Annotated in this window: 54 protein-coding genes and 4 pseudogenes (1 of these 58 running past the window's edge); 25 read left to right on the plus strand and 33 right to left on the minus strand. The window is 63.5% G+C overall.

The window, feature by feature from the left end:
• Positions 1-151 (plus strand): annotated as a pseudogene (locus AC1DJW_RS15795) (GTP 3',8-cyclase MoaA); the annotation flags it as partial.
• A gap of 33 nt (positions 152-184) precedes the next feature.
• On the opposite strand, the gene AC1DJW_RS15800 reads toward AC1DJW_RS15795, so the two are convergent.
• Positions 185-1,117: a LysR family transcriptional regulator gene (locus AC1DJW_RS15800; protein WP_476901831.1), complete on the minus strand. Its 933-nt coding sequence runs from the start codon at positions 1,115-1,117 to the stop codon at positions 185-187.
• A 155-nt stretch (positions 1,118-1,272) separates the two neighbouring features.
• Here AC1DJW_RS15800 and AC1DJW_RS15805 point away from each other — a divergent pair, with 155 nt between their 5' ends.
• Both AC1DJW_RS15805 and AC1DJW_RS15810 read left to right on the plus strand, forming a co-directional pair.
• Positions 1,273-2,577 (plus strand): aromatic ring-hydroxylating oxygenase subunit alpha, encoded by a 1,305-nt coding sequence (locus tag AC1DJW_RS15805; protein WP_459341889.1) that lies wholly within the window; start codon positions 1,273-1,275, stop codon positions 2,575-2,577.
• A complete protein-coding gene (locus tag AC1DJW_RS15810) occupies positions 2,574-3,989 on the plus strand; it encodes a ferredoxin reductase (protein WP_476901832.1) in 1,416 nt (471 codons plus the stop codon). Before AC1DJW_RS15805 ends, AC1DJW_RS15810 begins: the two co-directional genes overlap by 4 nt.
• A gap of 367 nt (positions 3,990-4,356) precedes the next feature.
• On the opposite strand, the gene AC1DJW_RS15815 is transcribed toward AC1DJW_RS15810, so the two are convergent.
• The 3 genes from AC1DJW_RS15815 to AC1DJW_RS15825 all read right to left on the minus strand — a co-directional run bounded on the left by AC1DJW_RS15815 (position 4,357) and on the right by AC1DJW_RS15825 (position 6,289).
• On the minus strand, positions 4,357-4,788 hold the full coding sequence (locus tag AC1DJW_RS15815) for a hypothetical protein (protein ID WP_459341891.1): 432 nt from the start codon (positions 4,786-4,788) through the stop codon (positions 4,357-4,359).
• Positions 4,789-4,958: 170 nt separating this feature from the next.
• Entirely contained in the window at positions 4,959-5,942 is a 984-nt protein-coding gene (locus AC1DJW_RS15820; RefSeq protein WP_476901833.1) for an aldo/keto reductase, read from the minus strand.
• 161 nt (positions 5,943-6,103) lie between these two features.
• The gene (locus tag AC1DJW_RS15825; RefSeq protein ID WP_476901834.1) at positions 6,104-6,289 is read right to left on the minus strand and encodes a type II toxin-antitoxin system death-on-curing family toxin; all 186 of its coding nucleotides are present in this window, start codon (positions 6,287-6,289) and stop codon (positions 6,104-6,106) included.
• 425 nt (positions 6,290-6,714) lie between these two features.
• Between AC1DJW_RS15825 and AC1DJW_RS15830 the strand changes: the two genes are divergently transcribed.
• Positions 6,715-8,343, plus strand: a complete 1,629-nt coding sequence (locus AC1DJW_RS15830; protein ID WP_476901835.1) for a fibronectin type III domain-containing protein — start codon at positions 6,715-6,717, stop codon at positions 8,341-8,343.
• Between the two features lie 139 nt (positions 8,344-8,482).
• On the opposite strand, the pseudogene AC1DJW_RS15835 reads toward AC1DJW_RS15830, so the two are convergent.
• Positions 8,483-9,686: pseudogene (locus AC1DJW_RS15835) on the minus strand (IS30 family transposase).
• Between the two features lie 624 nt (positions 9,687-10,310).
• Complete coding sequence (locus AC1DJW_RS15840) at positions 10,311-10,622, minus strand: hypothetical protein (protein ID WP_476901836.1); 312 nt, start codon at positions 10,620-10,622, stop codon at positions 10,311-10,313.
• Positions 10,623-10,918: 296 nt separating this feature from the next.
• On the opposite strand from AC1DJW_RS15840, the gene AC1DJW_RS15845 reads away from it, so the two are divergent.
• The 12 genes from AC1DJW_RS15845 to AC1DJW_RS15900 all read left to right on the plus strand — a co-directional run bounded on the left by AC1DJW_RS15845 (position 10,919) and on the right by AC1DJW_RS15900 (position 22,364).
• The gene (locus AC1DJW_RS15845; RefSeq protein ID WP_390283062.1) at positions 10,919-11,704 is read left to right on the plus strand and encodes an amino acid ABC transporter ATP-binding protein; all 786 of its coding nucleotides are present in this window, start codon (positions 10,919-10,921) and stop codon (positions 11,702-11,704) included.
• 1 nt (position 11,705) lies between these two features.
• Positions 11,706-12,350 (plus strand): amino acid ABC transporter permease, encoded by a 645-nt coding sequence (locus AC1DJW_RS15850; protein WP_476901837.1) that lies wholly within the window; start codon positions 11,706-11,708, stop codon positions 12,348-12,350.
• Positions 12,347-13,000 (plus strand): amino acid ABC transporter permease, encoded by a 654-nt coding sequence (locus tag AC1DJW_RS15855; protein ID WP_476901838.1) that lies wholly within the window; start codon positions 12,347-12,349, stop codon positions 12,998-13,000. Before AC1DJW_RS15850 ends, AC1DJW_RS15855 begins: the two co-directional genes overlap by 4 nt.
• Before the next feature lie 65 nt (positions 13,001-13,065).
• On the plus strand, positions 13,066-13,938 hold the full coding sequence (locus tag AC1DJW_RS15860; RefSeq protein ID WP_476901839.1) for a substrate-binding periplasmic protein: 873 nt from the start codon (positions 13,066-13,068) through the stop codon (positions 13,936-13,938).
• A gap of 158 nt (positions 13,939-14,096) precedes the next feature.
• Positions 14,097-15,002: a dihydrodipicolinate synthase family protein gene (locus AC1DJW_RS15865; protein ID WP_284752188.1), complete on the plus strand. Its 906-nt coding sequence runs from the start codon at positions 14,097-14,099 to the stop codon at positions 15,000-15,002.
• Between the two features lie 128 nt (positions 15,003-15,130).
• On the plus strand, positions 15,131-16,132 hold the full coding sequence (locus AC1DJW_RS15870) for a proline racemase family protein (RefSeq protein ID WP_284752187.1): 1,002 nt from the start codon (positions 15,131-15,133) through the stop codon (positions 16,130-16,132).
• Positions 16,129-17,073, plus strand: a complete 945-nt coding sequence (locus AC1DJW_RS15875) for an ornithine cyclodeaminase family protein (RefSeq protein WP_390283058.1) — start codon at positions 16,129-16,131, stop codon at positions 17,071-17,073. Before AC1DJW_RS15870 ends, AC1DJW_RS15875 begins: the two co-directional genes overlap by 4 nt.
• Complete coding sequence (locus AC1DJW_RS15880; RefSeq protein WP_284752185.1) at positions 17,070-17,798, plus strand: GntR family transcriptional regulator; 729 nt, start codon at positions 17,070-17,072, stop codon at positions 17,796-17,798. The genes AC1DJW_RS15875 and AC1DJW_RS15880 overlap by 4 nt, the downstream gene beginning before the upstream one ends.
• A complete protein-coding gene (locus AC1DJW_RS15885; RefSeq protein WP_390283057.1) occupies positions 17,795-19,039 on the plus strand; it encodes an NAD(P)/FAD-dependent oxidoreductase in 1,245 nt (414 codons plus the stop codon). The genes AC1DJW_RS15880 and AC1DJW_RS15885 overlap by 4 nt, the downstream gene beginning before the upstream one ends.
• Positions 19,036-19,362, plus strand: coding sequence for a (2Fe-2S)-binding protein (locus AC1DJW_RS15890; RefSeq protein WP_476901840.1), 327 nt, complete (start codon positions 19,036-19,038; stop codon positions 19,360-19,362). The genes AC1DJW_RS15885 and AC1DJW_RS15890 overlap by 4 nt, the downstream gene beginning before the upstream one ends.
• Positions 19,359-20,825 carry an FAD-dependent oxidoreductase gene (locus tag AC1DJW_RS15895; RefSeq protein WP_476901841.1) on the plus strand — a complete coding sequence of 489 codons (1,467 nt, stop codon included), beginning with the start codon at positions 19,359-19,361 and terminating at the stop codon, positions 20,823-20,825. The genes AC1DJW_RS15890 and AC1DJW_RS15895 overlap by 4 nt, the downstream gene beginning before the upstream one ends.
• A 36-nt stretch (positions 20,826-20,861) precedes the next feature.
• On the plus strand, positions 20,862-22,364 hold the full coding sequence (locus AC1DJW_RS15900; protein WP_476901842.1) for an aldehyde dehydrogenase (NADP(+)): 1,503 nt from the start codon (positions 20,862-20,864) through the stop codon (positions 22,362-22,364).
• A 630-nt stretch (positions 22,365-22,994) separates the two neighbouring features.
• On the opposite strand, the gene AC1DJW_RS15905 is transcribed toward AC1DJW_RS15900, so the two are convergent.
• The 3 genes from AC1DJW_RS15905 to AC1DJW_RS15915 all read right to left on the minus strand — a co-directional run bounded on the left by AC1DJW_RS15905 (position 22,995) and on the right by AC1DJW_RS15915 (position 26,760).
• Positions 22,995-24,191, minus strand: a complete 1,197-nt coding sequence (locus AC1DJW_RS15905; RefSeq protein WP_459341901.1) for a metal-dependent hydrolase family protein — start codon at positions 24,189-24,191, stop codon at positions 22,995-22,997.
• Positions 24,175-25,638 (minus strand): MFS transporter, encoded by a 1,464-nt coding sequence (locus AC1DJW_RS15910; RefSeq protein ID WP_476901843.1) that lies wholly within the window; start codon positions 25,636-25,638, stop codon positions 24,175-24,177. The genes AC1DJW_RS15905 and AC1DJW_RS15910 overlap by 17 nt, the downstream gene beginning before the upstream one ends.
• A gap of 135 nt (positions 25,639-25,773) precedes the next feature.
• Entirely contained in the window at positions 25,774-26,760 is a 987-nt protein-coding gene (locus AC1DJW_RS15915) for an ornithine cyclodeaminase family protein (protein WP_476901844.1), read from the minus strand.
• Positions 26,761-26,928: 168 nt separating this feature from the next.
• Here AC1DJW_RS15915 and AC1DJW_RS15920 point away from each other — a divergent pair, with 168 nt between their 5' ends.
• Together AC1DJW_RS15920 and AC1DJW_RS15925 are read left to right on the plus strand one after the other, a co-directional pair.
• Positions 26,929-27,603, plus strand: coding sequence for a GntR family transcriptional regulator (locus AC1DJW_RS15920; RefSeq protein WP_390283050.1), 675 nt, complete (start codon positions 26,929-26,931; stop codon positions 27,601-27,603).
• Between the two features lie 21 nt (positions 27,604-27,624).
• A complete protein-coding gene (locus AC1DJW_RS15925; protein ID WP_476901845.1) occupies positions 27,625-28,170 on the plus strand; it encodes a LysR family substrate-binding domain-containing protein in 546 nt (181 codons plus the stop codon).
• Between the two features lie 247 nt (positions 28,171-28,417).
• Here the strand turns inward: AC1DJW_RS15925 and AC1DJW_RS15930 are convergent, their stop codons facing one another.
• From AC1DJW_RS15930 to AC1DJW_RS15970, 9 genes are all read right to left on the minus strand, one after another.
• Complete coding sequence (locus AC1DJW_RS15930) at positions 28,418-28,642, minus strand: hypothetical protein (RefSeq protein WP_390283048.1); 225 nt, start codon at positions 28,640-28,642, stop codon at positions 28,418-28,420.
• Between the two features lie 132 nt (positions 28,643-28,774).
• Positions 28,775-30,226 carry an MmgE/PrpD family protein gene (locus AC1DJW_RS15935; protein WP_459341904.1) on the minus strand — a complete coding sequence of 484 codons (1,452 nt, stop codon included), beginning with the start codon at positions 30,224-30,226 and terminating at the stop codon, positions 28,775-28,777.
• Positions 30,223-31,161 (minus strand): polysaccharide deacetylase family protein, encoded by a 939-nt coding sequence (locus tag AC1DJW_RS15940; RefSeq protein ID WP_459341905.1) that lies wholly within the window; start codon positions 31,159-31,161, stop codon positions 30,223-30,225. Before AC1DJW_RS15940 ends, AC1DJW_RS15935 begins: the two co-directional genes overlap by 4 nt.
• Positions 31,158-32,021, minus strand: a complete 864-nt coding sequence (locus AC1DJW_RS15945; protein ID WP_476901846.1) for a polysaccharide deacetylase family protein — start codon at positions 32,019-32,021, stop codon at positions 31,158-31,160. Before AC1DJW_RS15945 ends, AC1DJW_RS15940 begins: the two co-directional genes overlap by 4 nt.
• On the minus strand, positions 32,018-32,890 hold the full coding sequence (locus AC1DJW_RS15950; RefSeq protein ID WP_476901847.1) for an ABC transporter substrate-binding protein: 873 nt from the start codon (positions 32,888-32,890) through the stop codon (positions 32,018-32,020). Before AC1DJW_RS15950 ends, AC1DJW_RS15945 begins: the two co-directional genes overlap by 4 nt.
• Positions 32,891-32,939: 49 nt before the next feature.
• Positions 32,940-33,704 carry an amino acid ABC transporter ATP-binding protein gene (locus AC1DJW_RS15955; protein WP_459341906.1) on the minus strand — a complete coding sequence of 255 codons (765 nt, stop codon included), beginning with the start codon at positions 33,702-33,704 and terminating at the stop codon, positions 32,940-32,942.
• The gene (locus AC1DJW_RS15960; RefSeq protein WP_390283042.1) at positions 33,701-34,615 is read right to left on the minus strand and encodes an amino acid ABC transporter permease; all 915 of its coding nucleotides are present in this window, start codon (positions 34,613-34,615) and stop codon (positions 33,701-33,703) included. The genes AC1DJW_RS15955 and AC1DJW_RS15960 overlap by 4 nt, the downstream gene beginning before the upstream one ends.
• 73 nt (positions 34,616-34,688) lie before the next feature.
• Positions 34,689-36,131 carry an argininosuccinate lyase gene (gene argH / locus AC1DJW_RS15965; protein ID WP_476901848.1) on the minus strand — a complete coding sequence of 481 codons (1,443 nt, stop codon included), beginning with the start codon at positions 36,129-36,131 and terminating at the stop codon, positions 34,689-34,691.
• Positions 36,132-36,548: 417 nt separating this feature from the next.
• Positions 36,549-37,613 carry a LacI family DNA-binding transcriptional regulator gene (locus AC1DJW_RS15970; RefSeq protein WP_476901849.1) on the minus strand — a complete coding sequence of 355 codons (1,065 nt, stop codon included), beginning with the start codon at positions 37,611-37,613 and terminating at the stop codon, positions 36,549-36,551.
• Between the two features lie 796 nt (positions 37,614-38,409).
• Here AC1DJW_RS15970 and AC1DJW_RS15975 point away from each other — a divergent pair.
• Positions 38,410-39,699 carry an ammonium transporter gene (locus AC1DJW_RS15975; RefSeq protein WP_476901850.1) on the plus strand — a complete coding sequence of 430 codons (1,290 nt, stop codon included), beginning with the start codon at positions 38,410-38,412 and terminating at the stop codon, positions 39,697-39,699.
• 460 nt (positions 39,700-40,159) lie between these two features.
• Complete coding sequence (locus AC1DJW_RS15980; RefSeq protein WP_476901851.1) at positions 40,160-40,684, plus strand: DUF2306 domain-containing protein; 525 nt, start codon at positions 40,160-40,162, stop codon at positions 40,682-40,684.
• Between the two features lie 85 nt (positions 40,685-40,769).
• Here AC1DJW_RS15980 and AC1DJW_RS15985 read toward each other — a convergent pair whose 3' ends face one another.
• A complete protein-coding gene (locus AC1DJW_RS15985) occupies positions 40,770-41,366 on the minus strand; it encodes a TetR/AcrR family transcriptional regulator (RefSeq protein ID WP_476901852.1) in 597 nt (198 codons plus the stop codon).
• Positions 41,367-41,526: 160 nt separating this feature from the next.
• On the opposite strand from AC1DJW_RS15985, the gene AC1DJW_RS15990 reads away from it, so the two are divergent.
• From AC1DJW_RS15990 to AC1DJW_RS16005, 4 genes are all read left to right on the plus strand, one after another.
• Positions 41,527-42,300: an SDR family oxidoreductase gene (locus AC1DJW_RS15990; RefSeq protein ID WP_390283027.1), complete on the plus strand. Its 774-nt coding sequence runs from the start codon at positions 41,527-41,529 to the stop codon at positions 42,298-42,300.
• Positions 42,301-42,371: 71 nt separating this feature from the next.
• Positions 42,372-42,806 (plus strand): VOC family protein, encoded by a 435-nt coding sequence (locus AC1DJW_RS15995; RefSeq protein WP_476901853.1) that lies wholly within the window; start codon positions 42,372-42,374, stop codon positions 42,804-42,806.
• On the plus strand, positions 42,796-42,918 hold the full coding sequence (locus AC1DJW_RS16000; RefSeq protein ID WP_459342673.1) for a hypothetical protein: 123 nt from the start codon (positions 42,796-42,798) through the stop codon (positions 42,916-42,918). The genes AC1DJW_RS15995 and AC1DJW_RS16000 overlap by 11 nt, the downstream gene beginning before the upstream one ends.
• On the plus strand, positions 42,915-43,706 hold the full coding sequence (locus tag AC1DJW_RS16005; protein ID WP_476901854.1) for an FAD-binding protein: 792 nt from the start codon (positions 42,915-42,917) through the stop codon (positions 43,704-43,706). Before AC1DJW_RS16000 ends, AC1DJW_RS16005 begins: the two co-directional genes overlap by 4 nt.
• Before the next feature lie 49 nt (positions 43,707-43,755).
• Here the strand turns inward: AC1DJW_RS16005 and AC1DJW_RS16010 are convergent.
• From AC1DJW_RS16010 to AC1DJW_RS16040, 7 genes and pseudogenes are all read right to left on the minus strand, one after another.
• Positions 43,756-44,727 (minus strand): annotated as a pseudogene (locus AC1DJW_RS16010) (ROK family transcriptional regulator); the annotation flags it as partial.
• A 329-nt stretch (positions 44,728-45,056) separates the two neighbouring features.
• Entirely contained in the window at positions 45,057-45,194 is a 138-nt protein-coding gene (locus AC1DJW_RS16015; RefSeq protein WP_390282306.1) for a hypothetical protein, read from the minus strand.
• 86 nt (positions 45,195-45,280) lie between these two features.
• Positions 45,281-46,636, minus strand: a complete 1,356-nt coding sequence (locus tag AC1DJW_RS16020; protein ID WP_476901855.1) for an aspartate aminotransferase family protein — start codon at positions 46,634-46,636, stop codon at positions 45,281-45,283.
• Positions 46,637-46,665: 29 nt separating this feature from the next.
• A complete protein-coding gene (locus AC1DJW_RS16025; RefSeq protein WP_476901856.1) occupies positions 46,666-47,805 on the minus strand; it encodes a phosphotransferase in 1,140 nt (379 codons plus the stop codon).
• Positions 47,802-48,368: an FAD-dependent oxidoreductase gene (locus AC1DJW_RS16030; protein WP_476901857.1), complete on the minus strand. Its 567-nt coding sequence runs from the start codon at positions 48,366-48,368 to the stop codon at positions 47,802-47,804. Before AC1DJW_RS16030 ends, AC1DJW_RS16025 begins: the two co-directional genes overlap by 4 nt.
• Positions 48,331-48,507 carry a hypothetical protein gene (locus AC1DJW_RS16035; RefSeq protein WP_476901858.1) on the minus strand — a complete coding sequence of 59 codons (177 nt, stop codon included), beginning with the start codon at positions 48,505-48,507 and terminating at the stop codon, positions 48,331-48,333. The genes AC1DJW_RS16030 and AC1DJW_RS16035 overlap by 38 nt, the downstream gene beginning before the upstream one ends.
• Positions 48,508-48,555: 48 nt before the next feature.
• The gene (locus tag AC1DJW_RS16040; RefSeq protein ID WP_476901859.1) at positions 48,556-49,230 is read right to left on the minus strand and encodes a haloacid dehalogenase type II; all 675 of its coding nucleotides are present in this window, start codon (positions 49,228-49,230) and stop codon (positions 48,556-48,558) included.
• Between the two features lie 364 nt (positions 49,231-49,594).
• On the opposite strand from AC1DJW_RS16040, the gene AC1DJW_RS16045 reads away from it, so the two are divergent.
• Positions 49,595-49,894, plus strand: a complete 300-nt coding sequence (locus tag AC1DJW_RS16045) for a hypothetical protein (protein ID WP_390282313.1) — start codon at positions 49,595-49,597, stop codon at positions 49,892-49,894.
• Between the two features lie 218 nt (positions 49,895-50,112).
• On the opposite strand, the gene AC1DJW_RS16050 is transcribed toward AC1DJW_RS16045, so the two are convergent.
• The 7 genes and pseudogenes from AC1DJW_RS16050 to AC1DJW_RS16080 all read right to left on the minus strand — a co-directional run.
• The gene (locus AC1DJW_RS16050) at positions 50,113-50,763 is read right to left on the minus strand and encodes a GntR family transcriptional regulator (protein ID WP_390282314.1); all 651 of its coding nucleotides are present in this window, start codon (positions 50,761-50,763) and stop codon (positions 50,113-50,115) included.
• A gap of 25 nt (positions 50,764-50,788) precedes the next feature.
• Positions 50,789-51,262 carry a GntR family transcriptional regulator gene (locus AC1DJW_RS16055; RefSeq protein ID WP_476901860.1) on the minus strand — a complete coding sequence of 158 codons (474 nt, stop codon included), beginning with the start codon at positions 51,260-51,262 and terminating at the stop codon, positions 50,789-50,791.
• A 60-nt stretch (positions 51,263-51,322) separates the two neighbouring features.
• Positions 51,323-51,442, minus strand: a pseudogene (locus AC1DJW_RS16060) (GntR family transcriptional regulator); the annotation flags it as partial.
• A gap of 78 nt (positions 51,443-51,520) precedes the next feature.
• Positions 51,521-52,987: an NAD-dependent succinate-semialdehyde dehydrogenase gene (locus tag AC1DJW_RS16065; protein WP_476901861.1), complete on the minus strand. Its 1,467-nt coding sequence runs from the start codon at positions 52,985-52,987 to the stop codon at positions 51,521-51,523.
• A 107-nt stretch (positions 52,988-53,094) separates the two neighbouring features.
• Positions 53,095-54,228, minus strand: coding sequence for an FAD-dependent oxidoreductase (locus tag AC1DJW_RS16070; RefSeq protein WP_390282319.1), 1,134 nt, complete (start codon positions 54,226-54,228; stop codon positions 53,095-53,097).
• Positions 54,229-54,231: 3 nt separating this feature from the next.
• Entirely contained in the window at positions 54,232-54,357 is a 126-nt protein-coding gene (locus AC1DJW_RS16075) for a hypothetical protein (protein ID WP_390282320.1), read from the minus strand.
• A 44-nt stretch (positions 54,358-54,401) separates the two neighbouring features.
• A protein-coding gene (locus AC1DJW_RS16080; RefSeq protein WP_390282321.1) for an NAD(P)/FAD-dependent oxidoreductase crosses the window boundary here: on the minus strand, positions 54,402-55,451 show its 3' portion. 357 nt of this gene lie beyond the right edge of the window; the window shows 1,050 of its 1,407 coding nt (coding positions 358-1,407); the start codon falls outside the window, past its right edge; it ends in the stop codon at positions 54,402-54,404.

Genomic DNA, 55,451 nt, shown 5'->3' on the forward strand with positions numbered 1-55,451 from the left:
CCTTCGCTCCGGAGCGGACGACGAGGAACTCGCCCAACGCTGGCAAGACGCCATGTGGATCAAACCCAAAGCCCACGGCATGGACCACACCGGCCTCGGCGCACCCGACTTCATCCAACCGGACCGCAGCATGAGCGCCATCGGAGGCTAGCAATGGTGCTATCCGGGTACAAAACAACGGATTTCAGGGGTCGTCTTCGGGTCGGGCGGTGAGGATCCGATTGGCGCTGGCCCGCAGGATGCCGAGCGACTCCTGGATCAAGGGCGATGCAATGCTGCCACTGCGCACCGCTGCGACAATGCGCCGCGAGGGCTTCCCCTTGCCGGTAATGCGCAGTCGGACCACGTTTTCGGCACTATGCAGGGGCGCCAATCGCGGCAGCAGGCCCACGCCCAGCCCCGCTCCAACGAAGGCGATCTGGGTTTCCCATTCCACGGCCTCATGGGCAATCCGCGGCGTCACCCCGACTGCCGTGAACGCCGCCGTGAACAGGGAATGGTAGGTGGATCCGGCAGCCTCGGTGATCCAGGGTTCCGACGCCAGCTCTTCGAGCGTCACTTTTTCCCGCGATGCCAACGGATGGTTGGCGGGAATGATCACGTCCAGGGGATCGTCGAGCAGAACGGTCTGCTCGAAGCGCTGATCGTCCTCAACATAGGTGTCGGACTGCATAGCGACAATGACGGCGAGGTCGATTCGCTCGGCAACCAACAAGTCGAAGCAGCGGGCCGGGTTGGCCTCGAGTACCTGCACCTCCAGCAACGGGTGGGTTGAGCGCAGGGTGGCGGCCAGAGGCGCGAGCAACTGGGCGGCCGCGGTGGAGAATCCGCCGAGGCCAAATCGGGAGGGCATCTGGTCGCCGGCCTGCATGGCCGCAGCGCGCAGGCTCTCCCATTCGGCGATGAGCGTGTCCGAGCCCGCCACGAGAAAACGGCCCGTGGCGGTCAGGCGCACACCCCGGCCGTCCTTCGTCAGCAGCTGCATTCCAAGCACGCGCTGGAGCTCCCGCAGTTGAGCTGAGACGGCGGAAGGAGAATAGCCGGTGAGCTCCGCGGTTGCGCCAATGGTCCCGCACCGGGCAAACACCCGAAGTGTTATGAGCCGTGGATCGATCATGCAACCATTGTGCACTGTTATCTACTAAATCTTGCGCTTTTGTTGCAGATCGATCGGCCCTAATCTCATGAATAAAACGTTAGACAACGGCGATTGCACCCACCAACCCAGGTCTCGATGGATCGCCCTTACCCAGCCCTCCCGGGAGGAAACACATGTCTGCTCCAGTGAACGCGCCCCTCAATGCACGCCGAAAACTCGCTTCATCATTGCCTGCCGAGCAGCTGGCGGAAATCACCGAGTTGTTCGAGTTGCGGCGCGTGGGGTATTCGCTCAATGCCCCCTTCTACACCGATCCGACGATTTTCAAGATCGACATGGAGGCCATTTTTGGCCAGCACTGGATCTATGCCGCCAGCATCGCCGAACTGCCGGAGCCGGGCGACTACGTCACCGTCGACTACGGGCCCTACTCCCTGATCGTGCTGCGCAACGACGACGGCGGCGTGAACGTCCTGCACAACGTGTGCCGCCACCGCGGCGCCCGCGTCCTGACCGAACCCTCGGGGTCAACGGGAAACCTGGTGTGCGGCTATCACTCCTGGACCTACTCTCCCGAAGGTAATTTGATCCATGCCTCGGCGCCGGGGGAAACCAAGTTCGACAAGGGCTGCTTCGGCCTCAAGCGCGCCCACAGCCGCATGGTCGCCGGACTCATCTTCGTCTGCATTGCCGACGAACCGCCATCCGACTTCGACGAAACCTCGAAGATCTTCGAGCCATACCTCGCGCCCCACGATCTGTCGAAGACGAAAGTCGCCTACCAGCAGAACATCATCGAGGAGGGCAACTGGAAGCTCGTCATGGAGAATAACCGTGAGTGCTACCACTGCGACGGACACCCCGAGCTTGCCTGTTCCCTCTTTCCCACCTGGGGCCTGACGGAGGGCCTGATCCCGGCCCATCTCGAAGAAGTATGGGACCGCAACAAGGAAGCCCAGTCCTCGCTCGAGGAGCGTTGCCGCCGCTATGGCCTTCCCTACGAGGTGGTCGAGGAGCTCGACACGCGCATCGCGGGAATCCGTATCTCACGTGAATCGCTCGACGGAGAGGGCGAATCGTTCTCGGCCGACGGGCGCAGGCTCTCCAAGAAGCTGCTCGGCGACTTGCCGGACTTCCGCCTTGGTCGCTGCTCGATGCACTTGCAGCCCAACAGCTGGTTCCACTTCCAGAGCGACCACGTCATCACGTTCGGCGTCTTCCCCATCAACGAACACCAGACCCTGGTACGCACCACCTGGCTGGTGGCCGACGATGCCGAGGAAGGCGTCGACTACGACCTTGAGAAGCTCACCTACACCTGGAAGCAGACCAACCTGCAGGACAAGGCGTTCGTGGAGTTGTGCCAGCAGGGTGCCGGCAGCCCGGCCTATGAGCCCGGCCCGTACATGAAGAGCGAGTACCAGGTGGAGGCGTTCATCAACTGGTACGTGCAGCGCGTGCAGGAGCACTTGGCATGATTGAACTCCTCACTGAGACGGCCATCCAGGAACCACAGCGCATTCGCGGTCTTGAGATGCCGTGGAACAGGGTCATGGGCAGCACCGAGGCACCCGCCCGTGCTGCCCGTGCGCTGGGCCCCTGGCATCCACAGGAGTTCATGGCCGAATGTGTCGAGACCGTCCCCGAGGCGGGCGGCTTGATGACCTTCGTGTTCCGCCGCTGCGACGGTGCGCCCCTGGCGTTCCGTGCGGGCCAGTATGTAAACATCGCTTTTCCGGTGAACGGCGAGGACCAGGATCCGGTGGACCGCAGCTACTCGCTGTCCAGTTCCCCCACTCAGCCTTGGACCTTCAGCATCAGCGTCAAACGCGACCCCGCGGGACTCGTCTCACCGTGGGTGCACGAGAACGTCAAACCCGGCACTGTGCTCGAGATGCTCGGACCGGTCGGCGCATTCCACTTGCCGGATGCCGACCGGCGGGCGCGGTATCTCTTGCTGGCCGCCGGCGCAGGCATCACCCCCATCATGTCCATGGTTCGGACCATCCACTCACTGCCCGGACAGGCCGATGTTGTGGTGCTCTATCACGGAGCGGAGGCCGGAGGCTTTGCCTTCCACCAGGAGCTGGCCTACATCGCCTCCGTGGATTCGCGCGTCAAGGTCTTCTACTCCCTGGGCGACCGCAGCAAACCCGAGGGATGGGAAGGGCTCACCGGAAGGCTGACGGCGGTCATGCTCGACGAGGTGGCCCCCGACGCCAACGGCCGCCAGGTCTATGCCTGCGGCCCCGAGGGTTACCTGAACACCGCGACCGAGCTCCTGAAGAAGGTCGGCGTCGACGACACCTCCATCTATATGGAATTCTTCTCGGGAGATCGCCAGACGCTCCTTGAATACCAGGCGGAGCTCGCGTTTGCAGTGGACATTGCGGAGGAAATCGCCGAAGAAATCGCCGATTCCGCCGAGGACTACTACGAAAGCCAGCCCACCGCGTTCGGGCTCTACGAGCCAGGCTACGACGCCGATGGAACCCTGCAGGCCACGGGCCTGCCGCTGGAAACCGCCGACCCCGACGGACCCGGTTCCGAAGCTCCCGAAGACGGCTCCGGGACGGCGCCGGAGGTCGACGCACCGGATGCCTCGAGCTTCGACACGGTGGGAACGGGAAGCCTCACCCTGTCCTTCATGCGCACTGGCATCAATGTGCGGATCGACCCCACCGAACACATCCTCGGGGCGGCCCAGCGCGCGGGCGTCAGGATCGGCGCCAACTGCAAGGAAGGCATGTGCGGCTCCTGCAAGGTCGTCAAGCTTTGCGGGGAGGTCGAGATGAACCACCAGGGCGGGATCCGGGCACGGGAAATCGATGCGGGCAAGTTCCTGCCCTGCTGCTCCACGGCACGAACCGACTTGGTGATCGATGCCTAGCCGCTTCCAGCTGCTAGACCTCACTGGAAGCTTTCGCCGCTGGCATGTCAGATCCCTATGCTCAGGCCCGGGACGGCGTGAACCAAGGCACCCACGACTCGCCGGGCACTAGCGCTGCGACCGGTGCAGGCATTCCTGGACCGCTTTACCACCAGCGGAAGACGGATCCGTCATCTCTTCGGACGGCTCCGTCTTCCGACCGCTGAAAACACAGGAACTACAGAAAATATGCCCGGCACGGCCCAGTGCAGCCCCGGGTGTGTGCACATTGTGGCACCCTCATTTTTGCGCCACTGCCGTCAATTCAGCTGCTGGGCGCCATGCCGAAAATTTGGCACGAGCGAGCTCTGAGCAAGCGGCATTGCTCCTAGGGGGCCAGTTCGCCCGCCCGAGTCCAGCCGAGGGCCTCGTACCTGTCCGCCGCCCCGGCGTCGACAGGCGCATAGACGACATCCGCGCCTTCGACGAAGGCTTCCTCCGCCAGGCGGGCCAGAACCACGGCCTCGTGATCGAGCGCCACAGCGCCGCCGTCCACTGGGCGCACCGGGCCCACCACAGCGAAACCATCGCCGAACACCACCCGGCCCCGCGCCAAGGGGCGGTCGAAGCGGGTCAGCTCCACGACGTCGTAATCCTCCAAGGGTGCCTCGAACACGCCGTACTCGGACTCGAGCGGCGGCGCGCTGTTGACCTCGCCCGGCGGTGCGGTCATCAGGACGCCGACGGGAAATGTTTCCTCGCCCTCGTTGAGCCGTGCCCACAGGGGCCGCCAGTCGTGTGTAGTATCCGGTGCGCTCATGCACCAACCCTATCGCCGTCCCTAACTGCCAGTACATGCGGAGTAGCGGTTGAACGAATAGCCGGCCGAATGCGGCAGGGATAGCGATCGGTTGAGAACCGGCGTCGACGGTCACGGCCCTTCGGGGGTGGCCCTTCGGGGGTGGACCGAAAGGACATGGCTTTCCGGGGCTACCAGCGTGAATGGATCATCTCGCGGAAGTACGCGTCGTAGATTTCCCTCACGCTGTTCTCGAAGTCGGGGCCCAGGTGGTCCAGTATTTGGATGGAGGCGGCGTTGGAGCGGGCTTGTTCGGGGCTTCGGGCACCTGGTATGACGGTGCTGACCCCGCCTTGTGCCGCGATCCAGGCGATGGCCGCTTGGGCTGTCGTTGCTCCGGTGGGGACAAGCTTTTTGAATTCTTCCACCGCTTTGAGGCCTTGTTCAAAGTCAACTCCGGAGAAGGTCTCTCCGACGTCGAATACTGCGCCGTTCCGGTTGTATTTCCGGTGGTCATTTTCGGCAAAGACTGTGTCCTTGGAATACTTGCCCGAGAGCAGGCCGGAGGCCAGAGGGACCCTGGCGATGATGCCGACTCCGGCATTCTTCGCCGCCGGCAGGACCTCGTCCAAGGGTTTGTGTCTGAACGCGTTCAGAATGATCTGGACGGTGGCCGTGCCGTGTTTGATGGCTTCGAGTGCTTCATCGGTCCGCTCAACGCTGACGCCGTAGTCCTTGATTGCGCCTTCACCGACGAGCGTCTCCAGCGCATCGTAGACTTCCGGGCGGCTATAAACCGGGGTCGGCGGGCAGTGCAGTTGCACCAGGTCCAGGCACTCCGTCCGGAGGTTCCGCCGGGAACGGTCAACCCACTGCCGGAAGTTGGCCAGTGTGTAGTTCTCCGGTATCTGTTCCAGGCGCCGCCCGATTTTGGTGGCGACCGTTATGTCCAGTCCGGGGTTCGCTGCGAGGTACTTCCCGATGGTTTGCTCGCTCCGCCCGTCGCCGTAGACGTCGGCGGTATCGAAGAAGGTCACCCCCGAATCCACTGCGGCTTCCAGGATGGCGTTGGCTTCCTTCGGATCCACGTTGCCCCAGTCGGCACCGAGCTGCCATGTGCCCAGCCCCACAACGGAGACGGACCGCCCTGTCTTGCCCAATACTCGCTGCTTCATCCTTCGACTATAGCCACGGCACAACAGCCCCGTCCCCATGGAAGGGGGCCAGCTGATCCTAGGACCCGAAGGGCCAGCCACGCCTGGTCAAAAGATGCTGTCTGACGCGTAGTCTCGGAAACGGCTTCGCAGCATCTACCGTCGAATCAGATGTTTCTCGATCAGAACGGCGTTGCGCTGCAATCGATGTCGCCGGCGGCCACGCCCAATGCCAGGTCGAAACCCTCGTCGGGGTTGGAGTCGTGCCGGTAGCCGTTGATCCACAGCAGCAGGACCATGAGCGTCCAGGCGGTGCGTTTGTTTCCGTCGAGGAGCGGATGAAACCTGGCCACGGACTCGAGCAGCACTGGGCCTTCATGGCAAGTTGAGGATAGGCGTCAGTGCCCATGACCGTCGTTGCCGGGCGCGCCAAAGTCGAGGCGAGCAGCTCGACGTCCCGGATGTGGAAACCGTACCGCTCTATCACCTGCAGGGCATCCTCGATCTCGAGGTACGAACTCATGCATCCTCAAGGCGCTTGAGCAGCTCCGCGTCATGGCTCATCACGAAATCCAGACCCTCATTGATCTCGCGGCGGCGCCCGTGCCGTGTCTTGACCGACGGTGGGTGAACAACGAGTTGTGACCGCCATCCTCCGGGCTTCCCGGCCGCGACAGCGACTGCAACGGGCACACTCACTAAGTGAACGGGGTAACCAAGAATTAATTTGTCGGTGACTCGCCGCTTGGACAGTTTTCACTGTCTCGCCTCGGCGCCGCACCAAGCTGAATCCATGACTGATGACAAGGAACTCTTTAGAACTGGACTCTCGCGCCGCGGCTTCTTCACGGCTGCCGGAGCCGCCAGCGCCGTCGCCGTTTTGGCAGGCGCAACCCCGGCGTCAGCTGCTGACAACAAGGCGATGTTGCCCTCTGCCGTCGGCGACCCGCTGACCACCCCGGTGGTGAACGGACTGCATCTGCAGTTCGGTACCGATGCATCCAGCGAAGTTGTGGTGTCGTGGCACACCTTGCAGCCCGTAAAGCAGGCCCGGGCGATGCTCGGCGAAACCGACGGAAGTTACGGACGGAGCCAGGACGCGGTAGAAACCAGCTACGTCGACGCCAAATCCGGCCAGAAGGTATATGCCTATCACGCGAAACTCACCCAGCTCGATCCATCCCATGACTATGTGTATGCAGCCATTCACGACGGCGCGCAGCCAGAGTTTGGTTCTTTCCGTACGGGTCCGCGCGGACGCGGAGAATTCACCTTCACAAGCTTCGGCGATCAAGGCACCCCCACGCTCGGAAAGAAGTCCAGCTCCGGGTCAGGAACGCAGCAATGGGTCAACGACAACCTCGGTTCCCCCGCTGCCGGTGACATGCCGGCCGGCGTCGAACGCGTCCAGCCTCTGTTCCACCTGTTCAATGGCGATCTCTGCTACGCCAATATCTCGGAGAACCGGGTGCGGACCTGGACCGACTTCTGGGACAACAACTCACGCAGCGCCCGTCACCGGCCTTGGATGCCCGCCGCAGGAAACCACGAGAACGAACTGGGCAACGGTCCGATCGGGTATGCCGCCTACCAGACGTACTTCTCCGTCCCGCCGCAGCCGGGGCAGACCGACCTCACCCGCGGCCTCTGGTACTCCTTCACCGCAGGTTCAGTACGGGTCATCAGCCTCGCCAACGACGATGTCTGCTACCAGGACGGCGGCAACAGCTACGTCAGGGGCTACTCGAAGGGCGCCCAGAAAACCTGGCTCGAAAATGAACTCAGCGCGGCAAGGTCGGATAGGGACGTCGACTGGGTGGTCGTCTGCATGCACCAGGTTGTCATCAGCACGGCAGGATCCTTCAACGGAGCCGACCTGGGCATCCGGCAGGAATGGGTGCCGCTGTTCGACAAGTACGGCGTGGATCTGGTTGTCTGCGGGCACGAGCACCACTACGAACGCTCCCACCCGATCCACGGCCAACAAGCCAACGCAACGCTGACTCCGATTCCGGCGGACACGCACACCGACGTCATCGATACCACCAAAGGGACGGTGCACATGGTCCTGGGCGGGGGCGGAACGTCCGTGCCATCGAACCAGTTGTTCTACAACCCTCCCTCATGCCGTGTCATCACGAGCGTTGGCGTACCCGACCCCACAACAAATAAGCGGCCACCGGTCTACGTCCAGGAAGACGCTCCGTGGTCGGCAAAGCGCGATGCCGCGAACTCCTATGGTTTCGCGGCCTTCAGCGTCGACCCCGGCACCGAACCCGGAGGGACAACGAAGATGGAGGTCACGTACTACAACGTAACCGGTCCCCAAGGACAGCTCGCATCCTTCGAATCCTTCACGCTCCAGCGGCCACGGTCCGATTCACACCAACAAGGCGGCAACGGGAACAAAGGCCGAGGCTAAGCCGATCAGCGTCGCCAAAGCAACGTTCAAAGGCGACTGCCGTCGGTTTTAGTCTCGAACCTCGGGCTAGCCCCAAAAAAGCAAGACGAAGGCCCTCCAACCCAGCTTGGATTCTAGGGGTCGTTGCAACACCTGTTGGTTAGGTGGTTAGTAGTAGATCACGTAAACGCTCGGCTGGGGTATTCCAGCCGAGCGTTTTGCGTGGGCGGCCGTTGAGTTCCTGGGCGACGTGCTCGAGGTCTTCAGGTCCAAAGACTGACAGATCGGTGCCTTTGGGGAAGTACTGGCGTAGCAGCCCGTTGGTGTTCTCATTCGATCCGCGCTGCCAGGGACTGGCGGGGTCGCAGAAATAGACCGGCATGTCCATGGCCATGCTGAAGGAGCGGTGGGCGGCCATTTCAGCGCCCTGGTCCCAGGTCAGCGAGCCGCGCAGATGCGCCGGCAGGGTGGCCATCGTCTTGACGAGTCCGTCGCGGACGGTTTCGGCGGTGTGGTCGCCCGGGAGGTGGACGAGCATCACGTAGCGGGTGGTGCGTTCGACCAGGGTTCCGATCGCTGACTGGTTGTACGCGCCGGTGATGAGGTCCCCTTCCCAGTGGCCGGGCACGGCGCGGTCCTCTATCTCGGGTGGGCGCTCGGAGATCATGACCATCGGGTCCACGAACCGGGGGGGTGCGTTGCTCGCCGGTTCGGTGCGGCTTGCGGCGGGTCCGGCCGGTGCGCAGCGCTGCCTGGATTTCGCGTTTGAGTCCGCCTCTGGCCTGGACGTAGAGGGCTTGGTAGATCGTCTCTGGGCTCACGCGCATCTCCGGGTCGTCGGGGAACTCTTGGACCAGCGTGTGGCTGATCTGCTCCGGAGACCAGCGTAGGAGCAGTTTGTCCTACACATAGCGCCTCAACGGACCGTCTTCAGCGAGCTTGGCCGTCTTGGGCCGTGTCCGCCGGGCTACAGCCATCCGGTGTGCCCCGTGCGGCAGGTAGCCCAGCCGGGGGTCGGAATTGCGGCCCAGCTCGCGGCTGATCGTCGAGGGCGAACGGCCAAGCGCATGGGCAATGGCCCTGATTGACGAACCCGCGGCGTGCAGGTCCCGGATCATCTCCCGTTCCTGCACCGTCAGGAACCGCGGATCGATGGCCTTCTCCAGTGCCGATACCGGTAGGGGGACCTGGGTCGTTCCGGTCGTGCCGGCGGGAGGGGTCAGGGTGGTCACACCACGTTTGTAGTCGACGATCCGGCCATCCGGGTAAATGCGTCGGCCGGCGGACTTGCGGATTCCGTGGTCCCACTCTTGGGCGGTCCGGAGATGGATCCCGACGGCTGCGGCAGCTTCCCGCCGGCTCAGGCCGGTCTTGCGCAGCCGGAAGTACTCATCCCGGCCCGGGTGAGGACCTGTCCCCGATGTGCCGTGGCTTTTCAGCCCTGCCTTACGCACCCAGCCGGCGCACGTGTCGGGGCTCAGCCCGAGTTCCCGTGCAGCCTGCCTCGTGCTCTTGAGGCGGTCGAACACGAGGAAGAACTCTTCTTTCTGCGCAGGCGTGTATTTCCTCTGCCCAGGCAGCCGATTCCGGGGGACCCGCTCAGGGAGCCGGGATTTGTGGACCCACTGGTAGCACGTCATCAGATTGAATCCGAGCTCCTTCGCGGCCGCGCTCACACTCCCAAGGCGGTCCAGCACCGAAAAGAACTGAGCCTTCTGCGCAGGCGTGTATTTCCTGCCGGCGGCAGCTTCTCTCGTTAAGGCCGACACGGTCGTTGCAACTCCCAAAAATCTTGGGTGTTGCAACGACCGTTAGAACCCGCCCAGCGTTTCCGCAGGTCGGGGGGCCTTCACCGTGGAACTAAAGAGATTCGAACTCCTGAGCTCTTCCCAGGGGACGGCACATTTTGTTGGTTGTCAGCGGCTTGCGTTGGCTTGAAAATCCGCAGAATCCAGCCGCTTTCCGTGCGACATATGGTCCGTGACATATCAGCGTTTTCCATCGTTTCCGTGGGGTAAACGTGTGGCGAACGTGGACCAGATCGACAGGTCGCATGCGTCGCGTTCGTCGATATTCGTGACCCCCTCCACCAGCGTGAAGATTCGAACGATCCCGGCGTATGTCCGAGCCGCGGACATGCGGATACGATAACTGCTGCTCATGGCGGCGCCTTCCGCGGCGGCCGCGATGGCCTGGGCGATTGCGCGGTTCCATTCCGCTGTTGTCCTGGACAGTGGTTCCGCCAATTCAGGTACGGAGCAGGCCCGGAGCTCGTTCCAGACCACAGAATTCCTTCGCACGCCGGCGTCGTCCTTGATTTCTTCGAGAAACAGGTGCCTGAGGTACCGGTCACAGTCATCGGCGTCATTGCCCCGGGAGGGCGCGGCGTCATCCTTTGCTGACTTGCGTGTTGATGTGGTCCTGCGCGGACTCCCGCGTGGCGGCGGGTTCGGGCCAGACGGGTCTCCGGAGAATCCGTCGAAGGCGCCAAAAATAGCCCTTCCTTTTGTTCCACAGTGTCATGTACCATTGCACATATCACGTGACATGGACCACATCGTCGATGTTTCACTTGCTCACCACATGGAAGATCACTATGACCCTTTCAGAAATTGCGGACGGCAGGATCGCTCCCCGTTTCGGCATCAAGCTAGACAACATTTCGAAGCACTATGGCGACCACGTCGTCCTTGATGATGTTTCCCTGCACGTCCAGCCGGGGACTGTCACTGCCCTTATCGGCCCTTCTGGCGCAGGCAAGAGCACCTTCTTGCGGTGTATCAACCTCCTGGAGCGGCCCGATTCCGGCACCATTCAGGTGGCCCAGCACACCATCGAGCCGGGCAAGGACGTCAGCAGCCGGGATCTCGCGGCACTTCGGCGCACGGTGGGCATGGTGTTCCAGTCATTCAATCTCTTCCCGCACATGTCCGCGCTGAAGAACATCAGCTTCCCGCAGCAGAAGGTCCTCGGACGCAGCAAGGAAGAGGCCGACGAGCGCTCGATGCAGTTGCTTGAGCGCGTGGGCCTCAAAGAGAAGGCCTCGCAGCACCCGGGGCGATGCTCCGGCGGCCAGCAGCAGCGCATCGCCATTGCCCGCGCCCTGGCCTTGGATCCGGGCATCATGCTCTTCGATGAACCGACGTCGGCGCTCGATCCGGAGGTAGGGCTCGAAGTCCTGGCCGTCATGCGCGAGCTCGCCGCCGATGGCATGACGATGATCGTGGTGACCCACGAGATGCAGTTCGCCCGCGACGTCTCCGACACGCTCGTGGTCATGGCCGATTGCAAAATCATCGAGCAGGGTGATCCCCGGGCCATCATGAGCGATCCGCAGGAGGCCCGCACCCGACGCTTCCTGCGCGCAGTGCTGGAGCGCTGACATGGACGCACTTTCCGCGGTCCTTCAGGGGCTTCCCATGACGATCATGCTGACGCTGTCTGCGTTCGCGATTGGCATCGCCGGCGCCGTTCCACTCGCGGTGGGCTTGTCGTCGTCGAACGTTCTGGTTCGCCTGGCGTCGCGGCTCTTCGTGGACCTCGTCCGCGGCGTGCCGATCATCGTGTGGCTGTTCCTGCTCAAGTTCGGCATCCAGATCGGCACTTTCAAGTTCAACCCGGTGGCCGCAGCGGTGGTTGGCCTCGGCGTCGTCTCCATTGCCTACCTTGCCGAGATCTACCGAGGCGGGTTACAGGGCGTGCCACGCGGCCAGGGCGAGGCAGCGAATGCCCTCGGCTTGACCCGCGGGACCACCTTCTACCGCGTGATGGTCCCCCAGGCCTTCCGAATCGTATCCCCCTCGATCGCCACTTACCTGACGGGCCTGCTGAAGGACTCCTCGATCGCCTCGACGATCATCGTCACTGAAATGGTCTTTCAGTCCCAGGCCTTCGCCCGGCAGCACCCCAGCGTGGAAGGGATCCTGCCCTACATCATCGTGGGCATTCTCTATATCGTGCTGAGCCTGCCGGTCGCCTACTTGTCCCGCCGACTCGATTCCCGCATGAGGAAGGCCGTCTACGCATGACCTGGCTAACAGAATGGGCGGGCTACCTCCCGCAAATGATGTCGGGCCTCGGCGTCAGTCTCCTGATCGCCGGCATCTCGATCTTCTTCGGCTATCCATTGGGACTGGCACTCAGCCTTATGGTGACCGCCAAGAACCTCGTCGTCCGAACCCTGGGACTCGCCGTCGTCGAAATCGGCCGAGGCGCGCCGGCCCTGGTGATCCTCTACCTCTTCTACTACGGCTTGCCGAAATTCGGGATCGCGTTCGAAAGCATCACTGCAGCTTGCCTCGCCCTGACATGGAACTCGGCGGCGTACTCAAGCGAGATCATGCGGGCAGGCCTCCAGTCGGTGGCCCGTGGACAGCTTGAGGCTTCCAACGCCCTTGGATTGTCGCGGCGTGACACCTTCTTCCGGGTCATCATGCCGCAAGGGATGCGCTCGGCAATCCCCGGGCTGATGGGCGTCGCGATCCAGATGTTCCAAGGGACGTCTCTGGCGTACGCGATCGCGGTCCCGGAACTCATGAAGTCCGCGTACAACATCGGCAGCCAAGACTTCAACTACCTCCAGATCTTCACCCTCGCGGGCCTCTGCTACGCCGCCATCTCCATGCCGGCCACGTGGATCACTGTCTTCTTCGAGAAGCGCATGGCCCGCCACGCGTGATAATCCCCCGCAACTAACCGCTCCACCGACATCCTGCAGCACCCCCAACACCAACAGGAGGAATCATGAATACCCACCGCCTCAAAGGCGCCGGCATCCTGACTGCCAGCGCGATCGCCCTTAGCCTCGGCCTGACCGCCTGCGGCGGTTCCTCGGGCGCAAGCACGGCTTCGTGCACGCCAAAGCACCAGGGCATCCAGACCGTCGCACCGGGGAAGCTGACGGTCGGTGTCATCGACATCCCGCCGTTCAGCAGCTACAACAGCAGTAAGCCCAACGGCATCGACATCGCGATTGTCAGCAAGATAGCCAAGGACGAGTGCCTTGAACCCGCCTACCAGCAGGCCACTTACGCAGATGCCGTGCAATCCATTTCCGGCGGCAATATCGACCTCGCAGTGGGCACCATCGACGCAACCGAGAAACGCCTCAAGGCCGTCGACTTCTCCGCATCCACCTACCTCGACGGCATGGGCATCGTTTCCAAGTCGGGCGCCACGACCGTCTCGGACCTGGAGAAGATGAACAAGGTCGGCACGATCGACGGATACCTCTGGGTCGAGGACCTCAAGAAGATCCTGGGCGACAAGCTTGTCACCTACCCCAGCAGCGTCGAACTCAAGGCGGATTTCGACGCCGGCCGCCTGGACGCCGACGTTGACGCTTACGGCGTGCAGGTGCTTCAGTTCAAGGGCGCCGCCAGCGTCAAGGTCGCCCTCGCGAACGAGAAGCCGGACACACGCGTCGGGGCAATCGCCCACGCTCCCGAGGCTGCATTCCCCATGACCAAGGGCAACAAGAGCCTGCAGGACGCACTCAACGCCGGCATCACCGCACAGCGCGCGGACGGCACCATCACCAAGCTACTGACCGACGCCGGCCTGTCCGAAGGCCTCGGAAAGGTCGCCGAGAAGCAATACGTCGTTCCCGCGAGCTAGCTCCTTCCAGCTGACGCAACTCAGCAAACCCGGGTGCCGGGTTTAGGCCCGGCACCCATTTGGACCACCTGTGCAATGTCACATGGTAGATTAGGCTGTGAGGTATCTCACGGCAGCACAATGACGGCGCCGCGTGTGCCCCACCGAAAGGACCAACCATGACTGAAACCCGCAAGCCCTGGCACGGCGTACTCGTCGCAACGGCACTGCCGTTCAAGGACGATCTCGGCATCGACTACGACGCCTACGCTGAGCATGTCCGCTTCCTGGCCAACGCAGGCTGCGACGGCGTAGCCCCCAACGGATCATTGGGCGAGTACCAAACGCTGAGCGACGAAGAGCGTGCCCGCGTCATCACGACTGCGGTCGAGGCCGCACCCGAGGGCTTCACCGTGATGTCCGGCATCGGCGCATACGGCGGGCTGCAGACGCAGAGGTGGGCCGAGCAGGCCGCCGAAGCCGGCGCCAAGGCGCTCATGTTGCTGCCTCCGAATGCCTACCGCGCCAACGACGACGAGGTGGTGGACCACTACCGCCGCGCCGCCGCCGTCGGGCTGCCGATTGTGGCCTACAACAACCCCATAGACACCAAAGTGGACCTGACTCCGCAGCTCATTGCCCGTCTCCACGGCGAAGGCCTCATTGTCGGCGTCAAGGAATTCACCGGTGACGTGCGCCGCGCCTACGAAATCAAGGAACTCGCCCCAGAAGTGGACCTTCTCATCGGCACCGACGACACCGTCGTCGAGATGGGCCTGGCCGGTGCGGTCGGCTGGGTGGCGGGCTACCCCAACGCGATTCCGGAATCCACCTTGGAGCTGTACCGGCTCTCAACCTCAGGCGACCTGTCCGACCTGGGTCGCGCCCGCGAGATCTATCGCGACCTGCACTCCCTGCTGCGTTGGGACAGCAAGACAGAGTTCGTCCAGTCCATCAAACTGTCCATGGATATCGTTGGACTCCGCGGAGGCGTCTGCCGCCCACCCCGGGGACCGCTCGCCCCCGCAGTGCGCGACGCCGTCATCCGCGACACCGAAGCAGCCCTCGCCAAGGGCTACAAATAAGCAACAAACGTGAGCGAGCGTCCCCGCAAAACCTGCCAAACGTGAGCGAGCGTTTGGCAGGAGACGCACAGGGGCCGTTGCCCGGCGAAGCAGCCACGGGAACCTAGACCAACCAGAAGGAGCACTCGATGAGAACCAACCGCATCTTCCACGCCGTGGACTCACACACCGAGGGCATGCCCACGCGCGTCATTACGGGTGGCATCGGTACGATTCCCGGCGCCACGATGGCCGAGCGCCGGCTGTGGTTCATGGAGAACAGCGATTGGATCCGCACCCTCCTCATGACCGAGCCGCGAGGCCACGCGTCCATGAGCGGGGCAATCCTTCAGCCTCCGACGCGAGCGGATGCGGACTTCGGCGTCCTTTTCATCGAGGTCTCCGGGCTCCTGCCGATGTGCGGCCACGGCACCATCGGCGTCGCAACAGTGCTGGTGGAAACTGGAATGGTCGAGGTAGTCGAGCCGGTCACCACCGTCCGGCTCGACACCCCGGCCGGCCTGGTGGTCGCCGAGGTGGCGGTGAAGGACGGGCATGCCGAGTCCGTGACCATCCGCAACGTGCCTTCCTTCGTGGACCGCCTCGATGCGGCGGTTGACGTCCCTGGCTACGGCACCATTGCTTACGATCTGGCTTTTGGCGGCAACTTCTACGCGATCGTGGACCTGGACAGCCTCGGATTGCCTTTCGAGCGCGCCCGAAAAGACAATCTCCTCAAGGCCGGTCTCGCCATCATGGACGCCATCAATGCCCACGACGAGCCTGTCCACCCTGAGCGCGAGGACATCCGCGGTTGCCACCACGTCTACCTCAAGGCCCCTGGTTCCACGGCTGAGCATTCCCGTCATGCCATGGCCATCTACCCCGGCTGGTTCGACCGCTCCCCTTGCGGCACCGGCACCAGCGCGCGGATGGCGCAGCTGCACGCGCGCGGCGAACTCGCCTTGGACACAGACTTCATCAACGAGTCCTATATTGGTTCGCGCTTCATCGGTCGGCTGGTGGAAGAGACCCAGGTAGCAGGGCGCTCCGCGGTGGTCCCCACCGTGACTGGACGGGCTTGGCTGACCGGAACGGCCCAGTACTTCCTCGATCCCACCGATCCCTTCCCGGAAGGGTTCCTGCTGTGACCCTCCCTTACTTCGACGCTGCGGCGGTGCGGGAGGCGGCACCGTGGACGACGGCGATCGCCGCCCTCGAGCGGGCGCTCCTGAATGGCGTGGACCCGGAGGAGGACAGCCCCAGGATCTTCAGTCCCGCTCCGGGCGGGGAGTTCCTGCTCATGCCCGCAATGGGCCAACACTACAGCGGGGTCAAGGCCCTCACTGTTGCCCCTGGAAACCCGGCGCGGGGGCTTGAGAAGATCCAAGGCATCTACATGCTGCTTGACTCGGACACCCTGGCTCCCCTCGCCGTGATGGATGGCAACGAGCTCACAGCCATCCGCACCCCTGCCACCACCCTCCTCGCCGCGAAGCATATTCTCGCCACAGCCCCCGGGGGCGCCCCGGAGAAGCCGCGCGTGCTCGTTTTCGGCGCGGGGATCCAGGCACTCAATCACCTCCGGGCGGCGAGCGCCGTGTTCCCGGAGGCGAGCTTCGCCGTCGTCGGCCAGCGCCCCGAGCGCGTGAAGGTTCTCGTCGAGAAGCTTGCGTCCGAGGGAATCGAGGTCCGCCCGGCGAGCGCGGCAGGGGTATCCGGTGCCGATGTGGTGCTTTGCACGACATCGTCGCTTACTCCGGTGTTCGACGGCGGTCTGGTGGCTCCAGGTACCGTCGTCGCCGCGGTGGGCCAGCACGGGCTGGACGCACGTGAGGTGGATGCATCCCTCGTGCTGCGCAGCGACGTCGTGGTGGAGGGGCGGGCCTCGGCGTGGCGAGAAGCCGGAGACCTTATTCCGGCCCGAAGCGTCGAGGAATGGAAGACGATCCGTCCGGCCAACCTGCGGGAGCTGGTCAAAGGCGAGTTCGAGCGGACTCCGGGCCGGCCCTGCCTGTATGCGGGCGTGGGCATGGCATGGGAGGATCTCGTGACGGCGGCCTTGGTGTATGAAGGAGGCACTAGACCATGACACCTGCACAAGGAGTGCCCACCGTGCCAGCCAACAACAAGCTTCCCATCGCGCCCCTGGGCCGCCAGCGAAGCCTCCGCGAGTCCGTCACCGAATCGCTTCGCGCGGCAATCATCGCCGGCACCCTCGAGGAAGGCACCATGTATTCGGCGCCGGCTCTCGGCGCGGCCTTCGGCGTCTCGGCCACTCCAGTGCGCGAGGCGATGATGGACCTCACGCGCGAAGGCCTGGTCGAAACAGTAAAGAACAAGGGCTTCCGCGTCACCAGCATGAGCGATCGTGAACTCGACGAAATCACCCAGATCCGATTGATGATTGAGCCGCCGGTCATGGCGGACGTCGCCGGAACGGTCCCGCCGTCTGGCATAGCCGTACTGCGCTCACTAGCTGAGAACATCGTCGAGTCGGCGCGCGAGGGAGACCTGGCCGGTTACCTCGCCGCCGACCGAGATTTCCACGCCGAGTTGCTCCGTTATTCCGGCAACAACCAGCTCGTTGAACTCGCCACCAGCTTGCGCACGCGAACCCGCATGTACGGACTCAAGACTTTGAGCGAGAGCAACCGCCTGGCCGACTCGGCCCAGGAACACCATGAACTGCTTGACCTCATCGAAGCCGGCGAAGGGGCCGCCGCACAGGAATTCATGCGCCGCCACATCGGCCACGCCCGGGGCCTCTGGGCCACTGGCGAGAACGAGGCACCACCCGAGGAGCAACAGACATGAACCAAGGCAGCGACGTCCTCGTCATCGGTGCCGGGGTCATCGGGGCGGCCACCGCCTACTTCGCCGCGCGGCAGGGCCTCTCGGTCACGGTCATCGACAAGGGCCTGCCTGCCAGCGGCACATCATCCGCGTGCGAGGGGAACATCCTCGTCTCGGACAAGGAACTCGGTCCCGAACTCGAGCTCACGCGCTACTCCCTGGGAGTCTGGCACGGAGACCTTGGCGATCACAAGAGGCTCTGGGAGTTTGAATCCAAGGGCGGAATCATCGTGGCCTCGCGCGAGAGCAGCCTCGCTTCTTTGAACCGCGTCATGGCCGTGCAGACCGGTTACGGCGTAGCGGTTGAGGAGTTGGACCAAGATGCGTTGCGGGAAGCCGAACCGCAGATTTCCCACGAGGCCCTGGGCGGCGCAAGCTATTCCGAGGACTGCCAAGTCCAGCCAATGCTCGTCGCGGCCCACCTTGTCCGGCTTGCAACCGAGGCCGGAGCACGATTCCTGGCGGACACTCCCGTGACCGGCTTCCGGCGTAGCAGCAACCGCGTCACCGGCGTCAAGACTCCTCGCGGAGACTTCTCCGCAGACGCAGTGGTGAACTGTACGGGCACCTGGGCGGGCGAGCTCGCCGCATTAGCCGGTGTCAGCGTGCCGGTGCTCCCCCGTCGCGGCTTCGTCGTGGTCACTGAGCCGCTCCCGCCAATGGTCCACCACAAGGTCTACGCCGCCGAGTACATCGACAATGTCGGCAGCTCCGACGGCGGCCTGCAGGCCTCGCCCGTGGTTGAGGGCACTCCCAGCGGCACCATTCTGATTGGCTCAACGCGTGAGCGGGTGGGCTTCGACCGCACCGTGAGCACCAACGCATTGAGCCTGCTGGCCCGCAACGCTACCGCGCTGTTCCCCTTCTTGGAGCATGTAAAAGCTATCCGGCACTATCACGGCTTCCGCCCGTACTGCCCGGACCACCTGCCCGTGATCGGGCACGACGAGCGCGCCCCTGGGCTTTGGCATGCTGCTGGCCACGAAGGCGCCGGAATCGGCCTGTCCGCAGGCACCGGCAAGCTCCTGGCCCAGGCACTGGTTGGCCAAGCTCCGGACCTCGACCTTTCACCCTTCGCTCCGGCCCGCTTCGGCGAACTCCCTACCGGCGAGCCGGCGCGTCACTCCAGTTCACATCACCCCGCTTCACCCCAGTCCGCAGAACACCAGTCCGCGGAACCCCGCGAGGAGGCCAGCGCATGAGTACCCCAACACGAGGCACGGCAGAGGCAACCCCAAGCGCCGCCGTCGTCCGCGTGAGCTTTGATGGGCGCCCACTCGAAGTAGCTCCGGGCCAGAGTGTCGGCGCCGCTTTGACCGCCCAAAGCATCACGGCCTGGCGCGCCACACGCAAAGGGGAGAGGCCGCGGGGGCTGTTCTGCGGCATCGGCGTGTGTTTCGACTGCCTGTTGACGGTCGACGGCGCCGCCAACCAGCGCGCGTGCCTCGTTGAGGTTCGCGAGGGCATGGAAATTGAAGGCTCATGCCCGGAGGATCCCTCGGAAGAACCCGGAGGCCGAGCATGAAACCCATCGTCAGCACAGATGTCGCGGTCGTAGGCGCGGGCCCAGCCGGGCTTGCCGCGGCCGTTTCGGCCGCCGAAACCGGAGCCGCCGTCGTGCTCGTGGACGCGGGCGCCCAGCCGGGCGGCCAGTTCTGGCGGCACCGGCCCGAAACCGTGGTTCCGGAGCCCGATGGCCGTGGACACCACGGGTGGAAGAGCTACCTTGACCTCCGCGCGAGGTTCGACGCCGCCCGCCACCAAGGGCTGATCACCTACCTTCCCGGCCTCCAGGTCTGGATGGCACAGCAAAACCAGCCAACTCAAGCGAACGACGCCGGCTTCACCTTGCGCACGACGCCCACCGTCGCGGTGGCTGCTTCAGGGGCGGGCGTCGGTGCCCAAGCCATCGTCGCGCGCCGCCTTGTCCTCTGCCCCGGCGGGTACGACCGCCAGCTTCCGGTTCCCGGCTGGGATCTCCCCGGCGTGATGGCCGCCGGCGGCATCCAGGCCTTCATCAAGGCCAACGGAATTCTGCCCGGGAAGCGCTTCGTGATCGCAGGGACCGGCCCTTTCCTGCTCCCGGTCGCTGCGAATATCGCCGAGGCTGGCGGCAAGGTCCTCGCCGTGCTCGAGTCCTCCTCCCCCACCGCCTGGCTGGCGCATCTGCGAGCTGCCGCAGGAGTGCCGGAAAAGGCACTCGAGGGCGCGCAATACGCCGCAGTCTTCGCCCGGCACCGGATTCCGTACCGCACACGCAGCATCGTCACCGAAGTCCTCGGATCCCGGATCCTCGGTATGGATCGCGTGTCCGGCGTGCGTACGGCCAAGGTCGATGTTGAGGGCAGCACCAGGCCCGGCACGGAACGCATCTACGAAGACGTGGACGTGGTGGGCTTCGGCTGGGGCTTCACGCCCCAGATGGAGCTGCCCCTGTCTTTCGGCATTGAAACCCGGATCGACGCCGACGGCTCGCTGGTCGGGGTCGTCGATGAGCGGCAGGAGTCCAGCGTCCCGGGCCTGTATCTGGCCGGTGAGGTCACCGGCGTCGGCGGGGCAACATTAGCCGTCCTTGAGGGCATCGCCGCGGGCACGGCCGCAGCGGGCGGCGCAGTTGTGCCGGAGAAAACCGCTGCGCGGCATCGCCGTTTCGCAGAGGCAATGCACGGGGCGCATCCGGTACCCGCTGCTTGGCAGGACTGGCTTTCTCCGGAAACCACCGTATGCCGCTGCGAAGAAGTCACCGCCGGCCAGATCATGGAAGCCCGGGAAAGCCTGGGCGCCCGCGATGCCAGGACCCTCAAGTCCTTCACCCGCGCCGGAATGGGCTGGTGCCAAAGCCGCGTGTGCGGCTTCGCCTCGGCCTGCCTTGGCGCAGGCCCGGGCGTTTCGCCAACCGCCGAGTCCCTCTCCGGCATCGCCAAACGGCCCCTCGCGGCGCCCGTGGGCATCGGCGAACTCGCCGCCCTGGACGCTGACGACCACTGACTCTTCAGTCCAACCCCTCCCGAAAGGAGACCGAGCATGACCACCGTCGCCCAAAACACGCCCGGCAAGCAATCCAACGCCGGCGCCGTAACGCCCACTACTGACGCCGAGCTGGAATCCCTCCTGGATGCTGCCCAGTCCGCCGCGGCGCCCCTCGCCGCCTTGCGGCCTGCCGAACGCGCGAAGCTGCTCGACGCCGTCGCCGGCGCCCTCGACGCCGCCGCCGGCCAGTTGGTCCCCGTGGCACAGCGCGAGACCCGCCTGGCCGAGGTCCGCCTCCGCGGTGAGCTCAAGCGCACCACTTTCCAACTGCGCCTTTTCGGGGAGCTGCTGCGCGACGGCGGTTACCTTGACGCCCGGATCGACCACGCCGACGCCGACTGGCCTATGGGCGCTCCACGGCCGGATATTCGCCGTGTACTGGCGTCGTCGGGGCCGGTGGTCGTGTTCGCGGCAAGCAACTTCCCGTTCGCGTTCTCGGTGGCGGGTGGAGACACTGCCTCGGCACTTGCTGCCGGAAGCCCCGTGCTGCTCAAGGCCCACTCCGGCCATCCCGGGCTTTCCTTGCTCACCGCCAAGGTTGTCGCCACAGCCCTTGCCGCAGCCGGCGCTCCCGAGGGCACTTTCGCGCTCATCACCGGAACCGCCGCCGGAGCCGCCGCCCTGCGCGATCCCCGGATTAAGGCCGGTGCCTTCACAGGTTCCATTCCGGGCGGACGCGCACTCTTCGACATCGCGAGCTCACGTCCGGAACCCATCCCCTTCTTCGGCGAACTGGGCAGCAACAACCCCGTCTTCGTCACCGAGGCTGCGGCCGCAGAGCGCGGCCCGGAGATTGCCGAGGCCTTCGTCGGTTCCTTCACGCTTGGGGCGGGACAGTTCTGCACCAAGCCCGGCACGCTCTTCGTCCCGGCGGATTCCGGCCTGGTGGATGCATTGCGCGACGCCGTCCTACCTCCGGCCATGCCTCTCCTCAACGATCGGATCCAGTCCGGCTACGTCGAAGGGCTGCAGGGCTTGCAGTCCAACCCCCGGCTGAACGTCCTGGCCCAGGGCACCGATCCCCTGGCGGACCCGCCGAGCCCCACCCTCCTGCTGACCACAGCCACGGACATGCTTGCCGAACCGCACGCGCTCCAGGCCGAGTGCTTCGGCCCCACTGCTGTGGTGGTGGCGTACGACGACGAGTCCCAGCTTCCGCTGATCGCTGAAACCTTCGAGGGCCAACTGACCGCGACAATCCACGGAACGGATTCCTGCCGGGTGGACGGGCTCGTGGAGATCCTCGCACGCAAGGCCGGGCGAGTGCTCTGGAACCAGTGGTCTACTGGCGTCTCGGTCACGTATGCCCAGCAGCACGGCGGCCCCTACCCGGCGACGACGGCGGCCGGCAGCACCTCAGTGGGCACAGCCGCGATCGAACGTTTCCTGCGGCCCGTCGCTTACCAGGGCTTCCCGCAGCATCTGCTGCCCGAGGCCCTGCGCGAGGAGAACCCCCTCGGCGTGCCGCGCCTCGTGGACGGCCGTCGGGAGAATTAGCCGCTCCGGGGGCCTCATACTCATGATTCCGGAAGCCCCTCCCAAGCATGTCCTGTCCCGAAGGAGTCCTGTTGCTTGTTTTGAAGTGGTTGCAGCCGGTCGTCCGGCGGTACGGGAGGTTGCGATCCAGCCTGGTTGGCCTCCCCAATCCCGCCGAGGACTTGGGGCGACAGACCCTCATCCGACGTCTGGAGGCGGATGACTCCTACTGGTGGATCCTCGTCGGCGGCATACACGTTCGGGGATTCGGTCCCCACGATAAGCAACAACAAGGCCAAGCTGGACCGGAAACATAGCCAGTTTGCTGTAGCGGATCGCTGACTCAGCTAACCGTCCATCTTTGCCCAAGAAGCGGCGGACCGCATCGCTTCCGGTCGGGATTCTGCCGGACGCCCGGGGATGGTCGAGCACAAGCCAGTTCGCGGCCGGCCCGGAAACGGTACTTCAGCATCCGGCTGTTGTCGGCCTCGCCGGGAGGGATCCCACCACTCACGATGGGAGGTTGGCTAGGGCCCAAACAAGACGCAAGATCGCGACTTTGCTTACGGTTCTTGGTCCCACAATGGTCCAATCAGATTCATTCGCCCAGGACGTCGCGGCGGGAGTCCCGATACAGGCACTGCCGATAGATTACTCCGGGCGCACAGGGTCGCCGTCAACAAGTACGAGCCGAAGCGAGCGCCCGTCGGCAAGGACGCCGATGTCTGAGAGGGGATCTCCGTCGACCACAATCAGGTCGGCATACCCTCCCTCGCCCACGACGCCGGCGCGGCCGGCCTCCCCGACGATCTCGGCACCGACGATGGTGGCCGAGCGAAGCACCTCAAGCGGTTCCTGTACCCTCGCGCGTAACCGGAACTCCTCAAGCTGCAGCGGCAGACCCTCACCATGGAGATCCGTCCCATACCCGATTCGGACCCCCGCGACCGAGGCCTTGGCGAGCGATTCGAGCCCGCGCTCGAAGATGTCCTCCACTGCCGCCCTCTTGGCGGCGTCGAGCCCGTGGCCCGTCACCCCGGAGAGGATCGCCCAGTAGGTGGCGAGCGTCGGGACGTAGAAGGCGTCCCGCTCAAGGAAGAGCCGGATGCACTCGTCGTCGAGCAGGTTGCCGTGTTCGATCGTGCGGACGCCGAGACGCAGCGCGCGTGCCACGGCCTCGGCCGTATACACGTGCGCGGCGATGTACCGGTGGGCGAGACGGGCCTCATCGACGGCGGCGAGGACCTCCGCGTCAGAAAAGCCGAGTGCCTCGAGGCGCATCTTCGACACGACGCCGCCCGAGAGAGTGAGCTTGGCGTGGTCGGCACCATCGCGAAACTCGGCCCGCAGTGCCCGGCGAAGCTCGACTTCGCCGTCGCAGACCTTCGTGAGGACGTGCCCTCCGGTCGGGGCGAAGATCGGGCCACCCGCCTTGAGGCGGGGGCCGGTCACGAGCCGCTCGTCGACGGCGCGGGCCAGTCCGGTGTCCGCCCCGCCCATGTCCCGGACAAGGGTGAAGCCACGCAGCAGCATCTCGTGCAGGACCCGGGCTGTGCGGGCCGCGTGGTACTGCGGCGACCAGGACAGGATCTCGTTGAAGTCCCCCGATGCCTGCGTGACGTGGGCGTGGGCGTCGATGAGGCCCGGGAGGACAGTCTGGCCAGCCACGTCAATTTCGACGGCATCCGCCACCGTGCGGGTCGAGTCCGAGATCTCGGTGATGATGCCGTCCCGGGAAACAATGGTCCGCGGCGGGCTGAGCTCCCCGCTCGCGACGTCGAGGATGTGCGCCCGACGAAGGACGATCGTTGCGGCGCGGGAGCGTCCAGGGTCAGAGCGAACTGCCATGGCCACCTCCTTCACTGGTGCGCACGGTCCGGGGTACGCCCGCGACGGAGGTCGGGCTGCCGCCGTCGGGCCCCGGTTCTTCCCCCGGTTCATCCGCTGACCCGCCCTCGATCTCCTCAAGAGAGCGTCCGCTCGTCGAGAGTCCGAAGACGAGGACGACCAGCGCGGCGCCGCCCAGGACGGCCATGATCATCGTGAACACGCCCCCGAAGCCCAGCGCCGGGAAGGCGGCACCGATGAGGATCGGTGCGGTGATGCCGCCGACCCGTCCGAACGCGGAGGCACTGCCCATGCCGGTTGCCCGCAGTTTGGTCCCGTAGACCTCCGGTGTGTAGGCGTAAAGGCTTGCGTAGCAGCCATTCATGAAGAACGAGAGGAGTGAGCCCGTGAGGAGGATGGCGCCTTCGTTCGACGCTTGGGAGAGGAGGAACGCCGCGCCGGCTCCGCCTAGGAGATAGAGCGCGATCGTGACGCGCCGACTGAGCCTTTCGTTGAGGAACGCGGCGCTGTAGTAGCCCGGGATCTGCGCGATGGTGATGATGAGGGAATAGGTAAAGCTGCCAGTGATCGTCATTCCCTTGGTCACGAGGAGCGAGGGAATCCAGACGAAGAACCCATAGAAGGAGAAAGTGACGGCGATCCAGAGCAGCCAGACCACCGCGGTGCGGCGAGCGTTCCCGTGCCGCCACAGATCAACGTGCTGGAACAGGGGTGGGGCTTTCGGTGCTGTGGTTCCGGCGGTGGTCTGGGGCCCGTGCCATGCCCGGACGAGTCGTCCTTCCTCCAAGCCGAGCACCACTTCTTCCGCTTCGGTGTAACGGCCGCGGGTCAGCAGCCACCGAGGGGACTCGGGCAGCACGCGCCGCCACCAGAGCAGCATCACGATGGGCGCGGCGGAGATGAGCTGGCCGATTCGCCAGCCTTCGGGAAGTCCCGCGACGACCGTGGTGCCGATCAGGGCAGCACTCACGTAGCCAAGGGCAAAGAACCCGGCGACGGCTCCGACAAAGAAGCCGCGGCGGTGCTTGGGGATGAACTCCGCGATGAAGGTCGGGATGATGGCCGATTCGGCGCCGATGCCGATGCCCGCAATGATCCGCAAAATGAAGAAGAGCTCCCAGCTCGGGGAGAATGCGGCCGCGATTGTCGCCGCCGCGTAGAGCGCGAGGGCGTACATCATGATGCGCCGGCGGCCGATCCGGTCGCCGAGGACTCCGGCGCCGATCGAACCGATGAAGATGCCGATGAGCAGCGCACTGCCGATGAGTCCGGACTGGGCGCCATCCAAATGCCAGAGCGGCTTGATGATCGGCAGGATGTAGGAGACGAGTGAACCGTCCATGCCATCAAAGAGCAGCCCAAGGCCTCCGATTAACGCGAGCTGGATATGAGGCCTGCCGACCCGCATGCCGTCCATCCGCTCCAGTAGTGATTGCGTAGATGCCATCACTGTGCCTTTCTGTTTGTTTGGGAGAAGTGGTACTTAAGGAGATTTGGTATACATGGTTCCATCAAATGTGACCCGTGTCATCATCTTTCGAGGAGTTTTTTCGGTTTTGGCATGCCAAATGCTATCTGGGACTCAGTCGGAGAGATTGACATGTACGCCCAGGCCCCGCTCCAGCGCCGCGTCGTAGAGGAGCCTCCCGATAGCAAGGTCCTGCAGCCCCATGCCAACGGAGTTGAAGAGCGTCATCTGATCCGGACCCTCCCGTCCCGCAATCGAACCGATGATCACCTGCCCGAGTTCGCCAGCGACGTCGGTGAGTGCCAACGCCCCCTCGTCGACTGCCAGCAGCAGGTCCCCCGACTTGGCCAGGACGGTCTCAAGGCTGTCAACAACGACCCGCGAGCGGGACATCGCCTCGGCGTCGAGCTCGCGGTGGTCGGGGCGCGGACGCGCCCCGACGGCATTGACGTGCAGCCCGTCACGGAACCACCGCCCAAGGACAATAGGGGACTCCGAGGGAGTGAGCGTACAGACGACGTCGCTCATTTCCACGACCTCGCGAACACCTTCAGCCCGGATAACCTCGGTTCCGCCGGGCTCGACAGCCCGACGGAACCTGTCCAAAGTCTCGGCAGTGCGCGACCAAACGATAACGGTGTCAATCGGTAGGACGGACATAATCGCCTCCACATGCGCTATGGCGAGAGCCCCGGCCCCGACGAGGCCCAGGATGCGGCTCTCGGGCCGGGCGAGGTGGCGCGAAGCGACCGCAGTCATGGCCGCCGTGCGGATCCGCGTTGGCACGCGGCCGTCGAGAAGCGCGAGGGTCTCCCCCGTGGCCCGGTCGGTCAGAACGATCGACGAACGCTGGCTAGGGAGACCGGCCCGTGCGTTGGACGGGATGTCACAGAGCAGCTTTGAAGCGACCAGGCCTTGCGGAGCCGATGCGGCCGCCATGACGAGATACCGCGCGTCGGTATCCGGTAGCCGCATGGATAGCGGGCCGGGCTGGTCGGCCGCGCCGCGCGCCTGGTCTGCCAGGCTCGCCTCTATCGCTCGGATAGTTGCGCCCATATCTGCCGAGGCGGCGAGGTCCGAGGCGTTAAGAATGAGGGTCACAGGGACTCCTTCCAGGTGTGTTGCCAATCACCATAGATCACTTTTGGTATGCCAAATAGTGCGAAGTGTGAAAAATATTGCAATAACCAAGACTCTTGGGAGATGATTGGCATGCCAAGAAAGTTCCGTGCATGCTTAAGACGTTGTGGCCATCCAGAGGGGAATCTTGTGACAGCAGAGGCAACGAACGTGGCGGTCTCGACGTCGCGCGCCGGCAACGTGTACGAGTGGATCCGCGAGCGGATCATCGACGGCACCTTCCCTCCGGGACAGCGGATCCGCGAGCGGGATGTGGCGCTCGAACTCCAGGTATCGCGAGTGCCCGTACGCGAGGCACTCCCCCAGCTCGAGAGCGAAGGCTACATCGAGACCCTGCCCCGGCGAGGGGCGGTCGTGACCCACCTGACAGTCCAGGCCGTCACCGAACTGTTCGACGTGCGGTCAAGTCTCGAAGTCCTCGGCACCCGGCTCGCGGCCCAGGCCTGCGCGGGCGGCACCGACGCAAGCCGGCTGAGAGACCTCTTGGGCGCTGCGGAGGCTGCCCTGCAGGAGAACAACGAGAACCTTATCGCGGATATCAACTCGAAGATCCACGAGGAGATCCTTGAGCTCAGCGGCAGCCATCTCCTCAGAAGGCTCATGTCGCCAGTGAACGGCCAGGTCCGCCGGCTCTTCCATGTGGCCTCCGACCGCGACCAACTCGTGCAACACCACGAGCACAGCGCCATCGTGCAGGCGATCACCGAAGGACACTCCGAGCTCGCCGCAGCCCTCGCCTTCGCGCATGTCGAACACAGCCGCAATGAGTGCCTGCCCATCGTGGAGAAAAGCCTCAAGGCATAAGCATCGTGGTCCGGGACCACGTTGGCCATTGCCATCCCCCAAGGACCACCCGCTTGCCGAAGAAAAGGCGGTCTGTCCGATTTCCGGGGCGACTCCTGGGTCTGGCTCCCCCGGTCGATCTCGCCGGAATATCACGTCGAACTCGTTGCGGCATGCAGACAGGCGGGCTTCAGCCCCAACGCGCAGCACTATGCCAACTCGATCAATTCCCAACTCGCGATGGTCAAGTGCGGTCTCGGCGTGACACTGGCGCCCGCGTCCTCCGTCCGGCTTCAACCGGATGGCCTCGTCTGGCGGGACATCACAGAGCGCGCGGATCTGTGGAACTCTCCATCGTCAGCCGGACGGAAGCGACAGAACAAATGTGCTGCACCAAACGGGCAAGCGTTCATCGGAGAAGCACTACATCCGAACCTCTCAATCCATCCCGAGAATGGGTGTTTGGGGTCCAGCCGGGACCCTGAACCCGCCACCCCAAACACCTTCATAGGCCACCGCGGCAGCCAGCCACCGGCCCGCCAACCAAGCGTCAGAGGGACGCCACTACAAGCTTTGTACACACGTTAAAGCAAAAACCCCTCTGACGAGCGGAAACACTGTGCCCGAGGTGGGACTCGAACCGCATTCCGGGCCACGGAAACACTGGGAACTCCCGAAAACATAGCCAGTACGGGCCAATCCGGCACCGGTACGGCCCAGTCCGATGGACAAAGTGTGTATGTTGTACGCACCCCAAATCTCACCCCTGCAGATTCCCCCACCTACCGCACGTCAAGGAGTTCCGACGATCAGCTTGGGATCCCACTCACGGGACCTACCGTCGAATCAAATGTTGCTCGATCAGGACGGCGCTGCCCTGCAAGTCAATGTCATCAGCGGCCACACCCACGACCAAGGCGAACCCCTCGTCGGGGTTGAAGTCGTGCCGGTGGCGGTTGCTCCACAGCAGCTGGACCATGAGCGTCCATGCAGTACCTCTGTTGCCGTCGATGAACGGACGGAACCTGGCTACGGACGCGAGGAGTGCCTCGGTCTTCATGGCCTGCGCACGCAGCGTGATCCCTTGCGCCCTCCTTAGCCGGGTGCAAGCCCAGGCTGCTTTCCGGCCGCCTCCGTCACGGTGACCTCTCGGGCCGAAGCCGAAGCAGCGGCTGGCGTTTCTGGGCCGTAGCTAGCTGATGACGCTCGCCTCGCGGGAGGCGCTCAGCAGTTGTTGCACGCGCGCGATGTCCGGAACGTCCTCCAGCCGAGTGACCAGATTGACGAGTTCGACGGCGTCATCCGGCGCGAGGCGCGCACCGGCCAGGGACATGAACTTCCCGATGGTTTCCTCGTCGCTGAGCCTGTTGGTGGACGCTCCGCGCGCCCGAACAGCCTGGAGCGAGTAGTCGCCGTCGGCGGTGCAGACGGTAAGGTATGGTTCGGCGGATCCGCCCTGCTGGGCCGGATCCAGTTCCAGCGAAATTAGTCCCATCAGCGCGCTGACGCGGGGATCTGTCCTGCCTTGTTCAGTGATGTCGTCCAGCCCGACGCCGCCGCGGAGCAGGGCCGTGGCCACGGCAAAGTGCATGCTGAGCTGTGCCGATACCAGGGAGGACACGTCCGCTTTGCCGCACATGTCCATGATCAGGGAGCTGGTCCGGACCGTGATGCCGCGAATGTCCTCCGTAGTGAAGCCGTGTTTCCGTTGGAGTTCCAGGGCGGCGTCAATGGCGGAATGCGTGCTGCGGCAGCTGGCGTACGGCTTGATGGAAGCCTTGTCGATCTGCCACTCCTTGCCCAAGGTGGCATGAATTGCCGACTCGTCCGTGGACACACCTGAGCTTCCGCCGTAGATCTTCAGGAAGCTGCCCCAGGGCGCGGAGAAGAGGTCAGCGGGACCGGTGAAGCCGCCCCGAGCCAACAGGGCGCTGTTAAGTCCGGCCTCGGCGGCCCGGCCCACGTGCATGCGCTTGGACATGGCACCATCTCCGATGAACGCCCAAGTTCCGCCCGTGAAGGAACCGGCCAGCCCGATGGCTGATGCCATCTGCCTAGAATCGAGTCCGAGGATGATGCCCGCGGCCACGGCAGCGCCGAAAGTACCGCAAACGCCGGTGGAGTGCCATCCAAGGTTATTGACGGCGTCGTACCCGCCCAAAGCGTCCTGGACCCTGCGGGCGAGCTCGTATCCGGCCACCACCGCGTGCATGAGTTGCGCGCCTGGCACCGGCTCGTCACGCATGGCGGCAGCGGCGAGGGCTGCAGGGAGGACAACAGCCCCGGAATGATCGCAGCCGCCGGAATCGTCCAGCTCAAAGGCGTGGCTCGCGACGCCATTGATGAAGGCGGCGGCAAGCGGCGGGGCCACGGCCGGAGCTCCCCAGAGCGGCACAGCCTTCGGTCTGTCGGCGCGACCGGGCAAGCCACCGCTTGCCTGGGCCTCATCCGCCAGGCCATACCCGGCCATGAGCGCCGAACGGCTGATGGCGACTTCCCGGGAAGCAGCCCCCGCGATCCCGGCGCCGAGCGTATCCAGGATGTGGAGCCTCGCCCGATGCTTCACGCTGTCCGGGATGTCCTGGAAGCCGAGCGAGGTGATGAAGTCTGAAAAGATCTCGGAAGCTCTCCGGGAATGGTTCATTTGCCTTTGCCTGACGTGGTGATGGTGTGGAAGATTTCCGCGGGATGGCCGGCTGAATTCGGTTCGCCGTGGTCGCGCCACCATGCCGCGACCTCGCTGCCCGTGGCAACCCAGACGTTCTCGTAGCGGTTTACATGGTCCATGAATTCGCGCAGCATCCCGATTCGGCCCGGGGTCGCGATGATCTCCGGGTGGACGGTGAGCACGAAGCAAAGACCCTCGGTACGGTAGGCCTCGAATTCGATGATCCAATTTCGCAGTACTTCCCGGGTGGAGGCGATGCGCGGGCTGCCCTTGGGAATCGGCGGGTCAAGGTTGAAGACGAAATAGGGGAAATCGTCCAGTTCGTGGTGCCTGGGGATCTCTACCAGTCGGCGCGCGTCCCCTGCGTGGAAATGCGGAATGTCGTCGCCATGCCACGAGGAGGACCAGCTGAAGCTGTGGTCTGCCAGTGCCGCGGGCAGGCCATGGGCATACGATCCTCGACCAACCCGGAAACCCTCCGGCCGGAAGCCGAGTCGGTCATGGAAAGCCTCCTGTGCCCTGAGGATCGATTCCAGCTGCCCGGTGAGGTCCAGGCTGCCGAAATCCTCCAACGCCCAGCCCATGTTGGCGAGTTCGTGGCCTGCCGCCACCACCGCTTCGAGCTGCCTCGGATAGGCCTCCAGGTTGCGCCCGGGGACGAACCAGCTGGCCCGCGTGCCGCTGCGCTCAAGCTCCGCGAGCAAGCGATCGACGCCGCGTGTCGCGCCATATTGCCCCACGGAAAGGCTTTTGGCGCGGTCGACGGCGTCCGGGGCCGCCGAGAGGATGGACAGTTCGGCTTCGAACGCCACGGTGAGGACGAAGGCGCTCTCCTTGCCGTCCGGCCAACGGGCAGGGCCGCGCGACTGTTGCTCCGGCGTCGGGGACTGTTGTTCCGGCGTCGTCATCATGCCTTCTCCTCCAGATCGGGGGCTTGCCGCGATTGCCACCAGCGGCCCACGTCCCGGCAACTGGCAAACCACACGTCGTCTTGGGCGCCCATGGGTTCCATCCAGCGGTCCAGCAGCGCGGCACGGCCCGGGCGGCCCACCACCTTGGGGTGGAAGATCGTCGAAAGGCACAGACCCTCGGAGCGGTAGCCATCGAATTCGCGCATCCAGTTGTCCAAGGTCAGTTCGTAACTCGCTATTCGGTCGCCGCCCGAGGGCCAGTCCGGATTGGTGGTGTACGCGAGTGACGAGTAGTCGTCCATTTCGGAGCGGGCCGGGATCTCCACGAGCACTCCGCCGGGATGGAAGTACGGCCGGTCGTCGCCGCGCATGGAGCTGGAGTATTCGAAGCCGAGTTCCTCCAGGAGCGCCGGCGTCTCGGGGCGCCAGTCCCCCGACGGAGTCCGGAAACCGACGGCCGTGGTTCCCAGGACGTTGTGGAAGATCCGCTGGCTGGTTTCGATGACCTCGCGCTGCTGTTCCGTGCTGAGGTCCCAGTATTTCTCGTGCCGGTAGCCATGGTGCGCCACCTCGTGTCCCTGCTCCACGATCCGACGGCATTGTTCCGGCCAGGTCTCCACCACCCATGCAGGGGTGAAGAACGTTGCCGGGAAGGAGTGCCGCTCAAGGAGCCCGAGGATGCGGTCCAAGGCGCGCCAAGGGCCGTAAGCGCCTTGGGTGAAATACTCGGGACGGTCCCAAATGGTGCCCTTGAGCATGGCGTCCCCCGTGGGACCGTCCAGATCGAAAGCGAGGGCGACGGCGGCCCGCTTGCTTGCGGGCCACACCGCCGCTCCCGCTTGGTTGTTCAACCGGATCAAGACTTGACGCCGTTGACTTCCGGGGTCATCGAGCCGTAGCCGAGGCCCCACTTGTCCAGGATCTTCTGGTAGTCGCCGCTGGCCTTGACCTTGTTGAGGGCGTCCTGGATGGCGTTCACGAGTTGGGTGTTGCCCTTCTTGGCGAGGATTCCGAACGGCTTGGCCGGAAGGGAATCAAGCACTGCCTTGTATTTCCCGGGCTCGGTCTTGTCGAAGTACGCGAGGTTCTCGGCGCCCTGGACGGCCAGGTCCACGCGTCCCTGATCGATCTGCAAGCGTGCGGCTGCCCCGGAGTCCGTGGGAAGGATGCTGATCTCCGGCAGGCCCTTGTCCGTGCAGAGTGTCTTGCTCAAGGCCTTGACCTGCTCGAAGTAGTCGGTCTTTCCGCTCACAGCCAGCTTCTTGCCGCAAGCGTCCTGCTGTTTGGTGAACTCGCCGGCCCGGCTTCCCGACGTGTAAAGGCGGCCCTGGGACTTGAAGTAGTCCACGAAGTCCGCGGTCTTCTGGCGCTCCATGGTGTCCGAGATGCCGGACATGACCACATCGACGCGGCCGGTCTGGGCCGAGTTGATCAGCTGGTCGAACGGCGATTCCACTACCTCGACCTTCACGCCGAGCGCTTCGCCGAGCTTCTGCTGGAGCTCGATGTCGAGGCCTGCCAGGTTCTTGTCATTGTCCCGGAACTCCATCGGGGGGAAATCGGGAGAGAGCCCGATGCGCAGCTTTCCGGCATCCTTGATTTCCTGTGGGAGACCGGCAGGGGCGGATGCGGAAGGGGCGGCAACCGGTCCGCCCACGCAGGCGGTCAGGCCGAGGGTTGCGGCGGCGGCCAGCGCGGCGAGGCGGGCAGCAGTCTTGAGGTGCTTCATGTTGGCTCCGTTTGTTGTGAGGGGGCGGGATGCGATGGGGGTAAAGCGGCTAGAGGACACGTGACAGGAAAGCCTGCGTGCGTTCGTGTTGGGGGTTTCCGATGACTTCCGACGGCGGCCCCATCTCGACGATCTGTCCGTTGTGCATGAAGGCCACGCGGTCAGCGACTTCCTTGGCGAAGCCGATTTCGTGGGTCACCACGATCATGGTGAGGCCCGAGAGGGCGAGGTCCTTCATGACATCGAGGACTTCGCCCACGAGCTCGGGGTCCAATGCCGAGGTCGGCTCATCGAAAAGAATCAGTTCCGGCCTCATGGCCAGCGCCCGGGCGATTGCCACGCGCTGCTGCTGGCCTCCGGAGAGCTGCCGGGGGTAGGAGGCCTCCCGGCCTGCGAGCCCGACCCGTGCCAGCAATTCGGAAGCGAATTTGCGGGCGTCGGCCGGTTTTTCCTTCTTGACCAGGACCGGGCCTTCGATGATGTTTTCCAGGACGGTCAGGTGGGGAAACAGGTTGAACCTCTGGAAGACCATGCCGATGGACTGCCTCTGCCGGGCAGCTTGCTTGTCTGAAAGCTCGAACAGGCGGTTCCCGTCCTGCCGGTAGCCCACCACACGGTCACCCACCCAGATACGGCCGTTGGAAAGTGTCTCAAGGTGGTTGATGCAGCGCAGGAAGGTGCTTTTGCCGGATCCCGAAGCGCCCAACAGGCAGACCACTTCGCCGGACCTGACCTCGAGGTTGATCCCTTTCAGGACCTCATTGAGGCCGAAGCTCTTGTGGACGTTTTCAGCCCGGACAAGGACGTCGCTCATCGGATGGCCTTTCTGTTGGTGCCGAAGAATTTCTTCAGGTGCTGGAGCGGTGTCAGTGGAAGCTGTTTGCTGGAAGAACCCTTGGCGAAGAATCGCTCCAGGTAGAACTGGCCGATGCTCAGGAGCGACACCGCTCCCAGGTACCAGACGGCGCACACGATCAGGAGTTCCATGATTCGGTTGTTCACGTAGTAGATGTGCTGGGCTTCGGAGAGGATTTCGCTCACACCGATGGCCGATGCGAGCGAGGTGGTCTTGAGCATGCCGATCACCTCGTTGCCGAGCGGCGGGATGATGACCCGCATGGCCTGCGGCAGGACGATTTTCCGCATTGCCTGTAGCCGGGTCATGCCGATTGCCTGGGCAGCTTCGGTCTGCCCTTCGTCGACGGACAGGATGCCGCCGCGGACCACCTCGGAGGTGTAGGCGCCCTGGTTGAGGCCGAGGCCGATCGAGGCCGCCACGAACGGCGTCAGGAGGTCGATCATCCTTCCCTGGAACACCCCCGGGATCCCGATATACGGGAAGATGAGGGCCAAGTTGAACCACATGAGTAGTTGCAGGTAGACCGGGGTTCCGCGGAAAACCCAGATGTACAGCCAGGCCACCCCTGACACCACCGGGTTCTTGGACAGCCTCATGACGGCCGTGATAACGCCCAAGGCAACGCCAATGACCATCGCGACGACCGTCAGGATGATCGCAACGCCAATTCCTTGGATGAGCACCGGGACGGTCAGGTATTCCTGGACGGTGGGCCAGTCGATCTGCGCGCGGGAAAAGGAGATTCCCAGCCAGACCAGCAGCAACACGACGAAGGCCGCGCCGGCCCAGCGGCCTATGTGGCGGCGCGGGACAATTTTCAGCTCTGGCACGTCGCTCGCGACGCGCGGCTCGATTTGAGTATTCATAGCTGTTCCTGGCTGTTCCTAGGTTAGGGATCGATGTGCGGCTGAGAGTATGGTCACGGCACGGACCACCTTTCTAGCCTTGGTCTTCCGGCGTGACCCGAAGCCCTTGATAGTCGCCGGTCCAGCTCTTCACCTGGTCAAGGTTCGCCCGCAGGCGGGTGAGCTGTTCCGCAACGCGATGCGGTGCGGTTCCACCGAACCCGGAATGTGCCTCGAGTGCGGCTTCGATGGTGAGGACCGATTTCACTTCGGGTGTGAGGCGGGGGTCCACGGATACGAGCTGTTCAGTGCTGAGATCCCCGTAGTCCAATCCGTTCGTTTCGCAAAAACGGACCAAGGCCCCCGAAATCTCATGCGCCTCACTGAACGGGATGTCCTGCTTGGCAAGCCAATCGGCGACCTCAGTGGCGAGGGTGAACCCGGCCGTCGCCTGCTTTGTGGTGACCTCGACGTTGACCGTGAAGGTGCGCACCAGCCCGCTGAGGGCCGGAAGCGCCACCTCCAGGGTGTCCACCGCGTCGAAGACGGCGTTTTTGTCTTCCGCGAGGTCCCGGTTGTAAGCCAGGGGAAGCGACTTGACGCTGGCCATGAGGCCCATGAGGTCGCCAAGAACCCGGCCTGACTTCCCCCGGGCAATTTCGGCGATGTCGGGGTTCTTCTTCTGCGGCATGATCGAGCTGCCCGTGCAGTAGGCGTCATCCATGCGGATCCAGCCGAATTGCTGGGATGCCCAGGAGATGATTTCTTCACACAGACGGGAGATGTCGATCAAAGTCAGGGAGCAGACGAACAGGAATTCGATTGCCGCATCCCTGCTTCCGACGGCGTCGATCGAGTTCTCGGCGCTCGTTTCGTACCCCTGCTCCCGGGCGGCAAGCTCGGGGTGGAGCGCGAAAGTCGAACCGGCAAGAGCTGCTGCGCCGAGCGGGGAAACAGCTGATCGGCGGTCCCAATCCTGGAAGCGGTGCAAATCCCGCAGCAGCGGCTGGGCGTGGGCCAGAAGCTGGTGGCCGAAGACCACAGGCTGGGCCGACTGGAGGTGGGTGAATCCCGGCACCGGGGTGCGAAGGTGCTGCTCGGCCTGCCCCGCCAATGCTTCGGCCAGCTCCAGCACGAGGGCGCTGACCTCGCGGACCTTGTCCCGCATGTATAGGCGAAGATCGTTGGCTGCTTGGTCATTGCGGGACCGGCCTGCCCGGATCTTGCCGCCAACGGGTCCCATGCGCTCGATCAAGAGGCGCTCCAAGAAGGTGTGGACATCTTCGTCGCCCTGCTGTGGAACTGCCTTTCCCTGCGCAACATCATGCGCCACCTCGTCGATCGTGGAGAGGAAGCCGGGCAGCTCGTCGTCGTTGATGAGTCCCACCCGGTTCAACTCACGGACGTGGGCCCGGGAACCATGAAGGTCATAAGGGGCCAAAGCAAAGTAGCGAGGGTCCGAGCGGGACAAGCGGGACAGCTCCGGACTCGACGTGCCGGCGAACCTGCCGCCCCACAGCTTGGTCTGTCCTGTCATGAATGAAACTCCTAGATCTATCGGCGTCTTACCACTGGTGGGGTGCATCCGGTGAGCTACGTCACCTTGGGTGCAACTAAAGTATTTCTTTAGTAAACCAGTGAGGTCAATGAAATTTGAGATATTTCTGAGATTTAAACATGCAATTTACAGAGCATGTTCACGTTTGAAACATGCGTCATCACCATCTGAGACACCGGTATCATTCTTCTCGGAGAGACCGGTGTCTCTTCTGACGAACCGTACAGGACACCGGTATCTTCATCAATAGTTTTTTGATTTGCTACATCGACGCCGGCGCATTGGGGCAGGATTCAAGGCAAGCGCAGCGCCCGGCAGGCACGGTTGGAAGGCGCGCCCTGCGGTCGCGAGCGGCCGGCCAGGGCACTGGCTACCGCTGCTGCCAGAGCGCGGAGATTACGGAGTAGCGAGGCTGAGGTGTCCCACTGATTCGCGTTCCACGAACTCAGTGGGAAGAAGGTGATCTGTTGATTCGGGCCCGCCACCGGCAATTCTGGCAAGCAGGATCTCCGCGGCACGAACGCCCAGTTCGTAAGACGGGACGTGCACGGCGGAGACGGGAGGCGCACTGACGGTCATCCAGTCGGTGTCATCCAGGCAAACCAAGGACACATCATCCGGAACCCGGAGCCCTAGCGCCTTGATGGCTTGAAAGGCAGGGAGGGCCAGGCGGCTATAAGACATAATCAGGGCACTGGGGCGGCCAGGAGAGCGCAGCAGCTCAGTTACGGCGGCATGGGTGAATTCAGGGCTCACGACTCCCGAAATGAACTGGTACTCAAGGCCGGTCTCGGCGGACTCGTCCTTGATGGCACGCACGCGGTCCGCAATGGTCGAAATAGGCAACGGGTGCCCTGCTTCCAGTTCAGCCGGCGTCTTGGTGGTCGCCGAGACGAAAGCAATCCTTCGGTGACCATGCTCCGCCAGATGAGCCAGAACCTTGCGGGCGTCAGCGTATGAATCCGTCCCCACCCGGTCCGCAACGACATCGTCCGGCCGCCGGTCAAAAAGAACCAGGGGCCTTTCCATCCTGACAACATCAAGCAAGTGTGCTGAATCGCTCCGCGTCGCGGAAGCAACCACCAATCCGTCCACCCTCTTGTCGAGGAAGACCTGAACCGCAGCCCTTTCCGCCTCGACGTTCTCATCCGTGTTGGCAAGGATCACGTCGAACCCGGATTCTTTGGCTTTGTCCGCGATACCCCTGACTGCCCGGGCAAAATATGGATTCTCGATGTCGCTGACAACCACGCCGATGGTGTGGGACCGCCCTGAGCTAACACTCCGGGCAAGGGCATTTCCGCGGTATCCCAGGGTTTCCGCGGCAGCGACCACCATCGCGACAAGCTCGCTGCTGACGGATCCATACCCGCCCAACGCCCGCGCCGCCGTCGAACGTGAAACGCCGGCGAGGCGCGCAACATCCATGAGGCTTGCAGTCCGATGCGACAGGGAATCCATGAATAGAATCTACATCAAAGTTAGCCGCATTCCAGCAAATTCCATCCGTAAGTGTCGCGGAAAGACACCGGTATCACTGACAATGGAGATATACCCAGCCGAATATCGGGTCGACCGCGCTATGGTTGCAGATTGTGCGAGGCCCAGTTCGAGCCGAGTACATCCTGGACGCGCGAGAATATTCGCGGCACGGCCCCATAAGTGAGCGCGGCCTCGGGTTCCTGGGCAACATCGTCCGCCAAAAGGGATCGCGAGGAGATGCGGGCTGCCCTCCCCCATACCGCAGAGCGCCCGTTCCTGGGGATAGCCATTGCTGCGGGCGTGCCAACTGCATGAGAAACACAAGAGCCGCTCGGAAAGGCACGCGAGGATGCAACGCCTGCCGCGGATAACACGGTTCCGGGTGGATCAGTGCCTTCAGCCCGCCCCCTGCACCGACGCACCGCTGGATCCCAGCGCCCCGACCGAACAAACCGACGTCGTTATCATCGGAACTGGCTTTGCAGGCCTCACTGCCGCCCGCGAACTACAGTCCGGGCGATCCGTGATCGTTCGGGAATTGGTGTTACCTAAGGGGACACGCCGTTGAACAACATTAGTCAAGGTGGTGTTACAGCCGTGCGCTCGGAACGTTAAATCCTCACGTCGCGATCGGCCGGCGATTGCAACGGAAACGTAACGCATGCGAAACCCGCAATCGTTCACTGTCATGAATCATGGTTTCACCTCACGGTTACTTTGTGCGTGGCCTTGCGCTCATCACCGTCAGACCCCAACCCCTTCTGATTGGAGTCCCATGAATTCTGGAGATACCGCCTGGATCCTCGCCGCGAGCGCGCTGTTATGCATCATGATTCCCGGCCTTGCCCTCTTCTACGGCGGCATGGTCGGGTCGCGAAGGATCCTGAACATGATGATGATGTGCTTCGGCGGAATGAGCATCGTGGCTGTGCTGTGGGCCGTATTCGGCTACTCGATGGTCTTCGGCAACTCCGTCGGCGGTGCCGGCCTCATCGGCAACATCACGGAATACTTCGGGATGGAGCAATTGCTGTCCGAGGACCCGAACGCTGCGATACCTGCCGCCCTGTTCGCTGCCTTCCAGTTGTTTTTCGCCGGAACCACGACGGCAATCATCGCCGGAGCGGCGGCAGGAAGAATGAAATTCGGTGCCTGGATGACCTTCGCCGCCCTATGGGCAACCCTTGTCTATTTCCCTGTCGCACACTGGGTATTCGCCTTCACCTCGGCCGATGGGTCGGTGACCGGCGGCTGGATCGTGAACAACCTCAAAGCCATCGACTTCGCCGGCGGAACGGCCGTGCACATGAACGCAGGAATCGCAGCCCTGGCACTCGCACTGGTCCTGGGACGCAGCGCCGGCTGGCCCAAGAGCGAACACACCAAACCCCACAGCAGGCCGCTGGTACTGGTCGGCGCAGGACTCCTGTGGGCCGGCTGGTTCGGCTTCAACGCAGGCTCGGCGCTCACGGCCGGGCAGTCAGCCTCCGTGGTGTTCCTTAATACCGCCGTCGCCGCTTGTGCGGGCCTCCTGGCCTGGGCCCTCGTGGAACGCATCCGGCTGGGCAGCGCCAGCAGCATGGGCGCCGCCTCCGGCCTGATCTCCGCGCTTGTCGCCATCACCCCCGCGTGCGGGGCCGTCAGCCCTCTCGGTGCCCTCGCCATCGGCGTGATCGCCGGCGCCGTCTGCTCCCTGGCCATCGAACTGAAGTTCCGCATGGGCTTCGACGATTCACTCGACGTCGTCGGCGTCCACCTGGTCGGCGGCATCCTCGGAACGCTGCTCATCGGGTTCTTCGCAACGGACGCCGCCCCGAACAAGGTCAACGGACTCTTCTACGGCGGAGGTTTCGGCCTGCTCGGCATCCAGACGGTGGCAACCCTGGCCGTGCTCGGGTACTCCTTTATCGTCACCTGGATCATCGCGAAAGTCCTCAACGTCACGATGGGCCTGCGCATCCACGAGGCCGACGAACTACGCGGAATCGACATCGCGGCCCACTCCGAAGCCGCATACCTCAGCGACGAAGAACCCGTCGAACTCGGCTCCCCGCACCGCGCCTAGACTGGCACCGGGGGCGTCCGCTGCGAAGGCCCCCGCACTGCCAACCAAGGACCGATCACCGCACGTAGGTTTGTCCGGCGCTGTTAGTTCGCAGCGAGTTCCAGGGCTCCATGGGCAAATTACGGAGGCCGGCGTAGGCCCGCCAACAACTAACGAAGCCCTGTTAGGGCTGGCACGGTTATCTGCCGTAAGCTGCGCATTGATGCGATCGACCTGGAGAGCGCGTCCGATGACGAGGCGTGCCACACGAGCGTTCTGCTCGCAAGGTACTGGCTCTACGACTTCGAGATGAACGACGGCCTGGACCTGGGCCGGGCCCGGATTCTCGACGAGTTCCGGAAGGAAACGCTTTTGAGCTCATCACGCGGCATTTCGCAGACAACTTGGGGACCACCGTCACATTCCGTGACCGCCTTGGGGGTGGACTGGATCGGTAAGATCGTGCCCCTATCCTAGGGTCATGGGGAATCTGAGTGTGCTGGTGATCAGCCATCTTGTTGCGGCACTGTATGTAGTTGCGATCGGCCCGGTCCAGATCCTGCGGCCTCGCAGGGACCGCGTGCACCGGATCATGGGGTACTTGTGGATTTCTGCCATGTACTACGTGTGTCTGAGCAGCTTCTGGATTGTCAGCGAGGGGCATTTCACCTGGCTCCATGCACTCTCGGCCTTCACGCTGGTGACAGTGACCCTGGGTCTTGTCGTAGCCATCAAAGGCAACATCGGAGCACACCGAGGCAACATGATCGGTAGCTATATCGGAACTCTCATCGCCTTCGGATTTGCCGTCGGTGTCCCGAGTCGAAGCATTCCGCGCCTTCTTTCCGCCGATCCGGGGACCGGAATTTTCGTTGCCCTGCTAGTGGCATTGAGTGTCGGGGCTGTGTACGTTTCGTTGATCCGGGGAAGCAGGTCACGATTCATGGCGCGGTCACGTGCCCCGCGGCGCCGGGCCGAGGTGCCGGCGAACAGCACGCACGGCTGAGGACGGCGATCGAAACGTAGTCCCCCAGCCTGTTCAACGGCCCGGAATGAACCGGATTTTTCCGCGGCCCGGAAGCTGAACCGAGCTATGCGCCGATCGCGGTGATGGCATAGTCCGCGATGCGGGTGAGGTCTTCCTTGGTGGCGCCGTCGCGGGCTTGCTGGCTCATGCCTTGCAGTGTTGCCCCCACAAAGGCGGCCATGGCTTTGGTGTCGGTGTTTTGCGGGATGAGCCCTGCGTCCAGGTCGCGGGTAAGGGCTTCGGCCATGGCGGCGATGTTGTCGTTGCGCATTTTGGCGAGGCGGTCTGCGACGTGGCGGTTGGCGGAGGTCACGGTCACGGCGGCGCTGATGACCAGGCAGCCTCCCGGGTACGAGGTCGAGGCGTAATGGTCGGCCGCTTCGAGCAGCAGTCGGCGCATGAGCTCCAAACCGGTGGCTTCTTCCGCGAAGGCGATCGACATGAAATTGCCGTGGGTGGCGTTGTAATGGTCGACGACGGAAAAGAACAGATCTTCCTTGGACCCGAAAGCCTTGTACAGGCTGGGCGGGTTGATGCCCATGGCGTGGGTCAGTTCCGCGAGGGACGCGCCTTCGTATCCATGGTCCCAGAAGACCAGCGTGGCCGCTTCCAAAGCATCCTCGACATTGAATTTGCGCCCTTGACCTGCTTTGCCTGACATCGTTGTCCTTCCGTTTGCCTGTTGTTTTCAGACGCCCCCTTTCGTCCGTTCAATACTTGCAGCCTCCCCGGCCGCCGCCGCGGGCATGTGGCGAGCTTCACAGCTCCGGGGGCGAAATAATTCTTGTAGTGATCGCTACACGTATGTAATCATCTCACTCATGAGCGAAACTAACAAAGACCAGATTGCTGTTGTGACAGGTGCCAGCCGTGGAATCGGTGCCGCGATTGCTTCCCGCCTCGCCGCCGACGGCTTCACGGTCGGGATCCACTACGGGCGCGACGTCGAAGCCGCGGACGCCGCGGTAGCTGCCATCGAGGACGCCGGGGGCAAGGCGTTCGCTTTCCGCGCCGATCTCGCTGCCGGCACCGCGGCGGAGGACTTCTGGGCCTCCTTCGACAAGGCCGCGGCAGAGGCGGGAATAATCGGCCGGCGCCTGAAGGTCCTGGTCAACAACGCCGGGGTCACCCTCCGCGGAGCGATTGAAGACTTCAGCCGCGAGGATTTCCTCTCCCAGCAGGCCGTGAACGTCAACGCCCCGTACTTCATCGTCAAGGAAGCCCTCCCGCGGATCGTCGACGGCGGCCGGATCGTGAACATCTCCTCGGGCGTGACCCGCATCGCGTTCCCGGAAATCATCGGCTACTCCCTGACCAAGGGCGCCATCGACGCCTTCACCCTGACCCTCGCCAAACACCTCGGACCCCGCGGGATCACCGTCAACGCCGTGGCCCCGGGCGTCGTGGACACCGACATCAACGCGTCCTGGCTGCGCGGCAACCAGGACGCCATCGACGGCGTGTCCGCGAGCACTGCACTCGGCCGTGTCGGCCAGCCCGAGGACATCGCGAGCATCGTCGCGTTCCTCGCCTCCGACGACGGCCGCTGGGTCACCGGACAGACCGTCGACGCCACGGGCGGAACCAATCTATAAGACAACCACCCGCACTATCCGGCGGGCGCCCGCCTCACAACGGCGCCAATTGCACGAAAAACATAGGGGGAATGATGAACCGTGCCCGCACACGCGGCATTGACCATTTCGGTCTGACCGTCGGATCGCTGGAGGATGCGATCCACGACCTGAGGAACGCGCTCGGCGCCGGCCTCTGCTATATCGAGGGCCCGATCCGGGACCCTGAACCCGGGTGGATGGCCGCCAAGCTCGGTGCGCGCGGCAGCTGCACGTTGCGTGTTGCCGCCCTGAACGTGCTCGGAACCAACCTCGAACTGTTCGACTATGCCGGCGCCGAACGCCGGTCCTGGACCTCGCCCCCAGGCACGGCAGGGACGTTCTTCCTGCTGCTGCGGACCCCGGCGCCGGAGCGGATCATTTCGCGGCTGTTCAACGAGGACGCGGTGGTGCGCCCCGTCGAGCACCCCGCGCCCGGCTACGAGGTGACCCTGCCCGATTGCCGGGGACCGGTGGGTGTACCTTGACTCGCCGTTCGGTCTGCAGCTCGAACTGATCAACATGCCCGACGGAACCCTTCCGTATGAAGCCGGCTCCACCGCGCGCCGGACGCCGATGACGATCGGAGCGTTCGCATGAGCACCACCACTTCTTCCCGCCGCACCTTCCTCGGGGCCGGGGGCGCTCTCGCAGGCGCCTTCGCCCTGAGCAGCATCGCAGCAGGCGCCAGCGCCGCGCCTTCCGGAACAGCCCGCACCCCGTACCGCGTGATCACCCCCGGATCGGAACAGTACGAGGACCTGCTGCAAGGCACCAACCTGCGCTGGAGAGGCGCCGCCCAAAGGATCGCCTTTCCCACGACCACCGATGAAGTCGCCCAGGAACTGCGCACCGTCCTGGGCCTGGGGCTCCGCCCCTCGGCCCGCAGTGGCGGGCACTGCTACGAAGGCTTCGTTGCCAACGGCGACGTCAAGGCGATCATTGACCTTTCCGCGATGGACCAGGTGCACTGGGATCCGGAGATGAAAGCGTTCGAAGTCGGGGCAGGCGCGCAACTGGGTCTCGTCTACCAGTTGCTGTACAAGCAGTGGGGCGTGTACGCCCCGGCAGGGAACTGCCCCACTGTCGGGGCTGGCGGCCACATCGCCGGTGGCGGCTACGGGAGCATGAACCGCCGCGACGGACTTGTCGTGGACCACCTTGTCCGCTGGTCTGAGAATGGGGCGAAGTTCTTCGTTCATGGGCAAGTCGTCATGACGGGCCCACAGCGCTCGTACGAGCAGCAACAGATGTCACCTGCTACAGGCTTTGGCCCTCGCTCCGGGCCTCGAGCATCGATTCACGGAGCCGGGACTGAGCCAGGGCCAGTCCGGCCTGCGCCGCTCCCCGGGCCACCGATAGTCCGATCACTTGGGGCACGACCCTGATCTCCGGGACGGCGGGAAGGCTTTGTGCCAGTCGCCTGCGCGCCTCGGGAAGGACTTCGTCCACGAGCGGACTCAGGCGACCCACAAAATAGACGGACTCCGGGTCCAGCGTAACGGCAACGGCACCGACTGCGGTCACGATCGCCGTCGTAAATGCCTCCACCACTTCCGCGCGGGACGCCATTTCCTGCGGCTGTGACCACAGGGCTTCGATGCCTTCCAGGTCCAGTCCCCGTCCTTGGGCGAATTGGAGGATGCCCGTCGTGCTCAATAGCCCGTCGAGGGTCTCGTTGCCAACGCCGGAGAAGAGAACACCACCCAGATCACCGAAAGTGGGGGTCCGCCCTTTGGCGATCTCATGATCAGTACAACCAGCGAAGCTCAGCACCGTACTGAGCATGAACAAAGCAGCATTTCCTATGCTCGCATCATCCTTCAGGATCCCCCGTAAGGATGCGTTAGCATCGCTCTCAACGGTCACGGGAGCCTTCAACCGTTCTTCAATGGCACTCTGGAGACGTGAAGCCAGGAAAATCTTCCTTGATTCTGGTGTCCCGGTCGAGTTGGTATGCAGGACAGGGCCGGGCAGTGCGGCGACGATTTGGCGCAATGGTCCCTCTGCGGAATCAGTGGTCTCTACAATCAAGTCCACCAGCCACTCGGCAGTGGTTCCAACATCGCCCCCCTCGAGGCTGGGAACAATGATGTGCCTGATCTCGCGGCCTCTCAGGTCAGTTACGAGGACGCACGTGGTTCGCGTCCCGAAAGAGATACCGACAATGTGCCCCGCCGTGCCGGGGACATCCAGATACGTGGAGGGCCGTCCGCGCCGCGCAACGGCATCGACTCCCTGCTCAACGAGGAAACCGTCAAAAAGGAGCTCATCCACCTTCCGGGACACCGTCGCCTGACTCAAACGCGTCAATTCGATCAGCCTGGTGCGCGTCAAGGGTGCCTCTGAAAGGACCGCATCAAGGACAGAAGCCTTAGTGTAGTCGCGTGCCGTGGGGATGCTGCCCATAGCCCAACCTTAGTGAGTGTTCAGACCTAAACCGGGACGAGAGGGGCTGTCCGGTATTCGTTGATGGGGTTATTGGTTTTCTTTCGTTGCGCGTTCGTCGGCGATCGCTGGTTCGGGCCGACGGCCAGTACGCCCCGGCAGGGCAACAAACTGCCGGGGCGTACGGGTCAATTCGGGCGTCGGCGCGCCCCACTGGTCCTAGAGGATCGTGGCGTCGGTGATGGCTGATTCGCCTAGGCCCCAGTACTCCAGGGACTTCTTGTATTCCGGGGATTCCAGCACGGACTGGATCGCCTTCTGCAGGGCCGGTGCCAGCGGTGATCCTTTCTTCAGCCGATGTCACGGGTGTTCTGCGTCTTCGGGATGTCCGCGTCCTGGGTGCCTGTTGCCGCGCCGCCACAGGCGGTGAGGGCAAGCAGGACAGCGAGTCCGGCAGTCGCCGTCTGGATCTTGTTTCTGGTCTTCATGGTGCAATCCCTCAATTGGTTTCAGCGGGTGTAATCCGCAGAATGAGTGAGCTTGTTAAACAGAATTCCCCCGGTCCCATTCGGGCCTAGCGCAGTGCCTTGAAGGCACGGCCCATTGCTTCGAGCAGGCGATCGGCATCATCGCTGGAGAACGGCATTGGGGGGCGGAGTTTCAGAACATTGCCCTGGGCGCCGCAGGCGGAGATGAGGATCCGGTCCTGCCGGAGCGCATTCACGATGCCAGCGGCGGCTTCCGCATCGGGTGAGAGCGTGGATTGGTCCGTGACGAGGTCGACGCCGATAAAGAAGCCGCTGCCGCGGACTTCTGCAACCTGGTCCAGACCCTGAGTGAGATCCTTGAGTCCCGTGATGATCATTCCGCCGACCTCAAGGGCGTTTTCTATGAGCGATTCCTCGCGGATCACATCCAGGACGGCCTGGGCCGCCGCGATGGCTACTGAATTGCCGCCGAAAGTGTTGAAGTAGCGGATGTTCTTCCCAAACTCCTGGAGTAGTTCGGGCTTGAAGATTGCTGCCGCAACGGGGATGCCGTTACCCATGGGTTTGCCGATGGTCACGATGTCCGGCACGATTCCGTGGCGTTGGAAGCCCCACCAGACCTCGCCGGTGCGGCCGAAGCCCGGCTGGACTTCATCGGCGATGTACAGGCCGCCCACAGCGTGGATTTCCTCAACGATGGGACGCAGGAAGCCTGCAGGGCCGGCGAAGACACCGTCGGAGGAGAAGATGCTGTCGGCGATGAAGGCCGCCACTCCGATGCCGTGCCGGTGAAGGTCGGCGGTGGCGGCACGCACCTGGTTCCGCAGGTGATCCTCCAGGGACCCTTGATCCAATGGGTATCGCAGGGAGTCCGGGGCGTCGATGACCCGCACGTTCGCGCCCAGGGGCACGCCGATGCCCAGGGACGGTGAGAAGGACGCTACTTCGGTTGTTAGTCCGTGGTACGCGCCGGAGGTGACGATGATGCCCTGGTTTCCGGTGGCGTATTTTGCGACGCGCATGGCGAGGTCATTGGCTTCGGATCCGGTGCAGGTGAACATGACATGGCCAAGCTCGGCTGGGAACGTGGAAAGAAGCTGCTCGGAGTAATCGAGGATAGATTCCTGGACGTAGCGGGTGTTGGTATTCAGCGTCTGCATCTGTTCGTGGACGGCGGCGATGACCTTCGGGTGGGCGTGACCGACAGAGGGGACGTTGTTGTAAACGTCGAGATAGTCATTTCCATCGCGGTCAAACAACGTCACGCCCTTGCCGCGGACGATTTCCAGGGGGGTGTCATAGAAGAGCCGGTAGCCGGGTCCGAGGCTCTGGTCCCGGCGCCGGATGTTCTTCTGCATCTGGTCCGGGAGTTCACTGAGGCGGTTGGGATCAAAGCCATTGATCATTGCACGCGATGGCTTGCGGATTTGGGAAGTGTCCATGGTTTCTCCTTGAAGGCTGTGAGTCTGGTTCAGGATGTGAAAGGAAGTCTTGGTGCGGGGGCTGCGGCTGTGGCGGCGAGCCGGTCCCAGTCCCGTTTTGAGTGGGAGAGGAGGTAATCGCGCCGTTGCGGCAGTTGGCTTGCCCGCCATTGCGTGATCACGGCTCGCAGGAGGAGGCGGGCCTGGGCTGAGACGATCAGGGCCTCCAGCTCGTGGTGGGGCAGCGGGCGGATGCTCCGGTAGCCCTCCATGACGTGGAGGGCATGTTTCCAGGGGCTGGCCGGGTCTGCTCCCAGAAGGTTGGCCATGGTGACGCTGATGTCGAAGATCACGGGCGTCCGCACGACGTCGCCGAAGTCGATAATCCCCGTCACGTAGTCCGGCCTGTCCGGGTTGACGAGGATATTGAACGGGCTGAAATCCCCGTGGACAATCTGGGAGGTCAGGCTGTCCAGAAGCGGAACCACTGCCTCGTCGAACCGGTCGAAAATGTCCGCGGCCAGGGAGCGCTTGTGCTTCTCACTGACATAGTCAAGAAGCGGCCGCATCCGGTGAAAGTGCTTCAGGTCCCACAGGAGCAAACGGTCGGCACGGGGATGATCGAAGTCCTGTAAAGCAAGGCCCAGACGCGCAAGGCTTGAGCCCACCAACTGGAGCTGACCGGATGACGCCTCGTGAGTGGCCAGCAGATCTCCAGGCATGTAGCGCATCACCCGAAGTACGCGATCAAAGGGCCCTTCAGGCGCCGGGATGAGGACCTGGGGATCTCCCCCAAGGCTTCGGACAAGACGCTGGACCGGAAGTTCAGGGGCAGTCCGTTCCAAATGCTCCATGCATGCCGTCTGAAGGTGCACGATCACCGGGTCCTCATCCGGTGGGGACACCTTCACCAGATAGGTTTCTTCTCCGTCTTGGAGGCGGAAAGTCTCGTCTTTCTCGGTGGGAATCCGGACCAGCGTCCCCTTCAGACCGAAGGACTGTTCAAGGAGCTCCAAAACAGTTGAGTCGGCGAGCTGAGACTGCTCTGCCAGGAGACCACTCTCTGATGCTACGGCGTCGATAAAAGCAGAGTAGCTACTGACGGCCAAAGGTACCTGGACGGGGTCCGTGGCCCCGATCCCCTGGGCCTGGCCGGTGTGAATTGTCGTGGGGTCAAAGGAGGGACTCATCTCACCCTTTCAATAGTTGAAGGAGAAGTCAGGAAACCTAGCCGGGTTAGTTGAAGCGTTGGGGCCGGGCGAATTCCAGGCCCTCGAAGGATCGTTTGCCGAGGGCTTCGTGGGGCGGCGATTTCGTCGAATCCGGTGGCTTTTTTGAAGCCTGCGCCGGAGAAGCCGGTGGCGCAGTAGATCCTGCTCCCTTCTTTGAATCGGCCGAGCAGGGGGTGACCGTCTGTGGTGAAGAGGTCTGGGAAGGCGTCCGATCGCACGATGTTGGGGAACAGGCCGGGGAGGAACTCCGTGACGGTTTCGGTGATCTCGGTAATTTCCGCGGGAGTCATTTCCCTGGGCACGGCGTTCGGGTCCGGCGTTGGTCCGCCGCGGCCGTCCAGCGTTGCCTTGACGCTGACCCCATCCACGGCGGGCGCACCATACATGGACCGGTCCTCGTGGATCCGGATGAAGACGGGAAGCTCTCGGGGGTGAATTCGGCTCCGTCTTTCGCGACGAACCAGCTCCGGAAGACGCGCTTGGTCACCGTTGCGGCCTTGAGGTACTCGGGCATGAGACATTGGGACCAGCCGCCGGAAGCAACGATGATGTCCTCGCGGCTTCGAACCCGGTAATGGAGTCGGACAGACGCGATGCCTGCCACGACGCCATGCTGCCGATGCTGCCCAGGCCGATAACGGCGAGTTTGCCGCCGGTCATTCAGATCACCTTTTCGTATTCAAAGACGCTTCGCCTCAGGAACCGGGTTTAGAGACCGAGGTGCTTGTTGAGCTCGTCCAGGGACTTCACGGTGGTGTAGTCGTAGCCCGTGGTGACGGGGTCATAGCCACGGTCCAGCACAACGAGGTTCCGGAAGCCCATGTCGTGCATCGGATGCATGTCGTACCGGGTGTGCGAGGCGACGTGCAGGAAGTCCTCCGGCTTGGCGTTCAAAGTATCCAGCATGTACTCGAACGCCTGGTAGCGCGGCTTGTAGGCCTGGGCCTGCTCAGCGGTGTACACGGCGTGGAAGTCTGCACCGAGCCTCGGAATGCTGATGTCCAGGAAGCTGGTGTCCGCGTTGGACAGGGCCACCAGCTTGTAGTTGTCGCCCATGAGCTTCAGCGGGGCGGGCACGTCCTCGTGGGCAACCCAGCCGCGTACGGCCTCAGCGAACTCTGCGCCGGCGCCTTCGGTCGGCCCGATGCCCCACCGCTTGCACACGCGGTCAAAGGAATCCTGAAGGATCTGCTCGTAAGGCTTGTAGTCGCCCAGGACCTCGTCGAACCGGTACCCGCGGAACTGCTTCTTGAACGCCGACCATTGTTCTTCAGGCAAGCGGCCATCCAGCAGGCGACGAGTGGTCGGATCAATGTCGAAGTTGATGAGCGTGCCGTAGACATCAAAGGAGATGTACTTCGGCCGGAAATTAGTCGGAGCCATGATTAGTCCCTTCAAGGATCGTGTTAGGAGATTGGGCCTTGGGGTTGTCAGCCATCTGTCGGTGAGTGCTACGACTGACCGTTTTTGATTCTCTATGAATCTAAATGCACATCTGTCAATTGTCAACAATCTTCTTTGCTTGATTCCGGGAAGGCTCAAACTATTTCAACCGTCGCCCCTCACCCGCATCGTCGTAGACACACCAAGTGCAGGGGGTCCGGAGCCCTGCGACGGCACATCCTGAACCGCGCAGCCGGCCGCGAAGCAGACGCCCGTGTCCTTGGTTGCAGCGCAGCGGAAACCCGCGCGGAAACTAAGGTGCCTTGAAACCGTGGAGCTTCACATCCAGCACCAGGGGGTCGGGATGGATCTAGGAAGCTTCTTTGGAAGAAACCGGGCCCGTGCAGCCGAGCGCGTCCCCGCCGTCGATCGTGCCGGGCGGGAGCCGATGGAGGCATCGTCCCAGGAGCGGTCGGCGGAACTTCAGGAGGCATGGGCCGAGCTTGCCCGGGCAGCCGAAGAAACGGGCGTGAATTCCTTCCACGCCTGCGCGCGTGCCGGGGAATCCTGGGAGGATAATCCGGTCGCGGTCCGCGCTGGTGCTGCCACGCTCAGGGACTTCCGTGCAGACGGTGCGTCAGAGGACGCGGCCCGTAGGGTTTGATGTCGATCATCAGGGCCGTAATGATGTCGGCACAGACGATCCGCTGGAAGGTCTCGAAGAGCGCAGGGTCGATGGCCGGCGAGGCCGACGGCGGGGCGGAAGTGCCGTGTCCTGCGTGCTCGCCGGGCCCGCATGCCCTTGCCCGTGAGCGCCTGCACCACCGAACGCCGGTCCTCAGGGTTCTCGTTATGTTGATGTCGGGCGTGCTTTATCCCTGGTTAGGGTTCGGCCCGGAGCGCGTTTTGGAATTGATTGACCAGCTCTTGGCGGAAGCCTTCGATGTCACCCTTTAAAGCGAGTGACGCCAATTTCTCGTGCTCAACAGCGATGTCGTGGAGGTCGTTGTAAGTACGGTGGTCGACCGCGAGGTAGAGACGCAGCTTGTTTTCCCAACCGTTCCACAGACTTTGCAGGGCGGCGTTACCCGAAAATTCGTAGAAGAGCCTGTGGAAGCGCAGGTGAGCGTCAATGCTGGCCGGGATGTCGTTGGTGTCTGTGGCTCGATAGAGTTCCTCGATGGTTTGCTTCAAGCGAAGGCGCTCAGGACCGCGCAGCGTTTCTGCAGAGAGCTCAGCAGCGTAAGGCTCGACAAGTATGCGGATCGATGCGATCTCGGCGACGTCGCGAGCACTCACCTCCACAACGAACGATCCACGGAAGGGGATCTTTACGACTAGTCCTTCCTCTTCAAGCTTGGTCAGCGCCTCACGTAGTGGGGATCGGCTTATCCCGAGATCCATAGCAATATGGGTCTCACGCAGCTGCTCGCCGGGAGGTACAGTTCCGTCCAGGATGGCAGTACGGAGCACGCGGTAGACACCATCGGGCGTCGTGCTCCGCTGTTCTTGCCACTTGAACTTGCGGTCCATGGCCGCCTCCTTTGTCGATTGTCGATTATACAGGTCCCCCGTTCTGGCCCGGGCGGCCCCGCTGAGTTGCGGTGAGGTCCTCAACGGCTTTTTGCATGTGCCGCTTGATGGCCTTGAGGAGTCCATCCCTGTCGCCTGCCTCCAACAGGTCCAGGATGTTGCGGTGTTCCTCTACCAGGAGGTCCACCCTTGGGTAGGAGACTTCCAGGTTGAGGATGCACATTCTTGATTCAGCCGCCAGCGTCTTGTAGATCCGGATAAGACGAGAATTTCCGAGGCCGGCAACGAGGCATGAATGGAACTGCATATCAAGCCGTGCAACGGTCTGCCAGTCGGAAGCGGCCACGTGCTTCGCCATTTCGCCCACAATTTCCTTCAGCAGTTCGCAGGTGTCTTGGATCTGCTTCAGGTTGCCCTCCAACAGCCTGCTGGCGGCGGCGGATTCGAGGGACTCACGAACCTCGTAGATCTCTCTCAGGTCATGCGTTTCAACTTCCAAGACGAATACTCCGTAGTTGCGCCGATAGATGAGGATCCCTTCCTGGCACAAGCGTTGTAGGGCTTCCCGGAGAGGACCTCTGGACGTGTTGAGTTGGCTCGCGAGGAGGGACTCGTTGATTTGTTGTCCGGGGCGGATGGACCCCTGGACGATTTGTTCCCGCAGCTGATCGGCGATCAGCTGCGGGGGGGTCTTCCTTCCAGGACAAACAGTCTTTCTGGTGCCGCCATGGGTATCCCCCTCATTTCATTCTTCGGCCTACTGCGTTCTCTGGACCGCTATTGCGGTGTATTTGGTCTCCAGGAATTCTTCGATGCCAATCTTGCCGCCTTCGCGTCCCAACCCGGACTGCTTGACGCCGCCAAAGGGTGCCGCCGGGTTGGAGACCAGTCCGGTGTTGAGGCCAACCATTCCGACCTCCAGTTCCGCGGAGAAGCGCATGGCTTTGTCCATGCGCTCCGTGAACACGTAGCCAACCAGGCCCCAATCGGTATCGTTGGCCTGAGCGAGGACTTCGTCCTCGCTGTCGAACGCGGTGATCGCTGCCACCGGACCGAAGATTTCGGTGCTCATCAGTGCGGCGTCAGTGGGCACGTCCACCAGGACGGTGGGGGTGTAGAAGTATCCCGGACCCTTCGGACGGGTGCCTCCGGTCAGGATACGTGCGCCTTTGTTAAGCGCGTCCGTCACGAGGCTATCGACCTTGTCCAGGCCCTTCTGGTCGATGAGAGGCCCCACCTCGGTGCCTTCCACGGCGCCGTTGCCTACTTGCAGTTCGGACATCTTCTTGGCGAACATCTCACTGAATTCCTCCACGACCGAGCGGTGCACGAAGAAACGGTTCGCGGCGGTGCAAGCCTCCCCCATGTTCCGCATCTTGGCCTTCAGCGCGCCCTCAACTGCCTTCTCGATGTCCGCGTCAGCCAGGACGATGAACGGGGCATTCCCGCCCAGTTCCATCGAGGAGCGCATCACGTTGTCGGCCGCCTGGCGCAGCAGCGTCTTGCCGACCTCGGTGGAGCCGGTGAAGCTGACCTTGCGTGCGATGCCGCTGCTCATCCAGGGATCTACCACGTTAGAGGCGCTGGAGGTCGTGACCACGTTCAGGACGCCGGCGGGAAGGCCTGCCTCCCGGAAAATCTCTACCAGAGCGAGGGATGTCAGGGGGGTCAAAGCCGCCGGCTTGAAGACCATGGTGCAGCCAGCAGCGACGGCAGGCGCTATCTTGCGGGCACCCATGGCCAACGGAAAGTTCCACGGCGTGACCAGCACGCACGGACCGACCGGTTCCTTGGTGACCATGATCCGGGTACTGCCGTCCACGGAGGTGGCGTGGTCTCCTCCTATGCGGACAGCTTCCTCCGAGAACCAGCGGAGCATCTCAGCGCCGTAGGCCACTTCGCCCCTCGCTTCTGCAAGGGGCTTGCCCATCTCCGCCGTCATGATTGCCGCGAGCCTGTCAGTGTTGGCAATGACCAGCTCAAAGGCGCGCCGCAGAATGTCGGCCCGTTCGCGCGGCGTGGACCTTGCCCATGCGGTCTGGGCGCGGCCGGCGGCCTCAATGGCCAGTGCTGCGTCTTCGGGCCCGCCGTCAGCCACGTGGGCGATGATTTCATTCGTGGCCGGGTTCTCGATTGGGAAGGTAGCTGAACTGGTTGCCTTCTGCCAAGCACCGTCGATGAACAGGTCAGCGTGGAGAGGGGTGGCGTCAAATGAAGTGCTCATGTCGCTCTTTCAGTAGTAATGGAAGGGGATTTATCGCTCCGGTGCGCTCCCGCCGCGCTTGCAATGCCTTGCGATGCCAGACGCATGGTTCTGGCTGACGGAGCGGTCTAGCTCGCCTTGAACCGTTCCGGTCGTACGAAGTCCAGGCCCTCGAAGGTCTGTTTGCCGAGGGCCTCGCACGCGGCAATGTGGCCGTAGCCGGTGGCATTTTTGAAGCCGCCTCCGGAGAAGCCTGTGGCGCAATAGATCCTGCTTGACTCGCTGAACCGGCCCACCAGCGGGTTCCGGTCCTCGGTGAAGAGGTCCGGGAAGGCGTCAGAGCGCACGATCGTCGGGATGAGACCGGGGAAGAATTCCGAGACCGTTTCGATGGTCTCGGTGATTTCGGCCGTGGTGAGTTCCCTAGGGACGCCGTCGGGGTCGGGTGTTGCTGCACCCCGGCCGTCCAAGGTGGCTTTGACTGTGATCCCGTCGACGGCGGGTGCCCCATACATGGAGCGGTCCTCATAGATCCGGCTGAAAATGGGGAATCTGTCCGGTGTGAACTGGGCGGCGTCGCGGGCGACGAACCAGGTCAGGAAGATCCGCCGGGTCTCCGTCGCGGCCTTCAGGTAGTCGGGCATCAGCCGTCGGGACCAGCCGCCGGAGGAGACGATGACGTTCTCGAAGGTCCAGGACTTATCGCCTGAGGTGATGACCACGCCGTCGCCGGTTTCGGTGATGCTGTCGACCAGGGTGTTGGTGTGGACTGTTGCCCCGTTGGCCTGGGCGGCTGCGACTGCCGCGGTGACGGCACGGTCGGTGCGCAGGACCCCGGCGTTCGGGTCATAGACGGCAATGTCGTCGGGACGGAGGTTGTGCTGAGGGTAGAGTTCGCCCATTTCCCCGCGGGTGAGAATCTCATGGGCGGCCCCGTTGGTTCGCGCGGTTTCCAGGAGGCTGCGGATGTAGGGGCCGTCGGCGGTGCCAATGGACAAGCCGCCGCAGCGGGTGAGGATGTCATGTCCGGTTTCTGCTTCCAGTTCGGCCCAGAGATCACGTGAGCGTTCCAGAATGGGGTAGAGGTCGGGGTTACCGAGGTAGATCATGCGGAACAGGCGGGTGTCGCCGCCCGCGGCGCTTCTGCCGTGGGCAGGTGACTGCGCCTCGAATCCGGTAACGGAGTCGGTCAGGCGCGATGCCTGCCAGAGCGCCATGCTTCCGATGCTGCCCAGGCCGATGACAGCCAGTTTTCCGTCCATGGCCTACAGCACCTTTTCCGGGAGCGTCTGGGTCCTGGCTTCCTTGGGATTGGCCAGGATCCACCTGGCGTCACCGCGCTCCATCACGAGCCCCGCAGCTGCCGTCTGGATCTTGTTGATGGTTTTCATGGTGCTTCCCTTCAAGGGGGTAGTGGTGAAAGTTTGGTTGGTGATTACTCGTGTAGTCCGGCGAGTCTGCTGCCGAATCTGGCCAGGAGTGAGGTCTTGGTGGAATCCCTGCGCTCTTCCCACTGGTCAGCAAGTCCGAATAGCCGGTACATGCCGTGGACACCGAGCCAGCGGAGGGGTTCGGGTTCCCACTTCCGTGCCCGGTACCCGACCCAGGGAAGCGTGGTCCGTTCTGTGTCTTGTTCGAAAGCCACTTCCACGAGAGTCCTGCCGCCAACATAGGCTGCGGTGACGCCGTGTCCCGCATAGCCGGTGGACGAGCCGATCCCGGATGCGTGGTCCCAGTGCACGCCGCCGTTCCAGTCACGGGTGACGCCCAGGACTCCGGACCAGGCGTGGTCCACTTCGAATGGGATGCCAGGGAAGAAGGAGCGAAGCTTTGTGGAGATCAGGTCAATCGTGGACTGGGCTGTTGAACCGGCGCCTCCTGTGCCGGAGCCGTAGCGGTAGGGCTTACCGCGGCCGCCTATGGCGATGCGGCCGTCCGCCGTCCGCTGCGAATAGATGAAGGTGTGCGCGGAGTCGTTAAGGCACTGGGGCCCGTTCCAGCCGATCTGCTCCCACGCTTCTTCGGACAGCGGCTTGGTCACGATCATCGAGGAATTGATCGGGATCAGGGTTCTGCTGCCAAGCAGCTGTCCGGAATACCCCTCGGTGCAGACGAACGTCTTAGCCGCGGAGACGCGTCCGTTGTCCAGAGTGAGGGTCTTGCCGTCGATGCTGCCGACCCGGCTGCCTTCGTAGATGGTCACCCCCGTGGAAGTCAGGGTGTCGGCGAGGCCGTAGACAAGTTTCGCCGGGTGCACACGGGCGCAGTGCTTGTAGAAGAGCCCGCCATGGACGGTGGAGATGTGGATCTGGCTCTGGAACTCGTTTCGGTCGACCAAATGGACATCGTCTTCGGTCAGCCCGTACTTCCAGTCGGCGTCACGCCTGGCTACCAGCCGGCCCAGCCCCGCCTTGGTGTGGGCAGCGACGAGCGCGCCGCCCTTGTTCTGATCCGCGTTAATCCCCTCGGCCTGAAGGATGTCCAG

This window comes from Arthrobacter sp. 05L417, from assembly GCF_056397865.1.

Excerpts from the sequence above, each read along its gene's own strand:
- AC1DJW_RS15800 (WP_476901831.1), bottom strand. The coding sequence starts at position 1,117 with ATGATCGATCCACGGCTCATAACACTTCGGGTGTTTGCCCGGTGCGGG.
- AC1DJW_RS15805 (WP_459341889.1), top strand. The coding sequence starts at position 1,273 with ATGTCTGCTCCAGTGAACGCGCCCCTCAATGCACGCCGAAAACTCGCT.
- AC1DJW_RS15810 (WP_476901832.1), top strand. The coding sequence starts at position 2,574 with ATGATTGAACTCCTCACTGAGACGGCCATCCAGGAACCACAGCGCATT.
- AC1DJW_RS15815 (WP_459341891.1), bottom strand. The coding sequence starts at position 4,788 with ATGAGCGCACCGGATACTACACACGACTGGCGGCCCCTGTGGGCACGG.
- AC1DJW_RS15820 (WP_476901833.1), bottom strand. The coding sequence starts at position 5,942 with ATGAAGCAGCGAGTATTGGGCAAGACAGGGCGGTCCGTCTCCGTTGTG.
- AC1DJW_RS15830 (WP_476901835.1), top strand. The coding sequence starts at position 6,715 with ATGACTGATGACAAGGAACTCTTTAGAACTGGACTCTCGCGCCGCGGC.
- AC1DJW_RS15845 (WP_390283062.1), top strand. The coding sequence starts at position 10,919 with ATGACCCTTTCAGAAATTGCGGACGGCAGGATCGCTCCCCGTTTCGGC.
- AC1DJW_RS15850 (WP_476901837.1), top strand. The coding sequence starts at position 11,706 with ATGGACGCACTTTCCGCGGTCCTTCAGGGGCTTCCCATGACGATCATG.
- AC1DJW_RS15855 (WP_476901838.1), top strand. The coding sequence starts at position 12,347 with ATGACCTGGCTAACAGAATGGGCGGGCTACCTCCCGCAAATGATGTCG.
- AC1DJW_RS15860 (WP_476901839.1), top strand. The coding sequence starts at position 13,066 with ATGAATACCCACCGCCTCAAAGGCGCCGGCATCCTGACTGCCAGCGCG.
- AC1DJW_RS15865 (WP_284752188.1), top strand. The coding sequence starts at position 14,097 with ATGACTGAAACCCGCAAGCCCTGGCACGGCGTACTCGTCGCAACGGCA.
- AC1DJW_RS15870 (WP_284752187.1), top strand. The coding sequence starts at position 15,131 with ATGAGAACCAACCGCATCTTCCACGCCGTGGACTCACACACCGAGGGC.
- AC1DJW_RS15880 (WP_284752185.1), top strand. The coding sequence starts at position 17,070 with ATGACACCTGCACAAGGAGTGCCCACCGTGCCAGCCAACAACAAGCTT.
- AC1DJW_RS15885 (WP_390283057.1), top strand. The coding sequence starts at position 17,795 with ATGAACCAAGGCAGCGACGTCCTCGTCATCGGTGCCGGGGTCATCGGG.
- AC1DJW_RS15890 (WP_476901840.1), top strand. The coding sequence starts at position 19,036 with ATGAGTACCCCAACACGAGGCACGGCAGAGGCAACCCCAAGCGCCGCC.
- AC1DJW_RS15895 (WP_476901841.1), top strand. The coding sequence starts at position 19,359 with ATGAAACCCATCGTCAGCACAGATGTCGCGGTCGTAGGCGCGGGCCCA.
- AC1DJW_RS15900 (WP_476901842.1), top strand. The coding sequence starts at position 20,862 with ATGACCACCGTCGCCCAAAACACGCCCGGCAAGCAATCCAACGCCGGC.
- AC1DJW_RS15905 (WP_459341901.1), bottom strand. The coding sequence starts at position 24,191 with ATGGCAGTTCGCTCTGACCCTGGACGCTCCCGCGCCGCAACGATCGTC.
- AC1DJW_RS15910 (WP_476901843.1), bottom strand. The coding sequence starts at position 25,638 with ATGGCATCTACGCAATCACTACTGGAGCGGATGGACGGCATGCGGGTC.
- AC1DJW_RS15930 (WP_390283048.1), bottom strand. The coding sequence starts at position 28,642 with ATGAAGACCGAGGCACTCCTCGCGTCCGTAGCCAGGTTCCGTCCGTTC.
- AC1DJW_RS15935 (WP_459341904.1), bottom strand. The coding sequence starts at position 30,226 with ATGAACCATTCCCGGAGAGCTTCCGAGATCTTTTCAGACTTCATCACC.
- AC1DJW_RS15940 (WP_459341905.1), bottom strand. The coding sequence starts at position 31,161 with ATGATGACGACGCCGGAACAACAGTCCCCGACGCCGGAGCAACAGTCG.
- AC1DJW_RS15950 (WP_476901847.1), bottom strand. The coding sequence starts at position 32,890 with ATGAAGCACCTCAAGACTGCTGCCCGCCTCGCCGCGCTGGCCGCCGCC.
- AC1DJW_RS15955 (WP_459341906.1), bottom strand. The coding sequence starts at position 33,704 with ATGAGCGACGTCCTTGTCCGGGCTGAAAACGTCCACAAGAGCTTCGGC.
- AC1DJW_RS15960 (WP_390283042.1), bottom strand. The coding sequence starts at position 34,615 with ATGAATACTCAAATCGAGCCGCGCGTCGCGAGCGACGTGCCAGAGCTG.
- argH (WP_476901848.1), bottom strand. The coding sequence starts at position 36,131 with ATGACAGGACAGACCAAGCTGTGGGGCGGCAGGTTCGCCGGCACGTCG.
- AC1DJW_RS15970 (WP_476901849.1), bottom strand. The coding sequence starts at position 37,613 with ATGGATTCCCTGTCGCATCGGACTGCAAGCCTCATGGATGTTGCGCGC.
- AC1DJW_RS15975 (WP_476901850.1), top strand. The coding sequence starts at position 38,410 with ATGAATTCTGGAGATACCGCCTGGATCCTCGCCGCGAGCGCGCTGTTA.
- AC1DJW_RS15980 (WP_476901851.1), top strand. The coding sequence starts at position 40,160 with ATGGGGAATCTGAGTGTGCTGGTGATCAGCCATCTTGTTGCGGCACTG.
- AC1DJW_RS15985 (WP_476901852.1), bottom strand. The coding sequence starts at position 41,366 with ATGTCAGGCAAAGCAGGTCAAGGGCGCAAATTCAATGTCGAGGATGCT.
- AC1DJW_RS15990 (WP_390283027.1), top strand. The coding sequence starts at position 41,527 with ATGAGCGAAACTAACAAAGACCAGATTGCTGTTGTGACAGGTGCCAGC.
- AC1DJW_RS15995 (WP_476901853.1), top strand. The coding sequence starts at position 42,372 with ATGATGAACCGTGCCCGCACACGCGGCATTGACCATTTCGGTCTGACC.
- AC1DJW_RS16005 (WP_476901854.1), top strand. The coding sequence starts at position 42,915 with ATGAGCACCACCACTTCTTCCCGCCGCACCTTCCTCGGGGCCGGGGGC.
- AC1DJW_RS16015 (WP_390282306.1), bottom strand. The coding sequence starts at position 45,194 with ATGAAGACCAGAAACAAGATCCAGACGGCGACTGCCGGACTCGCTGTC.
- AC1DJW_RS16020 (WP_476901855.1), bottom strand. The coding sequence starts at position 46,636 with ATGGACACTTCCCAAATCCGCAAGCCATCGCGTGCAATGATCAATGGC.
- AC1DJW_RS16025 (WP_476901856.1), bottom strand. The coding sequence starts at position 47,805 with ATGAGTCCCTCCTTTGACCCCACGACAATTCACACCGGCCAGGCCCAG.
- AC1DJW_RS16030 (WP_476901857.1), bottom strand. The coding sequence starts at position 48,368 with ATGTCTCATGCCCGAGTACCTCAAGGCCGCAACGGTGACCAAGCGCGT.
- AC1DJW_RS16035 (WP_476901858.1), bottom strand. The coding sequence starts at position 48,507 with ATGACCGGCGGCAAACTCGCCGTTATCGGCCTGGGCAGCATCGGCAGC.
- AC1DJW_RS16040 (WP_476901859.1), bottom strand. The coding sequence starts at position 49,230 with ATGGCTCCGACTAATTTCCGGCCGAAGTACATCTCCTTTGATGTCTAC.
- AC1DJW_RS16045 (WP_390282313.1), top strand. The coding sequence starts at position 49,595 with ATGGATCTAGGAAGCTTCTTTGGAAGAAACCGGGCCCGTGCAGCCGAG.
- AC1DJW_RS16050 (WP_390282314.1), bottom strand. The coding sequence starts at position 50,763 with ATGGACCGCAAGTTCAAGTGGCAAGAACAGCGGAGCACGACGCCCGAT.
- AC1DJW_RS16065 (WP_476901861.1), bottom strand. The coding sequence starts at position 52,987 with ATGAGCACTTCATTTGACGCCACCCCTCTCCACGCTGACCTGTTCATC.
- AC1DJW_RS16070 (WP_390282319.1), bottom strand. The coding sequence starts at position 54,228 with ATGGACGGAAAACTGGCTGTCATCGGCCTGGGCAGCATCGGAAGCATG.
- AC1DJW_RS16075 (WP_390282320.1), bottom strand. The coding sequence starts at position 54,357 with ATGAAAACCATCAACAAGATCCAGACGGCAGCTGCGGGGCTCGTGATG.